The sequence below is a fragment of the Streptomyces sp. NPDC088354 genome (genome assembly GCF_044753585.1).
GTDB lineage: Bacteria > Actinomycetota > Actinomycetes > Streptomycetales > Streptomycetaceae > Actinacidiphila.
Map to the genome: position 1 here is coordinate 1 of NZ_JBIVNJ010000032.1, position 43946 is coordinate 43946.

The window sequence follows — 43946 nt, forward strand, 5'->3', positions numbered from 1 at the left end:
GCGCTCGGCGGCCAGGAGCAGTGTCACCGCCAGCTCGGCAGTGGGCTCGCCGTGCACGCCGTTCGCCGTGGCGACGCGCGTGCGGGAGGGAAGCACGCCGAGGAAGGGTTCGAGGTAGTCGTGCCCGGAGCTGAGGACCTGAAGGATCTTGAGCCGCTCGGCGCGGTGCAGCAGCCGGTCCAGGATCTCGTGCTGCTCGGCAGGAACGGGCGGGACGACGACGAAGCGCACGTCCCGGGGATGGGACGGGAAGGCCGACCCAGAAGTGGTATGACAGACCGTCGGGCAGAGGGCCGGGAAATTCGCCGGACCGATAGGGAAGCCAGACCGCGCGGCTTTCTCGCATGATTCGCAGGGTGGGATCAAGGGGTCGGTGCAACATCCCAGGTAGAACGGTTGCTGGAGGTGTTGCCGGGTGGCGAGGGTCGGGCGTCCGGGGTTGTCGGACGAGCAGAAGCGCGAGGTGTGGCGGCGATGGCGGGACGGACAGTCGCTGAGTGAGATCGGGCGGGCGCTGGGCAAGGTGCCCGGCTCGATCCACGGGGTGATTGCGGCGAACGGCGGGTACGTTCCGGCGGCCCGCACGGCTCCGGGTGCCGATCCGGAGACCTGGGCGGCGCGGGCCTTCTTCACCCAGCCCCGCAGCGACTCCGAACTGATCCCGAGCTCCCGGGCGACCTCGGTCACCGTCCGGCCTGACGACCGCACGAGCTCGATCGCGTCCCGCTTGTACTCATCCGAGTACCGCTTCGTGTACTTGCTTCCCACCTGGCACTACTTCCTCTGGAACCTCAGATCCCAGTCTCCAGGTGTCCACGATCAAGGGGAAGCTTCACCACTCCGCGGCTCCGGGGGTCGCGTGCGGACCTTCTCGGCCCGCCGGGATGGCCATCGCCGTTCTGGCTAACGGCGACTCCATCAGGTCCGCTCCCGTGGAGAGAGGCAAGCTGCCGCCCCTGCCGACCCGATCAGCGTTCTGAGCGGGTCCTTCCCGCAGAGGAGTGCCTCCGCCATCTGCCGCATGAGTACCCTTAGCCACGTCGTCATAGCGGCCCGACGGGCTTCCGCTCCACCCCGGTGGAGTCTCGAAGGACATGCCCCCACCCGCACGAGTCACTTCGTGCTACCTGGGGGAATTCCTTGCTGCTCCGCGCGTCAGCCAGGACGGTCGCCGTCATGGCCCATGACGGGTCGCTCATCCATCACCTGATCGAGCAGTTCGTCCACATGCACGGCTACCGGCCCGGCACGTCCGAGACGCGATCCTGGGAGCGCAGCATCCCGGCATTGGTCGCGGCGCTCAACGACGCCGGTCTCGGGGACGTGGAGGTCATGCTGGAGTACGCGCTGCCGCTGAACAGTAAGCGCGCCGATGCCGTGCTCGCCGGAGTGCACCCGGTCACCGGGGAGCCGTCCTACGTCGTTGTCGAGCTGAAGCAGTGGAGCCAGGCGGCCCCGCACGACGACGATCCGGAACTGTGCCAGATCGACGCCTATGCGCGACCGGTCCTCAACCCCATCGAGCAAGTGCGGCGTTACTGCGAGTACCTGGTCAATTTCAACGGCGCCCTCGCCGATCATCCGGAGCGAGTCAGCGGCGTGGCGTACCTCCACAACGCCAGCGAGTTCGGAGTGAACGGCCTGCGGGAGATCGAACGGGACGACCGGGGTCTGATGTTCACCGCGGAGGGCCGGGGCGCATTCCTCGACCATCTGCGGAGCAGGTTGAGCAACAGGCGCCCGGGTGCTCGCGCTGCCGACGAGCTCCTGTCCGGGAAGACGGTTCCTTCCAGGCAGCTGATGGCTGTCGCGGCACAGGAGGTACGCGAGCGAGAGCAGTTCGTCCTGCTCGACGAGCAGCAGGTCGCCTACCGCATGGTGCTCAACGCCGTACGCAAGGCGAAGCAGTCCGACCACAAAGAGGTCGTGGTCGTCACCGGTGGGCCCGGCACCGGCAAGAGCGTTATCGCGCTGTCCCTGCTCGGGGAGCTGTACCGGCAGGGTGTCCCGGCCCTGCATGCCACCGGTTCCCAGTCGTTCACGAAGACCATGCGGAAGGTGGCCGGCGCACGCAAGCGCGAGGTGCAGGACCTGTTCAAGTACTTCAACAGCTTCATGACGACCGAGAAGAACACGCTTGACGTGGTGATCTGCGACGAGGCCCACCGCATTCGGGAGACGTCCGCGAATCGCTACACCTCGGCCGCCCATCGCACGGGCAAACCGCAGATCGACGAGCTCCTCGACGTCGCTCGCGTCCCGGTCTTCCTCCTCGACGAGCACCAGGTGGTGCGCCCGGGGGAGATGGGCACGGTTGCCGAGATCAAGGCGGCCGCAGCCCGCAAGGGACTCGCATGCCTTGTCGTCCCGCTGGAAAGCCAGTTCCGCTGCGGTGGCAGCGACGCCTACCTGCGGTGGGTGGTACGGCTCCTGGGCCTGGAACCCGGCGGTTCGGTGACGTGGGAGCCCGACGATCGCATGCAACTGCGGGTCGCGGACAGCCCGGGCGAAATGGAAGCGTTCCTTGAAGAGCGTCGCGCCCAGGGCTACGGCGCTCGCATGTCCGCCGGCTACTGCTGGCCGTGGTCACCGGAGCCCAAGCCCGGCGACCCGCTCCCGGCGGACGTAGTGATCGGCGACTGGGCACGCCCATGGAACCTGCGAGGGGAACGTGCCATCTCCGGGGCGCCCCCGTCCGCCCTCTGGGCGACCGACCCGGCAGGATTCGGACAGATCGGCTGTGTCTACACCGCGCAGGGCTTCGAGTACGACTGGTCCGGCGTCATCATCGGTCCCGACCTTGTCTGGCGCACCGACCGCTGGGTCACCGACCGTACGAAGTCCAAGGACCCGGTCTTCAAGAAGTCCACGCCCGACGCCGACGTGGACCGGCTGATCCGGAACACCTACAAGGTCCTGCTCACACGAGGCATGGTCGGCACCGTGGTGTACGCAACTGACCCGGAGACGCGCGACAAGCTGCGCGAGCTGGTGGGTCTGGAGCGGCAGACTGCCGGCGTCTGACGGAGCGAGGTCCTCTGACAGCGGGTTCTGCGGCGGCCCCGGTCGAAGAGGGGAGCGGCTCACGAGACAGTAGGGCGGCGACCAGGAGCCTCGGCAGGGCTCGGCGCAGGCTGGTGGTCTGCCAGCCTGCGACAGTCGGTCGTCGCGCGCGGACATCACGATGCGCAGGACCTGTGCGCGGAGCCGTGCAGACAGACGACGTATTCATTCTGTGCCTAGGAGTTCTGAGCCCCGCTGAGGCCACGAGACGAACCGGGCACCAGGGCCTTTGTAGCGACCCGGGAGTCCGCAGGCCGCTACAAGGGCCCCTCTGTGTCGGCTGGCTCGCTACGTGCGGTGCAGCCCCGGCATGCAGCGGCGGCACTCGCACGGTGGCCACACGGAGGACTGGAGAGGCCTGAGCTTGTCGCTGCTGTGGAAGCGCAGGAGGCGCCCCCACGTCTGCCCGCCGTCGCGCGATACGCGCATGGTCATCAGCGGAGCTTCGCGCCTAGGCATCGGCGCCTCCGGTCGTCAGGCGCATGCCGCGTGACTCGGCGACCCGCAGTGTGTTCGACAGGACGTCGCAAAGACGTGTCACGACGAAGCGCGATTGGTCCGGGGTCAGTGGCTCAGTAACGGCGAGCATCTGACGAGCAAGCTCAAGCAGGTCTGACGCTGCGGTGAGTTGTTCGCGTTCCATGCTGTCGGCGAGTCGCGCGATCATGCCCTCGGGATTGTCGTCGGGGGTGAAGGCGGGTTTCCCGTCCGGCCCGGCCCACGGGAGCAGTCGCAGACCCGCGATTCCGCGCGCTGGCTCCGCGTCCACGACTGGCAGGCAGCCGGACCACGCGTCGTTGAAGCCGTTCATCTGGTGCCCCTCGTGGTCTGCTGGCAGGACGCAGTAGAGGTAGCGGCGTCCGGTGCCGCCGACTCGCGACCGGGGTGGTGCTGTCCGCAAGACTTCGCAGTCGCGCTCATGCCACGGCCTCCGGCGTGTAGTCGATGCCCGTGGTTGCCAGCACTGCCGCCGTTCGTCGTTCCCGCTGCGCCTGCTGTTCACGGCGCAACTCGAAGGCGACGAGATAGTGGGGCACGAGCGGCAGGTCGTCAGCGTCGATCACCTCGGCCGGGCGCGGTGACCTGTAGGCAGGCAGCGAGGTAGGCAAGGGTTGCGCCGACTGGAGGGCTTCCGCCCGATCACGACCGCGAGCAGGCAGGAACTGCGCAACGAGCGCGGCGATAAGGTGCCACATAGCCGAGACTCCATTTCTCGGTGAGCCCCGGTACGGAAGTAGCCGCTTCCTGCCGGGGCGTTTTGTTGTCTGGGCGAACAAGTCTAGCGAATAGTAGGTAGTGGTGGGTAGTGGTGGGTAGTGGTAGGTAGTAGTGCTGGGTAATGCGTGGTCGCGAGTGGCGGCTTACGGTCGACGCGTGGACAAGATCAGTGCCGACTCACCCGAATATGTGTACGAGCAACTTGCTGCGATTCTTGAGCGCAAGATTCGTTCCGGTGAGTACGCACCGGGCGCGCGCCTGCCGGGCGAACTTGTGATGACGCACGACTACGGGGTTGGTCCGGGCACTGTTCGCCGCGCGCTGAGCATCCTTCGGGACGCCGGGCTTGTGATCACTCGGCCGGCGCGCGGAACCTTCGTCGCCGACCCGCTGCCTCCGGCAAACCCGTCCACGTAATGCTCAGGATGGCCGCCGGTCAACCAGCACGGGCGGGCGCCTTCTGGCGTGATCATTGAGCGGATGATGGGCGGCACCTATCCGTCCGGCGGCGAGGTCCCTAGCACGGTCCAGATTGCGGTCGAGTTCGGCGTGGTCGACTCGCTGGCGCAGCGGACCATTGAGCGGGTACGTGCTGACAGGTTGACGCGCTTCGAGACGGCCACGGGCACGTTCGTGCTGAGGCCGGAGGAGCGGGACGGGCCGTGGACAGGCACTGTTGCCGCACTGACCCGGGCCGGACGCCGCAGATGATGATGGCCCCAAGGCGGCCCGTCCTCCATGTGCCCACCGGAACCTTCGAGGACGATGGAGTTCTCAGTGAGAGGACCAATAGGTAAACCGGCCCCTGTGTCTTCACGGTGTCCGACGCTCGGCTGATGCAAAGTGTGGCCGCCTGCTCGTCGCGCAGCGTCGCGAACCGCCGGGGCGCTCAGTGCACTGTCCCCGACGATACTCACCGACCACCGCCTCACAGTCAGCCCTGGAGGGTGAGTGCGGCCGCAGTGTTCGGTGAGTTCCCAGGCGGGCGGCAACTTCCGTCGTACTTTAGGCGGGCACTGAGGTGCCTGTGCTCCTGTCCGGTCGCTGCCTGCAGTTGCCGTCGCCGCGTACAAACGCCCCTACAGCGGTCCCTACACCCCGCCCTACGGTGACTTTCCCCGTCGTGTGAAGGGTTTCTGCAGGTCAGTCCGTGTATTGGTTGGTCGCGGGTGGCTCGACAACCCCTTTGCTCCTGCTGTTTCTGGTCTTGTATGTCAGTGGGGGGTGGTGGAGTGGTCGTGCAGGGGCTGTGAGGTGGGGCCCCGGGTGCCCGCCCAGCCCTGGATGTCCGGCTGGCGCCGTGCGGCGCGGACGTTGGGGTGCGGCACTGGGGGCGGTGGGGAGGGAGAGCTCGATGGCGGGTGCGAAGCGGTGGCGATTCGGGTCGACGGCGCGGACGCGGAGTCTGGTGCTGGTCGCGCTGGGGGTGGTGAAGGTCGCCACGGCTGCGCAGTTACGGCAGTTGGTCCTGCCGGGCACTGCCGACGGGCAGACCGTCCGCAACGCGTGCAAGGACCTCCGAGATGCCGGGCTGTTGGAATCGGTCGGCAAGATGACCGGCTTGAATCCGTCGGGGCGGCCGGTCAGCGAGCAGTTGTGGAATCTCACCACGGCCGGATTAGCCGCGGCTGCCACCGAGCTGGACCGGCCGCTCGCAGAGATGGGCGGTACAGCGCAGGCGGCAGCCAGGGCCGGCGCGGCGCACGCGGTGAAGGTGACCGACACCATCGATGCGTTCCTACAGTCGCCGTCGGAGCTGACCAAGCCGGTTGTGCGCCGGGGTGTACCGCTCGCTGCAGGGCCGACGAGGCTGATGCCCGTCAGGCCTCCCGGGCTGGGCACACTTCACGGCTGGCACACCGAGGTAGCTCTCCCCATCAGCGGCACGTTCACCACGCCGGGCAAGGGCAGTCTGCGCGCCGACGCGGTCCTCACCGCGCCGGAGGACGGGGTGCCAGTGCTGTTCGTGGAGGTCGACAACGGCACCGAGCCACCGGCCAAGGTGGCAGACAAGATCGTTCGCTACCGCCGGTTCTTCCAGCGCACCGCGAAGGACCCCAGCGGGCAGCAAATCCCCCTGTGGTCAACCATCTGGCGGGCCTCCGGTCGCGACGGATACCCGCCGGTGGCGTTCGTGTTCACCAAGCAGGTCGGGCCCAAGGCACAGCAAGCACGCATACAAGAGGTCGTCCGCCTCTCACGCGAGCACTGGCAGGGTCAGTGGTGTTATGGGCGCCACATCGAGAACACCGCGGAGAGCGACGACTACTGGGACTACACGGACGCTGTGCCCGTGCTGGCCACCACACTCGACGAGCTGCGCCAGAACGGCCCTCGCGCGGCGATCTGGTGGCGCTTCGGCCACGGCTCAGGGCAAGTGCTCGCCGATGCGCTGGACAACCCGGACGACCGCCGGGCTTTCGAAGGCCGAGAGGAACAACGTCTTGCCGCACAGCGGGCCGCCTGGGCGGAGGAAGAGCGCCGCGAGGAGGAAGAGTACCGGCGATGGCGTGCCTCACTGCGGTCCTGCTCGACTTGCGGCAGCAAGTTCGACCCGGAGGATGGCCCCGACCCGGCGCGTGGCGACGAGTGCCCGCACTGTCGCATGCAACGCGAGCGCGCTGCGGCCGAGCAAGCCGAAGCGGAGGCCGAACGGGAACGCGCACAGTGCGAGCGGCGTTTGGACGGGTGGTTCGGCTGGTTCTACGCTTTGCGTGACCAGGATCGGTAGGCTCCGGGAGCGTGAGCGAGTACCAGTACTACGAGTTCCTCGCGCTTGATCGGCCCTTGGACGAGGACGAGGTCGGGCAGGTACGGGCGTTGTCCACTCGTGCCGACATCACCGCGACCCGCTTCGTCAACGAGTACCACTGGGGCGACTTCAAAGGCGATCCGACAAAGCTGGTCGAGCGGCTCTATGACGCCCACCTGTACTACGCGAACTGGGGCAGCCGCCGTCTCCTCCTGCGCCTGCCTGCTGGGTCGCTCACGGCCAAGGAAGCAACCGCGTACGCCATGGACGACGCGCTCAGTGTTTGGACCCGGTCCGGACAGACACTGCTGGACTTCTCCGTGTCCTCGGAGGACGGCGGCGAGTGCGAATTCGAGACCTCCTACACGCTCTCGGCCTTCGTGGGGCTGCGCGCCGAACTCGCGGCGGGAGACCTGCGGCCACTGTATGTGGCATGGCTTGCCGGGCTCACCGTTTGGGAGCTGGCGGAGGACGACGAGGAGAACTACGCCCGCGCGGTCGAGCCGCCCGTTCCTGCGGGACTGGCCTCGCTCTCCGGTCCGCAGCGGGCTCTCGCGGACTTCCTCGGCGTCGACGCGGACCTGCTGGCGGTTGCCGCCGAGGCCAGCCGGCCCGCCACCGCGGACGTCGTGGACCGCACGGCTCTGGCCGCCTTCATCGCCGGTCTGCCCGCCGCCGACAAGGACGCCCTGCTGGTCGAGGCCGCCCTGGGCCCGGTATCCCCAGGGCCTGGACTCCTGGCTCGCTATCGGGCGGCCGTCACCGTCCCCGGCCCGCGTGACGAAATCGGGCGGCGTACCGCGGCCGAGCTCCTCGACACTGCCTACCGCCGTCGTACCGACCGCAGGCAGAAAGAGCAGACTGCCCGGGTACGCGCCGACGCCGAAGCGCAGGAAGCGGGCTTGCACAAGGTCGCTCAGGGCACCGAAGAGGCGTGGCGCGAGGTCGATGGCCTGATCGCCCAGAAGAAGGCCAGCGCCTACGACGCCGCCGTCGTGATCCTGGGAGACCTGCGCGCTCTGGAGGCCCACGCCGGCGGCACCGCCGACTTCGACCGGCGGGTTGGTGAACTGCGGGCCGCTCACCGGGGCAAGCCGTCCCTCATGCAGCGCTTCGACGGGATGGGGATTCCGCGTTCCTGACGGGCGGCGTGGCGCCCGCCGTCACCCCCGCCGCGCGCGGGGGAGTGACGGCGGGCCGCCCGGGCCCTACGACAGGCGGAAGTAGTCGATGTTGAAGCCGCCCGTCTCGCAGAAGAGCCTGACCGTCTGGTCGCCCGCCGCGAGGCTGACCGGGACGTGCACGGACTGGTACGAGCCCCAGCCGTTTGTGTTCGGGACGGAGGCTGTGGCCAGTGTCGTGCCGCCCGCGTCGCGGAAGGACAGCGCGTCCGGGACGGCCGCCCGCCGCCTGTGGCGACGCGGAGTTCCAGGTCGTACGTGCCGGGCTTCGGGACGTCGACCCCGTAGTCCAGCCAGTTGCCTGCCGCCGTCCAGCCGACGTTCGCGCCGCCGCTCGCCGCCGGGTTGGACTCGATGAAGTTGGCGCCGCCCGACGTCCAGCCGTGCTGGGCCGCGTACGACTCCGCCTCGACTCGGACCCCGACCGGTGCGCTGTGCGGGCGCACCGTCACGTGCAGCGTCACCTTCGTGCGCGCGGTGCCGTCGGTGACGTACACCGTCACATCGTGCTCGCCGGCCACGGTCGGGTTGACCGTCACCACTCCCGTCGCGGGGTCGACCGTGATGCCGTCCGGGAGGTCGGTCGCGTAGAAGGCGAGCCGGTCGCCGTCGCGGTCGGTGGCCTTGAGGGGGACCTGCAGCGTTCCGTACTGGTCCGCCACCACGTCCGGCACGGGGGCCACCACCGGCGCCCTGTTGTGCGGGTTGCGGGGGAGGTGCTGCTTCCACTGGTACGTGGCGTACGAGTGCGCCGGGACCGTCACCGCGAACGACCGATCGGCGAGCACGACCCGCACCGTGGAGTCCGTGCTGTTGGCGTTGCCCAGGACCGCCGTGAACCGGTCGGGGCCGTGCCGGTAGACGACGTTGCTCACGCCGTCCGCCGTGGTGCTCGACTCCAGCCGGACGTCGCCGGGCGTCAGGTACTTGGCGAACTGCCCCATGGCGTAGAGCTCGTCGCGGACCGTGAAGTCCTTGGTCGCCGTGTTCACCTTGACCAGGCGGTCCGGCCACTTGGTGGTCGCGGCGACCTCGTCCCAGTCGACGTTGTTGTCCCGGGCGGGCGTCCAGTGGAGCGTGCCGCCGTCCTGGTCGGTGGTCTGCGCCCACATGACGTACGAGCTCGCGTCGAGGCGGAAGTAGTTCAGGATCGTCGCCGCGGACAGGTCGCTGGTCTCGGTCATGTGGACCGGCTTGCCCGTCTGCTCGAACGCGTCGCGCATCACCGTCGGGTCGCCCCAGTAGGGGTGGAAGGCCACGGCGTCCGTCGCGTTCAGGACCTGTCGGCCGGTCACGGACCCGTCCGGGGCGTCGTTGAAGATGCGGTAGTAGTTCTTGGTCGCCGTGCTGTTCGGGTCGCGCCAGTCCCAGAAGTTGAAGTCGTGGACGTACAGCCCTGTGTTCAAGCCGGCCCGGTGCAGGGCCTTCTTGATCGCGAGGGCGAGCTTCTGCTGCTGGGCGACGCTGATGTCCATGGCCGGGTAGACGACATCCATGCCGGGCTCGTTCAGCAGGGTCAGGGCGCCGACGCGGATGCCGTGCCGGGCTTACGCCTGGACGAACTTCACGTAGTAGCGGGCGAAGACGTCGATGCAGTCGTCCCGGAGCTTGCCGACCTGGTAGTAGTCCGTCGTGCTGCCGGGCTTGAGCGCGACCTCGCCCGTGAACTGGTTGTTCGTCTTCATCCACGCCGGGGCGCTCCACGCGGACCCGAAGAAGGTGGCCTTCGGGTTGTAGCGCTGGATCAGCTTGATGGTGTCGATGATGTGCAGGTCGATGTCGCGCTGAATGGAGAAGTGCTTCAGCTGGAAGTCGTCGGTCATGCCGGCCGGAAGGTCGTCCTCCGACCAGAACGGCAGGTGCTCGATGAGGTCGGGGCTGCCGATCGTGAGGCGGAACCGGTTCAGGCCCGCCCCTGTCTTCGGGTCGACGAGCAGCCGGACGGCCTCCTCGCGCTCGGCGGGAGTGAGCTTCCACAGATTGGACACGCTCGTCTCGTCCAGGGAGAACCCGATCCCCGAGTACGTCTGGCGCGTGGTGCTCGGGTCGACGACCACGGTCGCGTCGGCGGGAGCGCCCGGGTTCACCGCCGGCGCAGGCTGCCACGCGTGGTCGGCGCCCGTGGAGTAGGTGCCCGTCACGGAGGGGCCGCGACGGGGGACGGCGGCCGGGGCCGCCGACTCCGTGCCGACGAGAACGACCAAGGTGAGCGCTGCGGCTGCCCCGATGAGGGAACGTCTCACGATGTTTTTCCTTTCGCTCTGCTGGGATGCGCCGGTCGTACGTGATCCCGGTCCAGCGGCTGCCCGCGGCGGCCGAGGAGGGCGTGTCCGGGGATCCTGTGCAACCCGCTTCTGGCAGGGGTTCGTTCGGACGGTTCCGCCCTTCCGTCACCCGGGTCCGTCCCACGGTCCGGTGACGGCTGTCCGTGCTTGGAGTGCTGGTAAGCGCTCTCCTTCCTCGGGACGCGAGCAGATCCAAACAGCTTGACCATGTTCTGTCAAGGCATGAATTAAGGCGTGAGGAAAGTGCTCGTGTCCCCCGTGGGTACGGTCCGTGACGGGTGCCCGTGAGGGGTGCCCGTGGCGGGGCGCGTCGCATCCCCTGTCTCCGTGTGACGCTCAAATCCCCTTGCACAAAGCCTTGTTGACGCTCGCTACGATCGCTGCCCTCTGCCCCGCAGCGAAGGAGGACCCCAAGGCCGACCGGTCCGTGCACACCGTCGACGTGCCCCTGGGCGACGGCAGTGACGAGGTGGTGCGGGTCCAGATCCGCGAGGTGGACGAGAGCCTGGTCCGGGTCGGGCGCGGCAGCCGCGCCGTGCCGCGGGCGGAACGGACCCTCGGCCAGATGCTGGACACCGTGCGGCCCGTCGCGGACAGCTTCGTCGGGCGGTTCCGCGGGATGGTGAACGCCCCGGACGAGGTGACCCTCGAATTCGGCGTCTCCATCTCGGCCGAGGCGGACGTCGTGATCGCCAGCACCGCCACCGCGGCCAACTTCGCCGTCACCCTGACCTGGAACAGGGGTGACCAGTCAGGTCCCAACGGCCATACTCCACAGGAGAGTTGATCGGAGGCGGCAGTGACGGCAGTGACGGCAGGGGCGACGGGGACAGGGACGGGAACGGGGCCCGGGCCCGGCTCGCGCAGCCCCGAAGAAGCACTGGCCGCCGCCGTGGTCCGGGTCAAGGGCCCCGACGGCGAGATCGCCGGCGCCGGCTTCCTCGTCGCCCCCGACCTCGTCCTGACCTGCGCCCACGTGGTGAACGACGCCCTCGCACGGCCCCGCGACGAGGAGGTCGCGGCAGGCGCCGGGGTCCTGGTCGACCTGCCCTTCGCCGAGGGCGGCGGCCCGGCCGAGGTCGAGCGCTGGGTGCCGGTGCGGGAGGACCAGACCGGCGACATCGCCGTCCTGCGGCTGCGCGCGCAGACCCCCGCGGCCCACCCGCTGTACATGGCGACACCGAGCGCGTGTGGGGCCACGACGTCCGCGTGCCCGGCTTCCCGTACCGCTCCCCGGGCGGCGTCTGGCACTACGGACGGCTGCGCGGCGTCACCGCCGAGGGCTGGGTGCAGCTGTCCCAGGCGGATCCGCACGGCGTGCCCGTCGAGGAGGGCTTCAGCGGCAGCCCGGTCTGGGACGAGCAACTGCGCTCCGTGGCCGGGATGGTCGTCGTGGTCCAGCCCGGCGGGGTCCCGCAGAGCTATCTGATCCCCACCCGCACGCTCGTCGCGGAACTGCCGGAACTGGCACCCGTGGTCCGCCCCGCGTCGCCGTACCGCGGCCTGTCGGCGTTCCAGGAGGCCGACTCCGAGGTCCACTTCGGCCGCGAGGACGACCTCAACGACGTCACCGCCCTGGTCGCCGGCTCCCATCCCTGCGTCACCCTCGTCGGACCCTCCGGCTGCGGCAAGTCCTCGCTCGCCCGCGCGGGCGTCGCACCGCGGATGCGTGAGCGCGGCCATGCCGTCCTCGTGGCGCGCCCCGGCGAGGACGCCTCCCTGCCGGCGGCGCTCGCCTCGGAACTCGTCACCGCCGTACGTCCCGGACTGTCCGGAGCCGCGAGAGTGCGGGAGGTGCGGCAGCTGGAGGACCTCCTCGCGGAGCGCGGGCTCATGGACGCCCTTCGGATGGCCGGCGGGCCGGCGGAGCGGCAGCTGCTCGTCGTCCTCGACCAGGGCGAGGAGCTGCTCGCCGGACCGGACCGCGAGATCGAGGAGGCCGTCCGGCTGCTGTTCCCCACGCGCCGGCCCGAAGGGCTGCGCGTGCTGGTCACCCTCAGGTCGGACGTCACGGACGCGGCCCTCAGCCATCCGCTCCTCGGCCCCGCACTCGGCTGCGGCCAGGTGCGGCTGCTCGCCCCCATGACCCGCGCGCAGCTGGAGCAGGTGATCCGCAGCCCCCTGCGGCTGACACCCGCCGTGACGTCGAGCGGATGCTGGACGACGCGGGGGACGGCCCCGGCGCGCTGCCGCTGCTCGGTTTCGTCATGGCCCAGCTGTGGGACGGGCAGCTCGGGGGACGGCTGCGATTCGAGACCTACCGCGAAGTGGGCGGCGTCCAGGGGGCGTTGGGCCGGTATGCCGAGACCGCCTGGCGCGGTTGCGTCCGCGAGGACGACGAGGCCGAGGCTATGCGGCTGCTCACCGACCTCGTCCGGTTCCTGCCGGGCGGCGATGTCCCGATGCGCAATGTGGTGAGAAGGGAGGATGCCGGCCCCGAGCGGTGGCCGATCGCGACCGCGCTCGCCGAGCGGCGGCTGCTCGTACTGCGCGGCGGCGGTGAGGCGGTGACCGCCGAGCTCGCCCACGAGGCACTGATCGGCGCCTGGACGCGGCTCGAGGAGCGCGTGCGTCAGGACCGCGCGATCCTGGCCTGGCGGGCGGAGCTGCGGCACGACGTGGAGCGCGGGCAGCTTCTGGAGGGTGAACGGCTCGCGGAGGCGGAGCCGTGGGTGGCCCGCCGGGGCCCCGTACTGACCGACGCGGAACGGCAGTTTGTCGGCGCCTCGGTCGCGCGGCGGACGGCGCGGGAGGAGCGGGCACGGCGGCGGGCGCGGCGCAAGCGCTGGTCCGTCGCCGGACTCGCGGTCCTGACCGCGCTCGCGGTGGTCGCCTCCGGGCTGTTCTTCCGGCGCAACGCGCAGCTCGACGGACAACTGCGGCGGGCGGCCTCCAAGCAGCTCGCGGGGCGGGCCGCGCAGCTCGACGACGTGTCGGTGGTGACCTCGGCGCTGTTCTCGGCGGCGGCCTACCGGACCGCCCAGGAGCCGGAGGCCCGTACCGCGCTGATCAGCCAGTATCTGCGGCTGCGCCACGTGGACCGGGTGGTCTGGGACAACCACGCCCCGGTGCGTGATGTCGCGATGATGCCGTCGGCCTGGGGCTCGGCGCGGACGAGGTGAAGAAGAACGGCCTGCCCGCCGGATCGAGGATCGTCGCGCTCTCACCCGACGGGCGCATGTCCGCGCGGGCCTCGGTCCACGGGCAGGTCTCCGTGGGAATCGGGCCGGACGCCGCCGGCAAGTGGCGCACGGTGATCCTGCGGGGCGTCGACGCGGCACGGAAGAACGCCCGCGCCCCGGTTGACCTGCGCTTCGACGCGACCGGGCGCAGGGTGCTCGCCGTGCTGCCCGGTGAAGGGGTCCTGGTCTGGGAGTCCGAGAGCGGCCGGCGCGTGGGCAGGCCCCTGCTCGCCCCGAAGGGCTGGGAGACGGCCCAGGCGTGGTTCGGCCCGGACGGGACCGTGATCGGCCGGATCGCCCAGGAAGGCGCGGCCGAAGGCACCCAGGGTCGCCTGGTGCGCTGGACCCTCGCCGACGGCCGGCGCGCCACACCGTGGGGCACGGACCTGACCGGTGCCGTCACGGTCAGCGGCGACGGCCGGACGCTGGTGCGGTGCACCCCGGACGGGGCCCTTCAGTCCTGGGACCTGACCGGCGGCCCGAAGCCGCGCTACCAGTACACCACCTAACAACTGGGCCTGGTCTGCCCGTTGAACGTGCCGCGCCTGGACCGGACCGGCCGGTTCCTCATCAACCCGGTGCAGCGCTTCGGCGCCTCGCTCGGCCGGTTCCGGTTCCTGGTGTTCGACCTGGTCCAGGGGCACGCCGGTACCTTCGACCTGCCCGCGCCCGCACAACAGGACGCCTCGTTCACCGGCGAGTCCCAGCTGCCCGCCGTGTCGCTCACCGGACCGCCGGGCGAGCTCCGGGCCACGGTCGGCGTCGCGGGGTCGGTGATGGTCGCGCGCGTCCTGGAGCCGTCCGCGTTCGACACCACCATGCTCACCGCCCGGATCAGGACTGTCGACGCCGACCACGATCGCGTCCTCAGTGTCGACGCCGACGGCAACGGACTGCGCCTGTGGGACCTGCGGACGCACCGGATGCTGGCCGCGGTGCGGCCGTCCCGTCCGCTGGCCGCCCTGTACGCCGCGTTCAGCCCGGACGGCACCCGGGTCCTCACGACGCCGGCGGACGGCAGCACCGTCCTGGTCTGGGAGGTGGGCGCGGACAGCCTGCGCGAGCGGGACCGGATCGACCTGCCACGGCCGCCGGACATCGACCCCACGGACCCCGATCCGCGCTCCGGGCGCTCCCCGGCGTGGGTCGACGTCACCTTCGACGGCCCGGACCACGTGGTGATCTCCGCGCTGTCCTACGTCGAGCGATGGGACCTGGTCCAGGGACGCGAAGTGGGCACGGCCTACCGGCCCAGGGCCCAGGAGCCCACTGAGGTCTCGATCGCCGCCGCCGGCACCTGGGCCGTGGCCCGCCCGGGGCACGGGCAGGCGGCGGTACGCACCCCCGCCGGGACATCCGACGTCGTCATCTGGGACTTCGACGAGGGCCGGGAGGTCGATTCGCTCAACGTCGGCGGGTCCGACGCCGTCAAGCAACTGGGCTTCGACCCGATGGGACGGCTCCTCGCGGTGCTCACCTACGACGGCGCCGTCCGGATCTGGGACATGGACAAGCCGGGCAAGGACAAGTGGCTGAAGCCGCTGACGTACCGGGGCGTCCAATGGCTGAGCGCCTTCTCGTCGCAGTCCACGCTGAGCACCCAGAGCACGCAGAACGAGTACACCGCCTGGGACGTCAGCGGCGGCACCGAGCGCTACCACTTCACACCCGGGTACGGAGCGACCGCCGATCTGACGGCGGACGGCGCGTCGATGGGCCTGGTCGATGGGTCCGACGGCTACGTCCTCGCGCTCGACCCGGAGCGGTGGCTGCACAAGCTGTGCGCGGTGGCGGGGCGGGGCCTCACGGCGGGGGAGAAGGCCCTGACCCCGTCGGGCAGCCGGACGGACCAGGTCTGCGACTGAGCGTCTTCAGCGTCGCCTCTCCAGGGTGAGGACGGCGCTGACTGCTGACGCCAGGCGGTTGGGGGTGCGCGGGCGTGAGGGAAGATGCGCCGGCGCTCGAGAGATCGCCCACGGTCCATGTGCTCACGTCCACGGTGGGGAACCGATCATGTGCGGTCACGTTCCGGCGCGATGAGGGCGCCGTCCCATGCACCCGTCCGGGTGCGGCAGACTGGTGTCCGCCCGTGCTGAGAAACCAGGAAAGCCGCCGCATCCGTGCATGACGAGCCCGACGTCCCCGATGCCGCATCCGAGGGTGCGTTCGGTATCGACGCCTTCACCCTCGACGACCGATTGCGGCTGTTCCACTTCGCCGCCGCCGAGAAGCGCGGCGACTACCTCTGGCTGCTGCGCGCCTTCGACCGCGGGCGGGCCAACTACCAGGTGCTGCTGCATGCTTCGGAGGCCGCCGGGCTGCTGGAACGGATCGCCGCCGACCACCCCGCCGCCGCGGCCGTGGGCGACGTGCAGTCGCTGCTCGACGCGCTCGCCGACTGGCGGATCCTGGACCGCTCGTACGACGGGACACGCGCGGCGAACCTCGCGGAGTACCGCAACCGCCACTACGTCTACCAGTTCACCCAGGCCGGATACCGGGCGTACCGGGCCGTGGAGGACGTGCTCGGCGCGCGGCTTGAGGACGCCCAGCTGTCCCGGCTCGTCTTCCCGGACGTCCTGGCGGATCTGCACGCGCTTGCCGAGGCCAACACCGCCGGTGACGCCGAGGAGGTGTACCGCAAGCTCGGCCGCCTGGACTCCGTGCTGAACGAGATGGCGCAGCGCGCCGCCCGCTTCTACCTCATGCTGGGCGATCTGGCGCGCACCAACGACACCCGGCCCGAGGTGTTCCTCACCCACAAGGACACTCTGCTGGCGCACATGCGCGAGTTCACCGCCGAGCTGGGCCGGTACGCCCCGCTGCTGGCCGAGGCCGTCGAGAAGACCGCCGCCACCGGTGTGGAGCGCATGGTCGAGTATGCCGCCGAGGCCGACGAGCGGCTCTTCCGCAGCCCCGCCGAGCGCCTCGCGGACTGGCGGCACCGGTGGGAGGGCATCGTCCACTGGTTCGCCGAGCGCGAGCACAGCGAGGCCGAGCGACTGCAGGACGCCACCGTCACCGCCATCCGCTCCGTCCTCGCCCTGCTGCGACGGGTCACCGAGGCCCGGCGCGGCGGGGTGAGCCGGGAGAGCCAACTACGCCACCTCGCACAGTGGTTCACCTCGTGCGAAAGCGACGAGGACGCGCACGCCCTGTTCCAGGCGGTCTTCGGGCTCGGCGCGCCCCGCCATGCCGGCGTGCCGTACGCCGACCCCGAGCAGATCCCCGGCCGTGCGTCCTGGTGGGACGCCGAGCCGGTGGAGCTGGCCCGCACCTTGGTGCAGTCCGGCCGCACCCCCGCCCTGCACGGTCCCGGGCGCATCGAACGCAACGACGCGCAGCGGGCCCGGCTGCGCGCCGGGCAGCTGCAGGAACAGGCCGAGCGCAGGGACGCCGCCGCCCACCTGGCGGCGGACGGGGTGTACAGCAGGACACTCGGGGAGGCCGAGACGCGGGCGCTGCTCGCCCTGCTGGACGTGGCGCTGGCCGCCCGGGTTCCCGCCAGCCGCACCGTCGCCGCCGCATCCGGGTCCGCCCACGGCGTACGCCTCACCCTCACACCCGCCGAGGGTTCCACCACCGTCGACACCGTTCGTGGACGGCTCCACCTGGACGGGCTGCGCCTGGAGGTCACCGCATGAGCGAGCGAACGACGCAATTGCGCGCGCCGGGCGCGCGCCCGACCGAGGGGAGCGAGGCCGCATGAGCCGCGTCGCCGAGGACGTCTCCCCGCTCGAACTCGCCGACTACCAGAAGGCCGTACGGCTGGTCCTGCGGTATTCGCTGATCACGGCCGGGTACCCGGACACCGCCGCCCTGCCCCTCGTGCGCCGCTGGGCGGAGCAACTGCGCACCGACCTGATGGAGACGCTCGGCTACCGGCTGATCACCACCGCCGACACCGCCCGGCTGCAGCGCACCCAGGACAGCCTGGACCCCACCCGCCCCGCCCTCACCCGCGCGGGCCGCCCCTTCGACCGCCGCCGCTACGCCTACCTGGCGCTCACCCTCGCCGCTCTGGGCCGCCACGGCGCGCAGGTCGCCCTCGGCGAACTGGCCGAGGCGGTCGCCGCCGACGCCGCGCGCATCGACGGGCTCGGTCTGGACACCACCCGCAAGGCCGACCGGGACGCGTTCGTGGACGCCGTCACCTGGCTCACCGAACGCGGCGCGCTCACCATCGCCGACGGTTCCGCAACCGCCTGGGCCGGCGACCCCGAACGCGCCGAGGCCCTGTACGACATCGACCGCGAGATCCTCACCGCCGTCCACCACCCCACCCGCGTCCTGCAGCACCTGACCTCGGTCACCGCGCTGCTGGGCTCCGGCAGCGCGCTGAGCATGTCGGCGGGCCGCGCCGCCCAGCGCCGCGACCAGGCCCGCCGCGCCCGCCGCCTGGTGCTGGAGAACCCGGTCGCGTACTACGCCGACACCGACCCCGACCTCGTCGGCCAACTGCGCGCCCCCGCCCTCACCGAGGACCTGGAACGCCTGACCGGGCTGGCGGTGGAGCGCAGGGCCGAGGGCGTCGCCCTGATCGACACCTCGGGGCGACTGTCCGACATCCGCTTTCCCGGCGGCGGCACGGTCGCGCAGGCCGCCCTGCTGCTCGGTGCCCGGATCAGCGCGGCCGCACAGCGCACCGGACGGCACGCCCCGGAACTGCTGTCCGCGCCCACCGCCGCCGAACGCCTCGCGGCCCACGCCCGGCGCATCGACGACGCCCTCCCGGCGCCGGGAGCCCCGGGCGTACCGGGAGAACCGGAGCCGGACGAGCCGAGGGCTTCCCCGTACGAGGCGCAGGAGGAGCCGCTGGCGGAGGTCCGCCATCCCTTCGTCACCGACTCCTGGCTGCGCGGCAGGCTCAAGGAGATCATCGGCGAGTACGGCGCGGGCTTCTCCGCCGACCTGCGCGGCGACCCGGACCGGCTGCTCGACCAGGCCCTCGGCCTGCTGGCCGCCATGTCGCTGATCGCGCGCGTCGACGGCGGCGCCCTCGCCCTGCCGCTGCTGGCCCGCTACCGCGGCGTCACCGCCCAGGTGAAGACCCGTGCACCCGCCAGGCCACAGGACCGGCCCGACCCCGCACCCACCTCCGACGACCTCGTGAAGGACCCGACGCAGTGAGCATCCCCGCTCAGGCCCCCGCCCCGCGCTCCCGTTATGTCCCGACCCGCGCCGGGATCGTCAACCTATGGGACTACCGGGACGAGGAGTTCTCCTTCGCGAGCGGCTGGCTGGTGCTGCGCGGTCCCAACGGATCCGGCAAGACCAAGGCCCTCGAAGTCCTCTTCCCCTTCGTCCTCGACGGCCGGATCGACCCCAAGCGGCTCAACCCGTTCGCCGCCGAGGACCGCACCATGAAGTCCAACCTGCTCTTCCGCGGGCAGGACAGCGCGCTCGGCTACGTCTGGATCGAGTTCACCCACTCCACCACCGGCCAGGCCGTCACGTGCGGCATCGGACTGCACGCCCAGCGCCACCGGGACACCCCGGCCCGCTGGCACTTCGTCACCGAAGGCCGGGTCGGCCAGGACTTCTCCCTGCTCACCGACGACGACCGGCCGATGACCAAGAAGCAGCTCGCGGCCGAACTCGGACACGAGCTGATCGTCTCGGCGACCGACTACCGCGCTGCCGTCGACCGCCGCCTGTTCGGCCTCGGCCAGGAACGGTACGAGCAGCTGCTCACCCTGATCCTCACGCTGCGCCGCCCGCAGCTCGCCAAGAACCTCGACCCGGCCAAGCTGTCCGACACCCTCAGCGAGGGCCTGCGCCCGCTCGACGACGACCTGATCGCCGAAGCCGCCCGCTCCTTCGACGACATGGAGTCCGTCCAGCGCACCCTGGAGGGCCTGACCGCCGCCGACGACGCCACCCGGGCCTTCCTGCTCAGCTACTCCACCTATCTCCGAGTCCACGCCCGCACCGCCGCCGACCGGCTCACCACCCGCCGCGCCGAGACCGCCGACCGCACCGCCGCGCTGCACACCGCCGACGAGGAGTTGGCGGCGGCCCGCGAGCGGCAGGCCGCCGCCGGAACACGCGCGGAAGGCGCCGACGCCGCGCTGGCCGCCCAGCGCGCCCGCCTGGAGCAGCTCCGCGCGTCCGCCGCCTACCAGGCCGTCGAGCAGCTCGCCGACCTGGAACGTCTGGTACGCACCTGCGAGCACACGGCCCGCCAGGCGGCGGCCGAACGCGCACGCCGCACCGCCGCCACCGGCCGCGCCCGCGCCGACGCGGAGCGGGCCGAGCGCCTCGCCGCCGAACTCGACGCCGCAGTCTCCCGCGACGCCGCCGCCGTCGCCGACCACGCCCACGCCGCGGGCATCCCCTGGAGCCCCGCCGACGCCGGACCCGACTGGATCGCGGAGCGCTCCGCGGCACTCGCCGCCGCCCGCCAGGAGGGCGTACGGGCCGTGCGCACCGCCCAGCAGGCCTGCCGCGCCGCCGAGCAGACCCGCGACCTGGCCCGGGCCGCACTCGACCGCGCCCAGGAAGCCGTCGCGGCGGCCGAAACCGCCGAAGCCGACACCGAGTCGGCGGTGGAGTCCGCCCGCGAACAGGCCCGCACCGCGCTCGGCCAGTGGCAGGCGGCCCACGGCACGCTCCTCCCGCCGGACGGTGCCGACCGGCTTGCCGAAGCCCTGGAGCGCACCGGGGAGCCCGAGGCGGCCGGCCTCACCGACGTCTTCGCCGAGGCCACCGCCCCGGCCGTGCAGGAACTGCGCGACACCCTCGCCTCGCTGCGCGCCCAGGCCGCCGACGTCGAACACCGCCGCGCCGAGACCGAGGCCGAGCGCGACCGGATCGCCGCCGAGCACGACGACGCCCCACCCCCGGCCCGCGGCCGCACCGCCGACCGGACGCAGCGCCACGGCGCACCGCTGTGGCAACTCGTCGACTTCACCGACGACCTGAGCGACAGCCGGCGCGCCGGGCTGGAAGCCGCTCTGGAGGCCTCCGGCCTCCTCGACGCCCTCATCACCGCCGAGGACACCGACGTGCCCGCCGGATGCGGCGACGGCTACCTGCGCGCGGGCGAACCGGTGAGCGGCCCGAGCCTGGCCGACCTGCTGCGGCCCGAGGACGGCACCGCCCTGCCCGCCGAGCGGATCACCGCCGTACTGCGCTCCGTCGCCATCACCTCCGGCACCCCGCAGATCAGCCCGGACGGCCGGTACGCGGCCGGAGTGCTGATCGGCGCGCACAGCAAGGAGCACGCCGAGTACGTCGGGGCCACCGCCCGCGAGCGCCGCCGCGCCGCCCGGATCGCCGCGTGCGAGGAGCGGATCGCCGAACTCACCGCAGCACTCGACGAACTGGCCCGCACCCGCACCCGCACCGAAAGCGCCCTGGAGGCCTGGGCCGACGCCCGCGCCGCCCTGCCCCGCACCGGCGGCATCACCCGGGCGCTGCGCGAGCTCGACCGGGCGGCGGCCGCCCTGCGCGCCACCCGCGAGGCCGCCGACACCGCGCAGGGCTCGTACGACGAAGCCGTCGCCGCCGGCTCGGCCGCACACCGCGCCCTGCAGCGCGCCGCCGCCGAGCACGGTATCCCCGCCGACCGGACCGACGCCGTCGAAACCGCCGTCCGGGCCTTCGAGCAGGCGGTACGCGACCTGGCCGCCCGGCGCCGCGAACACACCGGGCAGCGCGAGGCCGCCCGGGCCGCCGCCGACCGGCTCACCGCCGCCGCCGAGGACGAGGAGGCCGCGGCGGACGCCGAACGCTCCGCACGCCGCCGCCACACCGAGGAGGCGGCCAAGCTCGACGCCCTTCAGGAGGCCGTCGGGGCCGAGGCGCAGGACGTGATGCGTCAGGTGCAGGAGACCGAGGACGGCATCGACACCCTGGCCCGGGAGGCCGAGGCGGCCCGTGCCGCCCAGCACACCGCGATCGCGGCCACCGCCGCCGCCGAGGCCCGCGCCACAGCAGCAGCCGAGGCCCGGGCGGTCGCCGCAGCCGAGGAGAAGGACACCGCCCGGGGGCTGCGCCCGTACGCCGCCCGGGAACTGCTGGACATCCTGCGCTGCCCGCCGGGCCTGGCCTGGCCGGCGCAGGAGGCCGACTGGACCGGCGACGACCTGCCGCCCGCCGTGGCCGCCGTGCACCAGGCCATCCTGGCCGCCACCCGCGACCTGGCGCCCACCGAGAGCAGCATCAAGCAGTCCGTCACCCGCCTCACCCGGGCCCTGGACGACCTTCAGGCCCAACTCGCCGCCGCAGGACAGGACTACCGGCCCGAATGGGACGGCTCCGACGGCGTCATCCTGGTGCGCGTCGCCGACGAGGAGGGCCCGCTGCCCGTCGCCTCCTTCGCCGAGAAGATCGCCGCCCACCGCCGCGACCAGGCCGAACTCCTCAGCGACTCCGAGCAGCGCATCCTGGAGGACGCCCTGCTCACCCGGCTCGCCCAGCAGATCCACGACCGCACCGTCGACGCCCGCGACCTGATCCGGCGGATGAACACCGACATGCGCAGCCGCACCATGTCCTCGGGCACGACCGTCGGCGTCAGCTGGCTGCTCGCGGACCATCTCGACGACGAGCAGCGCGCCGTCTGCGCCCTCCTCGACGCCGACGCCGCCCGGCTCGGCCCCGACGGGCTGACCCGGACGCGCACCCACTTCGCCACGCAGATCAAGAACGCCCGCGCCCGCCACCGCGACCTGCCCTACCGCGACCTGCTCACCCAGGTGCTGGACTACCGGCGCTGGCGGCAGTTCGCGTTCCAGCTGGTACGCCCCGACAAGTCCGAGGAGAAGCTCACCCGCGCCCGGCACAGTCGCCTGTCGGGCGGCGAGCAGTCCGTCTCGCTGCACCTGCCGCTGTTCGCCGCCGCGCACGCCATGCTCAACTCCGCCCACCCCCATGCCCCGCGGCTGCTCGCCCTCGACGAGGCGTTCGCGGGCGTCGACGACACCGGACGGGGCGAACTGATGTCGCTGGCCGCCCAGTTCGACCTCGACCTGTTCATGACCGGGTACGACCTGTGGGCCGCGCACGCCGCCGTGCCCGCCGCCGCCCACTACGACCTCGCCCACTCGGCGATCGACCACACCGTCTCCGCGCTGCTGCTCGTCTGGGACGGCGCGCGGCTGCTCGCCGACGACACCGGCGATCTGACCGCCGCCCTCGGCTCGCCCGGCACCCGGCGCGTCCCGCCCGCCCAGCGGGAGGCCGCCGTTGCCGGATGAGGGCGGACCGGCGGCATACGAGGAGCTGCGCGGCGACGGCTGGGCCCGGCTGCTGGCCGCGGCCCGGCGCAGGCTGGAGCGGACCGGCGGCGCGCTGGACGGCGACATCGGACTGACCGCGCCCGCCGAGAGCGAACGCCGCACCGTCATCGGCATCACCGGCCGCTACCGGCCCGAGACCGTGCGGCGCCTGACCGTGCCGCTGCACGACCTGGACGCGTACCTGCGCCACCGATACGGCACCGGCCTGACGCAGACCCTCGCCCGCCTCGACGGCCCGCTGCGCGACCGGCCCGCCGAACGCGCCGCCGAGGACACCCGCCGCGCGGCGGCGCTGGACTCCGCCCGCTCCAGCCGGCTCGCCGCTCACACCTGGTTCACCCGATGGCTGGACCGGATCGCCGCCGACGGCACCCTCACCCGCCTGGTGCGCCGCGCCGACGCACCCCTGCTCGGAGCCGCCGTCCGCGTCCTGGAAGCGCTTCCCGAGGACCCCGCACGCATCGCGCCGCTGCCGGTGCTCGCCGAACGGGCCACCGGCGACACCAAGTCTCTCGCCTCCGGCACTCCGCTGGAACAGCTCGTGCTGCGCGCGCTGGCCGAACGCGGGGACGGCGAGGTCCCGCGCGACCGGGCGGGACGGCGCGTCCTGTGGGAGAGCGCCGGAGTCATCGCCGACGACCTCGCCAGCCAGGTCCTGGTCCTCAACGCCGGCGCCAGGGGCGACAGTCCGGTGTGCCGCTGGCTGCGCGAGGCCGCCGACGCCGCCATCCCCTTCCGGCTCACCCTCCACCAGCTCGCCTCCGCCCCCGACCCGGTCATCCCGGCCGCCCGCACCGTCTTCGTCTGCGAGAACCCGGCCGTACTGCGAGCCGCGGCCGCCGAACTGCGGGAGACCGGTGCCGCCCTGGTCTGCACCGAGGGCGTACCGTCCGCCGCTTGTCACCGGCTCCTCGGCGACGCCGCCAGCGCCGGCGTGCGGCTGTACTGGCGTGCCGACTTCGACTGGCCGGGCCTGCGCATCACCGCCGCCGCCCTGGCCCGCCACGGCGCCCGGACCTGGCGGATGACCGCGGCCGACTACACCGCCGCCCTCGGCCATGGCGAGTCGACCCCCCTGGCCGGACCACCCGCGCACAGTCCCTGGGACCCCGGACTCGCTCAGGCCATGACCGGCTCCGGCCGCGCGGTCATGGAGGAACGCCTCCTGCCCCTGCTCCTGTCCGACCTCGCCCGCACCTGATGCGCCGAACGATCCGCGGTCATCGGGCCGGAGGCGGACCTGCCCGATGCCACCGACGGCGCGCGGAGCGGCCGGGGTCGGCGAGCTGACCCGCATCCTGTCCGCCCACGAGCGCGAGATCCCGCAGAGCCCCTCGTCGCCGAGGTCGCCGGCGCCCTCCAGGAACTGATCGGCGCACCCGAACGCCAGGTAGCCGCCATGAACGACGAACTGCAGCAGCGGCCCACCTCCACCGGAACGAAGCCGCGCATGGTGCGGCGGCCCTCCCGCAAGGCCCCCCGCCGGACTCTCACTGGCAGCCTGGCGAGCTGGGCGGGGACGACTTCCGCCGGATCATGGAAAGTGGGGAGGTATGGCTCGCGGAGGCTGCCGATCGTGCGGTCGGGGCTTGGTAGCTCTGGTGGGAGGACGACGACGCCTGGGGGCCGCAGCCGCCGACGGCCGGCTGTGTGCACCGGCTGATGGTGGACCGCACAAGCGTCCCTCCTGGGACAGGGCGGCAGCTCCTGCCCGTCGCGGAGCGACGCGTGGCCGAGGACCTGGTCGGCGACGCCCGGGCCGCGGAGTGCCCCAGGACACCCAGCGCGCCACCGGCCCGGCGGAGCGTGGACAATGGCCGGACCGCTCCGGGCCGCCATCTCCGAGGTCGAAGCGGGGACAGCGTTCGCGGTTGACGAGAGGCCCGGCGACATGGGTGCACCACCATTGCTCGAACTCAGCGGCGTCAGCCGGGTCTACGGCAAGCGCACAGCGCTGGCCACCGTGAACCTGCGGCTCCGGTCAGGGAAGTGCGTGGCGCTGCTCGGCCACAACGGCTCGGGCAAATCGACACTGCTGCGCATAGCGGCCGGCCGGGACAGGCCGAGCACCGGCACGGTGAAGTTCGACGGCAAGCCGATGAACGAGAACGACCCGGCGGTCCGGGCCCGGGTGGCGGTGGTCGGTGACACCGCGGCCTGTTACCCCGACCTGACCGTGCGCGAGCATCTGCAGCTGGTGGCGGTGGCCCACGGGGTGGAGGACGCCGGCGACTGGATCGGCCACGTACTGGCCGAGCGGATGCTGACCGACCACGCCGACGCGCTGCCCGGGGCACTGTCCTCCGGGCAGCTCCAGTCGCTGCTGCTGGCCTCCGCGATGGTCCGGCCGCGCGACCTGCTGCTGCTGGACGAGCCGGAACAGCGACTGGACCCTGGCGCGCGGCGTCAGCTGGCCGACCTGATCAAGAAGGAGACCGCGGAGGGCGTCGCCGTGCTGCTGGTGACCCACCACGGAGAGCTGGCCCGTGCGGTCGCCGACCAGGTGCTGGTCCTCAGCGACGGCAAGGTGGTGGCCAACGGCCATCCGGACAAGGTGCTCGCCACCGGCGCCGACGGACTGACCTGGCTGGCCGAGACCTCGGACGGTGCCCGGTGACCACCCTCGCAGAGGAGACCGAGGACACCGGGGAGCACTCCGCGGCCTGGTCCGACGCGGACGACTGGACGCGGGAGACGCTGCGGCTGGTCCGCGACCTGCGCACCCCGCACCGCCGCAAGAGGACCGGCCAGATCGCCTACACCGTGTACTGCGTCGCGCTGATCCTCGCGGTGTGGGGAGCGCTGCCGAGCATGGGGCTGTTCCTCGAGAAGTCCATGGGCGCCGACTACTCCGGTCACGGACCGGCGATCCTGGCCGCGCTGCCGGCCGGGTCCTGCGCGCTGGGGCTGGGATGGCTGCTGGTCGCCGCCTGGGACGCCCAGTGGCGCGGGCCGGTGGTGCCGCCGCGCGAGACCGTGGACTGGCTGCTGGCCCAGCCGGTGGACGTCGCCCGGGTGCTGCGGCCGTGGTTCTGGGGCTCGGCCGCGATCTCCGGCGGGGCCGGGCTGCTGGTCGCGGCGATCGGCATGATCGCGCTGGGCCTGACCGTCGGTGTGGGGCTGCCCGCCGCGTTCGGCTGGTGCCTGCTGGGCGGCAGCGCTCTGCCCCTGCTGGCGACCGCGCTGGCCACCGCGGTGGAAGGCAGCGAGCGGGTGGCCCGCTGGGCCCGGCTGGCCACTCCGTACGTCGCCGTGGCGGTGCTGGCACTGGTGGCGCAGACCGTGCTGGCGGTCGGAGGCGACCGGCTGCCGGGGCTGGAACGGGTGGAGCTGTGGTCCGGGCCCTGGGGCTGGGCCGGGCTGGCCGCGCTCGCCCCCACACCGGCCGCGCTGCCGGGCGGCTGGGCCGCGGGCGTCCTGCTGGCGGCGGTGGTGGCCGGCGCGCTGGTCGCCGCACACCGCTTCACCGGGTCGCTGCCGTTGTCCGCGGTACGGCGGCGTTCGCGGACCGCGACTGGGGTGATGGCCGCGCTGCGCACGGTGGAGTTCCGTACCGCGCGGCAGGCGGTGGCCGGGGTCACCGGCGGCGGCCGGTCGACGCGATGGAGGCTGCCGGCGCCCCGTCGGGCGGAACTGGCCGTGCCGTGGCGGGACACGCTCGCGCTGCTGCGGACTCCGGGCCGGCTGGGCCGGGCACTGGTGCTGGGGGTGCTCGCAGTGCTGGGCGCGGTGCTGGCGGCCTCGGCGCACGGCGGGACGGGCGTGGCGGCGGCGCTGGCCTCACTGGTGTTCGGCTACTGGTCGCTGACCCAGCTGCTGGAGCCGGCCCGGGTGGAGACCGACGACACGCGGCGCGGGTCGTGGGCGCCCTACCCCTACCGGGACCTGATGCTGCGGCACACGGCGGTCCCCGTCGTGCTGGGGCTGGTGGGCGCGCTCGCGGCGGCGGGCGTGCTGGCCGGGGAAGGCGCGGGGGCCCGCGCGTTGCTGGCACCGGCCCTGGTGCCGGCGCTGGTGGGCGCTTCGCTGGTCAACGCCTGCCGGGGTGCGACCAAGCACCATCTGCTGATGTCGTCGGCCCAGTCCCCTGCCGGCGGCCTGGGCCCGGTGCTGTTCCTGGCCTGGTACGGCGCCGGGGCGCTGGCGGCGGTGGCCACGCTGGTCGTCCCGTTCCTGACCGCGCTGCACTCCGGCTCGGCCGCCTCGATCGTCACCGCCGCCGTGGCGAGCGGCATGGTGACGGTGATCATGGTGCGCTGGGCGGTCCTGCGGATCGGGAACCTGACGGCCCCCCTGGCGGACTGACAGGGGGCCCGGCGTCCGCGTCCTCGCATCCGGCTACGGCACGCTCCGGCGCCGCCCGGAGGGAACCACCGGCCCGCGGGCGATCAGGACGTCGGCCGCGTGGCGCCAGCCGAGGGACGAGTAGAGGCGCCGGCCTTCCTCGCTGGCGACGAGCAGACCGGTACGGGCGCCGCGGGAGACCGCGGACTCCGCCAGAGCGCTCATCACGGCGCGGCCCAGGCCGCGCCGACGGTGCGCGGGGTCGGTCTCGATGCGGTCGGCGATCGCGTCACGACCGACCACGGCAATGGATCCGCGCGCCGCCACCTCTCCTGAGGCGTCACGGAGGGAGACGACCGTGACGGATCCCTCCGTGCGCACCTCGCGCTCGTACGGCGCGAGGGGTACGTGCCGCGGGTGCCCGGTCAGGTCGGTCGTCATGAACGACTCGGACCGGTGGAGCAACCCCAGTCCGGCGGCGTCCACGACGGCTTCGACCGCGGCCGGGCGCAGCGTGGGCACCGTGAGCCAGGTGATCTGCCGCGCGGTGGCGACGGCCGCCGCCAGCCGTGCCACGGACTCGGGTTCCTCGTCCGCACGCAGCGCGAACACCTCGACCTCGCGGCCGGGTTGGTCGCATGCGGACCACAGGCCGTCCCCGGCCTGCCCGACCTGCTCGGCCTCGGGCAGGGAGCGGGCAGTGGCCCAGCCGTCCACCCAGCGCCGTATCAGCCCCGATGCGATCTCCGTCATCCGGAGATGATGGCATGGCCGCGACCGGCCGGGCGCCCCGGAAGCCCGGCCCCCCTGTCGTCACGCCCGGCGCGGCAGGCTCCAGCGGTGCGGCGCGATCAGCCGGCGCACGGCGGGCTCCGGTCCCCAGGAACCGGGCGCGTACAGCTCCACCGGCGGCGGGTTCTCCAGCAGCGGGGCGGACGCCTCCCACAGGCGCTCGATGCCGTCGGACCGGGTGAACAGCGACTGGTCGCCCAGCATCGCGTCCAGGAGCAGGCGCTCGTAGCCCTCCAGCGCGTGCATCGAGTTGAAGGACTCGGCGTAGCTGAAGACCATCTCCGCCTCGCGCAGGCGCATGGCGGGCCCGGGGTCCTTCACCAGGAAGCAGGCCATGATGCGGCCGGGGTCGTCGAAGTCGATCAGCAACTCGTTGCTCCGGACGCCGGCGCCCTCGCGCGCGGCCAGCGGGAACATGCGCAGGGCCGGTTCCCGGAAGCCGAGCGTCACCACGTGCCGCGCCTCGCCCAGCGACTTGCCCGAGCGCAGGTAGAAGGGCACCCCGGCCCAGCGCCAGTTGTCGATCCCGACGCGCAGCGCGACGAAGGTCTCGGTGTCCGACTTCGGGTCCACGCCGGGCTCGGCGCGGTATCCCTCGTACTGCCCGCGGACGACATGGGCCGGGTCGATGGGCTTGAGCGACTGGAAGACCTTCTCCTTCTCGTCCCGCATGGAGTGCGCCTCGAGTGCCGTGGGCGGCTCCATGGCCACGAATCCCAGCAGCTGGAAGAGGTGGGTGACGATCATGTCCCGGAAGGTGCCGGTGCCTTCGAAGAACTGCGCCCGGCCCTCGATGCTGATGCTCTCCGGCACGTCGATCTGCACATGACTGATGTGGTCGCGGTTCCAGACCGGCTCGAAGAGGCCGTTGGCGAAGCGGAGGGCGAGGATGTTGTCGACCGACTCCTTGCCGAGGAAGTGGTCGATGCGGAAGACCCGCGACTCGTCGAACACCGCGTGGATGGACGCGTTGAGCGCGCGGGCCGAGGCGAGGTCCGTACCGAAGGGCTTCTCCACGATCACCCGGGCGTTCTTCGCGAGGCCGCTCGCCCCGAGCGTCTCCACCACGGACGTGAAGGCGCTCGGCGGCACCGCGAGGTGGAACAGGCGCCGCGGGCTGCCGCCGATGGCCCGCTCGGCCTCCTGGACGGCCGCGAGCAGCGGCTCGGCGGCGCCGGGATCGCACGCCCCGAAGGACAGCGCCGCTTCGAACTCCTGCCACGCGCGGCCCTCGGGCTTCGACCGGCCGAACTCGGCGACCGCCTCCCGCGCGTGCTTGCGGAAGTCCTCGTCGCTCAGCGAGCTCTTGGCCGGAGCCGAGCCGACGATCCGGTAGCGGGCCGGCAGCAGCCCCGCCTTGGCCAGGTGGAACAGTCCGGGCAGCAGCTTGCGCCGGGCGAGGTCGCCGGTCGCGCCGAACAGCACCACCACATGGTCCTCGGGGACCGGTCCGTGGCTCGATGAGGGGGAACGGTGGGTCACGGCGCCTTCACCCGGCCTTCTCGGCGTGGCCGCCGAACTCGCCGCGCATCGCGGACAGCACCTTGTCGCCGAACTCGCCCAGTCCGCGCGACGCGTACCGCTCGGCGAGCGCGGCGCTGATGACGGGGGCGGGCACGCTCTCGTCGATCGCCGCCTGAACCGTCCAGCGGCCCTCACCGGAGTCCGAGACCCGGCCGGTGAACGAGTCCAGCTGGGGCGAGCGGGCCAGCGCGTCGGCGACGAGGTCGACCAGCCAGGAGCCGATCACCGAACCGCGCCGCCACACCTCGGCGACCTCGGCCACGTCGATCTCGTACGGGTAGGCCTCGGGCTCGCGCAGCGGGGCGGTCTCGGCGTCGACGGTCCTGCGGCCGAGGCCCGCGTCCGCGTGCCGGATGATGCTCAGGCCCTCGGCGATGGCCGCCATCATCCCGTACTCCACCCCGTTGTGGACCATCTTCACGAAGTGCCCGGCGCCGCTCGGCCCGCAGTGCAGATAGCCCTCCGGCGCGGTCCCGTCGGACCTGGTCCTGCCCGGTGTGGGCTCGGCGTTCCCGCGGCCGGGGGCGATGGTGCGGAAGACCGGGCCCAGCCGCTCGACCGGCTCGTCCTCGCCGCCGATCATCAGGCAGTAGCCGCGTTCGAGCCCCCACACGCCGCCGGACGTGCCGCAGTCCACGTAGTGGATCCGCTGCGGGGCGAGCTGCTTGGCGCGGGTCATGTCGTCGCGGTAGTACGAGTTGCCGCCGTCGATCACGGTGTCGCCCGGCTGGAGCAGAGTGGTGAGCTCGTCGAGCGTCGGCTGCACCACCCCGGCGGGCAGCATCAGCCAGACGTTGCGGGGCGGCTCCAGCTTCTCCACGAACTCCTTGAGGGAGGCGGTGCCCGTCGCCCCCTCCTTCTCCAGCTCCAGCACGGCGTCGCGGCTGAGGTCGTGCACGACGCACCGGTGGCCGTCGCGCATCAGCCGGCGCACGAGATTGGCGCCCATCCGGCCGAGCCCGATCATGCCGAGCTGCATGGGTGTGTCAGTGGCCATGGTGGGTTTCCCCGTTCCTCGGCGGCCTGCGCGGGCCGGAGTTCTCGTTGTCCGGGTGTGTGGCGTCCGCGGTGGCACCGGCCTTGCCGTCACCGGGAACGGCCGCGGCCCGGGGTCCCGCCGCCGGACCCCCGTGGCAGCCGATGCCCGCGACGACCGGTCGGGACATGGGTTTCCTCCTCGCCTCGGGGTCGCGGTTCCGGGGTCCTGCGGCGGAAGCCGTTACGGGCGTCCGCGCCCCAGGCATCCGGGGCGAATCTACCTATTCGGGGCATTCGGCGCTCAGGGGGAATCCTTTCCCCGCGCCGGCCGGGGCGCCAGGACGCGGTCGGGTTCGGCCCGCGATCCCGCCCCCGCGCCGGGGGCCGGGTTCCCGCCAGGGACGCCCGTGCCGCGCTGCGCCGTCCCGGTGACGTGGGGCCGCGCGGCGCGCGGATGTGATGCCGAGAGCGAGGAAACCGCGCCGGGCGCCGAGCACCCTTGGTGTGGGGGTCTACTCCGTGCGCGGGGCCACCCCCGCGAGTCGTGCCCAGCCGTCGCGTCCGGCGGGGGAACCACGGCGGAGCGTGGTTCAGGCTCTGGTGAGGGGCGATTTCGCGCCGGGAGAAGGCGGCCGGCTTGCTCGGCGAGTCGGATTCCGGGAGCGGTCCTGCCTACGCCCGGGCAAGGCCTGTTGGGCAGTGCTCCGCCAGGCAGAACTCCTCCGTTTCGCGCTCGACGCAGCACCGAGCCTCCGGCCCGGACCCGCGTGTCGAGCGCGACCCCATGCTCGCCCCGTTGAGCATCCGCGATGAAACCCGCAGGTGAACCGCGGCCCCGCCGGGGCCCCACCCGGAGTAGCCTGGAGTCACCAGGAGCATTGCGCACACGGGCCCTCATGCCGGTGTCGTTCCCGGCGAACGACCATCTCGGGCAAGTGGGAACACGCCCGGAGTCAGGTCCGTGTCATGAGTGTCATCCTCGATCGACCGCTCATCGCTGCTGATGGGCAGGATTCTTCACCTCCGATACCCCCGCCTCGGTTGGCACTGAAGCCGGCCGCTGCCGCGCGTGGTCTGCTGGACGGAGCCTGGTGGCCGCGTTCCCGCGATCTCGCACGTGAACTCCCGGCCCTGATCGACACACTGGATCGCCGCTGGGCGCGAGTGACCCGCGTCGCGGTGAACCCCGCGCTCTGGCCGGTGATCCCGCGAAGGGTCTCCGCCTCGGGACATGTCGTCCACGTCGGGTGGTTCAGGGAACAGGACCCGAACAAACTGCTGCTGCTCTCCTACACCACCGGTCGCCTGGATCTGCTGGTTATCCCGCCGGAATGCGATCTGGCCGCGGCGACCCGGCTGATGGCAGCCGCGGCCGACCCCCGGCGCGGACTCACCGCGAGCGGCCTCATGGCGGACGATGAACTCCTCCGAACCGCGGGAACCGACCGCAGAGGCGAAGCGGTCTGGGAGTCGGAAGGCGGCACCCCGTCCGCGGCCGACATGGCGGCGGTGCCCGGCCACGCCGGGGGGACGTGGACGTGATGGCGATCCTCGTCAGCCTGGCCGTGCTCCTCGCGATGATCGTCGTGGGCGCCTTGATCATCCGTGCTCTCAACGAGCGTCACGACCAGCGGATCAGCGCTTTCCGTTATGGCGATCTCCTCCCGTACCGTCGTCGCCGGACTGTCGCCGTCCCAGAGGGAAGCGCAGTCGATTCCTCTGACTCACTGGCCAGGACGGTGCACGAAGAGCCGCAAGGCGACAGCCGTCGTCGGCCGCGCACCACCCGTTCCACGGAAGCAGGCGCGCAGCGCCCCGCACGACTGCTGGCCTCCCCCCGTCGTGTCACCGTCACGGGCCGCCCGCCACCCGAGGGGCGTACCGCACGGACGGCACCGGCCTGGCCCGCGCTCGCCGAGGTCCGCGTCATCGCCGCGTCCCCGGAGGCCGCGCGCGAGGTTGTTGACGCCCTTCGGCAACACTTCGCGGGTACGGAACAGCGCAGCTGCCCGGCAAGCCCGCAGGGCGGCACCACCCGCCTGCACCTCACGGTCGACACCGCGCGGGCCCCTCGGGCCGGGCAGTCGCTCCAGTCCGGTGAGGACACGGGCCGTGCGACCCCTGCCGGCCATGTGCACGCTGCAGAGATTCCGCCTCGGGTGGCGACGAGCAGCCGTGATAAGGGCGACGCGGCGACGGAGGCCCTCAAGCGAGCGGACACCGCCCGGGCCCGCCGGGCCGACTGGCCGCCGGCAATCGCCTGGGGGTGACGCACCGGCCCGTGGCCGATCGGGCCGGCAGGCGGAGGGGGCGGGCGAATCCAGCCTGCCCGGCGTAGCCCGGCCACGGCACCGTGCCGGGGCGGAGCGGGCGTCTGGGCGCACTGCAGGTGCGGGATACGGCTCACCCGCTCTTCGCGTCTCCGCGTCTCCGCGTCGAGAGTGCGGCAGCATTACGATAGGTACTGAACTGGTGCACTCTCACGTGCAGCAGTTCGGAAGGGCGGCCCTGGCGTGTGAATGCGCCGGGGTCGTTGCGTTCCGGTTGACGCGGACGCTCCCGCACAGGATGCGGGACCAAGGGGTACCGCCTTCGCCGCCGCGGGGAGTGGTGCGTGTCAAGGGGACGCCGACCGGTTCGCCGGGACCGGCGTCACGACCCGCTGGGAGGCATGGCCCCCACCCACTGCTGGGCGACCGTGGCCGGCGGCCCTACCCATCGCCATCCTCGCTCTGCGAGGCCTGGCGCCCCGGTCGAGCCGGTACCGGTCGTCGATCAGTACTGGGAGCCCGTTCGGAGATACGTGCCCGTGACCTGCAGCCAAGCGCCGGGTCCGAAGAATCCCTCAATGACGTGCGGCGCGTTCTCGGAGACGCGCAAAACCCGCAAGGCCCCGCTCGGGTGCACGTCGTACTCGTACGTCGCCAGCCCTGGCTTGTCTTCGTATTGCATGTCCAGGGGCCCCTGGGAAGACTCCGCGGGCGACCGCGCTTCAAGCACAAGCTTGACATAAACCGACATATGCCCACGGTATCGCTGCTAACCCGGCCGGCGCACAAGCCGACCGGTGACCACCCTCGGCCGCACCATCACGTCAGATCATCGGGTTGCCGGCCCCCGCCGGCGTCGTCCACGCGCCTCGGACGATCCGGGTTGGTGCCTGTGTCGATGAGGATTTGTTCGGCCCCGGCGACGTTGCCGGCCTGTACCGCCTTGGCCATCGCGGCGCGCGCCGCATCAGGGGTGGCCCGCGGTGGCACCACCAGCAGGGAGAAGTGGTCCCGGTCACCGCGGGTGATCAGGACCGTGTCGTCACCGACGGGGAAGGAATCGATGTGCACGACCCGGTCGTCAACGGTCAGGCGCGTGGGGAGTCCGTCCCAGGCGGTCGCGTCCAGACCGACGCGCGTGATGGGGCCCAGATAGCGGACCAACTCGGTGACCAGGCGGGGAAGCTCCGCGGCGATGTCGCGGGAACGCGGCCACCACGCACCGTCGAGGATTCCCTGTCGGTCCCGAGTCGTCTCCAGCCTCAGCAGCGCCGTCCCGGGTTTCACCGCTCGCTGGATCTCGTCCGGGAAGTGTTCGGGAAGATGGGGGTTGTCCACGTCGGCCATGGCTGTTCTCGCTTGTCAGCACGGAGCCCGGTCGGCCCTCCGGACTCCCGAAGCCGCATCGCCTCGGCACCGCTGCCGGCAGGCCAAGTTCCCTGGCCCCTTCACCGTACTCCCCACGGTGGCACGCACACCGGATGTGTCAGGCTCCTACGGATTCGGATTCGGATTCGGATTCGGATTCGGATTCGGAGCCGGGCCCGGCCGCACGCCTCCTCGGCGGACGCGAGCTCACCGTACAGCGTCCGGCACGCTCGCCACCGATCCCGGGGCGCTGTACCGGCAGGTGCGCCGATACCGGACGGTGCGGCGGTCGCCCTCCAGGAACGCCGCCTTCGCCTGCACTGACCGACGATCGTCCTGTTTCCGGGATCTTGTGCCAGACACGGCCCTGGTGGCACTGGCCGCCGACACGGACATCAGCGCATGGCGGCGTCTGACCGGCTCTGCCATCTTCGCCCTCACCAGCGACCACATCGACAGCGAGGATGACGCCTACCAGCCAGCACAGCGAGCACCGACCGGCGAGCCACCAACACCCCGGCAACGTTCGCGGCCAACGCATCAGGAGGCGGGTCACCAGCCGGGGTAGCGGCCCCACCCTTGCGCGTCCCTGTCCGTGCGGGCGAGCCGCGTGACGAGGTCGCGGGCCAAGGTGTCCAGGACCCAGGCCAGTTCGTGGCGGCTGACCAGGGCGACCGGCAGGGCCTCCGCGCCGTGGGACGCGCCGAGCAGCGCGCCCGCCACGCAGGCGACGGAGTCGCCGTCCGGTGCCCCGGCGGCGAAGCGCAGCGCGTCACCCACCTGCTCCCGTGCCGGGAAGGACGCGGCGACGTACACGCCGCCCAGCAGGGCCGCCGGCGCCGTGGCGTCCGGAGCGAGCCGCGCGAGCCGCCCGGCGTCCGCGGGATGGTCGACGGCCTCGTGAAATGCCGCGTCGATCCGGTCCAGGTCGTTGGCAGCAGGGCCGCGCTCCGCGGCACGCAGCGCCTTGAGGCCGTCCCGCAGGGCCAGTTGCAGCGGCGAGCCGGTCAGGCAGTGCCCGGCCAGCACCGCCGCATGGGCTGCCGCGGAGTGCGCGGCCGGGTCGCCGTGCGTGAGGGCGGCGACGTCGCGCGCCCACGCGGCAGCGAGCTCGGGGCCTTGCACGGCGCAGAGCACCGCGAGGGGGAGGGTACGGGTCAGCGCGTGGCAGCCGCGGCTGGTCGTCGTCGGCCGCTCCGCCGTGCCCTGCTCGATCCTGGCCAGCGCGGCCACGGTCGCCGGTGCCGAGCCGCGCCGTTCGGCCAGCACCGGCACCTGCGCGAGCCAGCCGTCGGGCCAGGCCCCTTCGCCCGCATCCCAGCGCTTCGCCTCCAGGCCCTGCAGCGCGGCCCACCGGCAGTACGCGTGCCACACCACCGACGGCGGGTGGCAGATGCCCTTCTCGGCGCCGCGTACGAGGGCGCGGACCGTGCCCTCGGCGATGAAGCACGCCAACTGGGTGCTGACCCCCGCCCGCAGCGGGCCCTCGGCCGGCGGCGTGCCCCCGGCGCGGCCCAGCGTCTCGCCCACCGCCAGGCCGAGCATCAGCCCGCGGGCCCGGGACGGCGCGACCTTCGCCTTCAGGGACTCCTGGACCTCGTCCGGGACCGTCCGCGCGGTCAGTTCGTGCACCGCGTCCTGGAGTTCGGGGTGTGCGTACAGGTGCCACCCGCCGGTGAGCGTGCGGCGCAGGTCCCGCAGCGCGCTCTCCGCGTCGATGCCCTTCGCCAGGTGGCTGTAGACGGCCGCGACGGCCGGGGTGCGGCTCTGCCCGGCGAAGCAGTGGAGCAGGACCCGCTTGCCCTCCCGGCGCAGGCGCAGCACCTGGCGGGCGGCCTGGTCCACGACGTAGTGGAGGTTGGCGTTCCGCCCCGGGCGGTCGACCAGCCAGACGCGGACGTGCTCGATGTCGGTGCCGGGCAGCAGCGGCGCCGTGCCGACGCGGCACAGCGAGACCACGGCGTCGACACCGACCGGCTCGGTGCCCTGGGCCAGGGCCAGGTTGCCCAGGATCACACCGGGGTCGTGGGGGTGGGGTAGCGCGAAGCCGAGGTGGCCGCCGGACGGCAGGTGCGGCGACGAGGGCCAGCCGAGCTTGTCGTCGCTCCCGCCCCTGGCGGTGAGCACCGCCAGCCGGACCAGGTCGGGCGCGGCGAGGTCCGGCCAGCCGTTGACGGCCAGTTGCCATTCCAGCGGGATGCCGGAGCAGCCCCAGCGGGCGCCGAGGAGGGCGCCCGCGATCGCCGCGACGGTGTCGGTGTCCGTCCCGGCGCGGACCGCCGCCTCCAGGGCCAGTTGCAGGTGCTGGGCGGGGAAGCGGCCTTCGGCCAGGTTCAGTTCGGGCACGGCGGTGCGGGTGACGGCCGACCAGGCGGCCTGGAGGGCGTGGACGACCCAGCCGTTGTTCTGGAAGTGGCGCGGCGGATGGGCCTCCGCCTCGTCCAGCCGCATCGCCCAGGTCTCCCGGCGCTCGGCGGGCAGCAGGTCCAGGCCCTCGCGCACGCCGTCGAGGGTCCCGCGCAGCACCGCGGTGCGGATGCCCGAGCACCACAGGACGCAGGCGTCGGCGCAGTCGGGGTCCGGGTGGGTGAGCGCGCTGACGGCGATCGCGGCCTCGGCCATCGCGGCGGCGTCGTCGAGGTGGGCCAGGGCGACGATCCCGGTCCGCATCAACGAGCCGTTCCCGGCGCTGCGGACGGTGCCGGCGGTGTACTCCCGGGCGGCCTCCCGCATCGCCGTGCCCGCCGAACCGGGCGCACGTGCGGCGGTGCTGAGGATCACGCTGGTCTGGTTGCCGACGTCGCTGGCGCCTTCGCTCAGCCAGTGCTGGAAGTTGGCGGCGATCGCATCGAGGGCCCCGGGGCTGCGCAGATCCGCGCCGGTCGCCGCCACCTGGGCGATGCACACCTGCATCTGCGTGTCGTCGGAGTACTCGCCGGGCTCGTACGGGCCCAGGCCACCGCCGATCATCCGGGGCCGCTGGTCCTCGCTCAGCGTCGCCTTGAACTCGTACGGCACACCCAGCGCGTCGCCCACCGCCGCGCCGAGCAGCACCCCGGCAGCCCGGTCGGAGGCCCGCGCGTCCAGGTGCGGGTTGCGTACGGGGGCGTGCGCCATGGGGTCCTCCAGGTCATCGGGCGATCCGCGCACGGCGGGCCGCGGCCCTGATGTGGCGTCAGCCTCGCATGCGGAGCACTTATCGTCAAGAGGACGTTATGTGGCGCCCGCCGGGCCCAACGCACTGGTGGACACGCCGCCTTGGGCCGCCGTCCCCGCCCGTCCCGAACGGACCATTCCGCTGGTCGTTTACCTCTGCTTTAACTGCGTTCATTTACGCCACCCAGGATCCACCATGGGCATGTCGTGGTCCTTTCCCGACGTGCCCTTGACCTTGTACCGATCGGGAGGGGCAGTACGTGAAGCGGCCAACACAGTGGCGCAGACGGCCAGACGAGGGATCGGGCGGGCGGCGGCTGCTCGGTGCGGCGCTGGCCTCCCTGCTGCTCGTGAGCGGGAACCTGACCGCGGCGTACGCCGCCGAGGCCGGGCCGTCGCAGCGGAGCACGCCGGCCGGCGCCACGAGCCTGCCGACCCTCACGCCCGGCGACGGCGCGTACCTGGAGGGCACCGAGGAGGTCGTCGCCACGCCGACCGCCGCAGGCGACTCCATCCGGCGGATCACCGTCGACGGCAAGGCGATCGACGCCGAGCCGACGATCGGAGTGTCCCGGCTCAGCTTCGACGTCGGGACGAACTCGACGGAGGCCCGCTACCACAACTACGTGCTGGTCAACGGCGACTACCGGATCGACATCGGCGACCTCGTCAACGAGCGCGGCACCCTCGAGATCCCGAACCAGCACCTGCGCAAGGGCGAGAACACGATCGAGTTCTTCGCCGGCACGGTCGACAGCTCCTGCGGCACCAACTACGACGACTTCGTGCTCTCCGACATCGGCCTCGACCTGCTCGGCGAGGTCGCGGACGGCGAGGAGAACGAGTACACCTACTCCTTCGGCGACGGCAGTTGCGGCAGCAACACCACGCTGCTGACGAAGGCCGCGCTGAGCTTCTTCGTCCTGGGCGACCCGCAGGGCACCACCGGCATGCGCGCCGACCTGGACACCACCAAGCTGTCCAACGGCGAGCACGTCCTCGGCGCGCGCACGGTCTCCGGCGAGTCCGTCAAGACCACGGTGACGGTCAACAACGCCCCCGCGGGCGCCCCCAAGCTGCTGCCCGAGGACGGCACGCTGGTCAAGGGCCGCCAGCCGGTGTTCGCGAACTTCCCCGCGGGCACCGAGGGCGACACCACCACGCTGACCGTGGACGGCAAGGAGCCCGCCACCGACGCGAACCTCGGCAACGGCGCGGCCACCTTCTCCTTCGACGTCGGGTCGAACTCGATCGACGACAAGTACGACAACTACCTGCTCGTCAACGGCAAGCGCATCGACCTCGGCGGCACCTGGGTGAGCCAGCGGGTCGACATCGCGGTCCCGGCGCGCTTCCTGGTGCCCGGTGACAACACGATCACGGTCGTCACCAGCCCGTACAAGGAGACCTGCGGCAACAACCGCGACGACTTCGACATCTCGCGGCTCGCGCTCGCCCTCGACGGCGGCACCGTCACCGGCCACGGCATCGCCGACTCCTACGCCATGGGCGACGGCAGCTGCGGCAACACCACCACCCGCCTGCGCGAGGCCGAGCTGCACTGGACGATCGACGCCCCGGCCGTGCACGCCACGCCGACTCTCGGCTCCGGCAACGCCGTCCTCGGCTTCACCGTGGGCACCAACTCCATCGAGGCCCGCTACCAGAACCACGTCCTGGTGAACGGTCAGAAGCACGTCCTCGACGGCGACTTCGTCAGCCAGCGCGTCGACCTGGCGCTGCCCAACGAGTGGCTGGTCCCGGGCTGGAACACGGTCGACTTCGTCACCGGCACCTTCCCGACCTCCTGCGGCGACAACCACGACGACTTCGCGATCTCCGACATCACCCTCACCCCGGCGATCGGCACCGCCGCCGGCCGCATGCTCAAGGGCTCGTACAGCCTCGGTGACGGCAACTGCGGCGACAACGTCAACCCGCTGACCGAGATCGACCTCGAGTTCTTCGTCGACGGCCCCGCCCAGGGCCTGCGCGCCGACCTCGACACCGCGCGGATCGCCGACGGCAGGCACACCCTGGCCGCGACGTCGAAGACCGGCAAGGCCGCGACCCGCGTCCTGGCCACCGACAACTCCGCGCCCAAGGTCGCCTCCAGCGTCCCCGCCGCCGGGCAGAAGCTGACCGCCTCGGTCGTGCTCGACGTCCGCATGGAGGACCTGTCCGCCGTCGTGACCGGCCCGGTCGTCACGCTGGACGGCAAGCCGGTCCAGGTGGGCGCCCTCGTGGGCCCCGGCCTGTCCGCGGGTGAGCACACGCTGGCGGTGTCCGCCACCGACGGCCTCGGCAACAGCGCGAGCCGCGAGGTGAGGTTCACCTCCGCCGGCATCCCCGACGTCCCGACCGAACTCTCCCCGGTGTCCGGCACGACCGACGCGGGCAGCAGCGTCCAGCTCTCGGCCAAGGTCGGCGAGCCCGACGGCGGCGAGGTGAACGCGACGTTCTCCGAGACCGAGATCGTCACGCCCGACCACGTCTACCAGGGCACCGCAGCGACCGTGCCCACCACCCTCAAGGTCGAGGGCGAGCAGAAGCTGAAGGCCACCGGCATCGAGCCCGCCGACGGCCGCACGATCGACGCGCCGGCCGCGGACGCCGTCAGCTACCAGCGGTTCGACGTCAAGGTGAAGAACCTCGTCGACGCGCCGGTGCTGCGCTGGGAGGGGACCATCGACCCCGAGCGGCTCGCCGCGCTGCGCGTGTGGAACTCCGCGACGGACAAGTGGGACGTCCTGACCAGCGCCCGCGGCGCCGTCAAGGGCGACACCGTCCTGACCGCCACGGTCGACCGCCGCTACGTCGACGGCACCAAGGTCCACGCCATGGTGACCGGCGAGGACCCGTTCGCCGACGACATCGACGCCGGAGACCCGAACACGTTCGCCGACCCCGACGCGTACGACTTCTCGATCGTCCACTACACCGACACGCAGTACCTCTCCGAGGGCGCGGTGGAGCAGGAGACGCCCGAGGAGCGGGCGGTGTGGGAGAAGGCGTACGGCGACGTCTCCCGCTGGATCGTCGACAACAAGGACAAACGCAAGATCGCCTACGTCGCCCACACCGGCGACCTCATCGAGAACAACATCCGCAAGCCCGCCGACGAGGCCACCCGGCGCCAGGTCACCGGCGAGCTGGAGGTGTCCTCGAAGCAGCAGAGGATCCTGGACGACGCCGGCGTGCCCAACGGCGTCATCGCGGGCAACCACGACAACCAGTCGGGCACCGAGAACGGCCCGGACGCGATCTACAACAAGTACTACGGCCCCGACCGCTACCAGGCCCTGTCCAAGGGCTGGGAGCACGCCGAGTACGGCGGCCCGTGGCGCGCGGGCGACAACCAGAACCACTACGACCTGTTCTCCGCCGGCGGCCTCGACTTCGTCGTGGTCGGCCTGTCCTACGGAGTGACGCGCGAGGAGGCCGAATGGGCCGACTCGGTCTTCAAGCGCTTCCCCGACCGCAACGGCATCCTGCTCTCGCACGACTACCTCGCGCCGAGCGGCAACCCGAACGGACGCGGCGCCCCGTTCTCCGCGCCCGACGGATCGATGCTGTACAAGACCGTGGTCCAGGACAACCCGAACGTGTTCCTGATCCTCGCCGGTCACGAGCACGGCGTCGGCACCAACCTCAAGCCCCGGGTCGGCAAGGTCGCGCACGACGTCGTCGAGCTGCTGGCGGACTACCAGTTCTACACGGTGTCCGCGGACCGGCTCGGGCTCACCGAGATCGGCGGCTACAAGCCCGACGACCAGCTGCAGTTCGGTGCGAGCTTCTTCCGGATGCTCCAGTTCGACGTCAAGCGCTCCCAGCTGACCGTCGACACCTACTCGCCGCTGCTCGACGAGTTCGGAGCCACCGAGTACGACACCGACCACCGGTACGACGGCACCGAGGACAACATGGTGCTGCCGATCGACCTCAGCAGCCGCAAGACGACCTTCAGGACCGACTCGCTGGCGCTCTACACGCCCGTGAGCGTCATCGGCGAGACCACGGTCGCCTCCGGCCGGGTCGCCTCGGTGACCTGGCGGGACCTGGAGCCGGACACGACCCACGCGTGGCTCGTGACGGCGCGTTCCACCGGCGGCGGGGTCACCTCCTCCGAGCCGAGTGTCCTCGTGACCAAGGACGCGCGGGGCCGGGCGGGTTCCTGGGGACCCGAGGAGTCCGCGTACCCCTGGTTCGCCTCGTCCGCCGTCCGCAGGTGACCGTCTGACCTCCTGACCTCCTGACCGCGTGACGGGTCGCCTGTCGCCCCTACCCGCGCCCGCCGTCCCGGACACCACCGGTCCGGGGCGGCGGGCGCACCGCCGTCCATCCCGCTCGACCACGAGAACCGAGATCCGCATGCGTTCCGCCGCCCCGCGCCCGCCCGCCGCACTGCTCACCTTCCTCGCGGCGCTCCTGACCGTGCTCGCCGCCGGCCTGGCCAGCGCTTCCCCGGCCGCCGCGCACGACGCGACCACGACGGCGTACGTCGACGTGACCGGCACCGGAACCCGCGTCCAGGCGGAACTCGACCTCGAGTACGACCTGCTCATGAAGTCGGCCTGGCTCTATGCCGAGGCCTATGGCGCCAAGGACCGCGCCGAGCAGCTGCGCCAGCTGAAGATCAACGCCAAGGCCGTGAACGAGTACGTCACCGGGCGCTTCGCGCTCGCCCACGACGGCACCGCCTGCACCCCCCGCCCGGCCGGGGACGCCGCCGTCCACACCCGCGGCACCCGCCCGTTCGCCGTCCTCACCCTCGCCTACGACTGCCCTGCCGGCGCGGACGGCGCCCGGACGATCTCCAGCGCCCTGTTCCCGGACGCCGAGAGCTTCGTGCACAGCACGGAGACGATCGTCCACTACGACATCGACGGGCAGCGCGGCTCCCAGGTGCTGACGGCCGCCTCGCCCACCCTGAAGACCGGCGGACCCCACCGGTCCCGCCACCAGATCACCGAGTTCTTCCTGCTCGGCACGGAACACCTGCTGTTCGGCCTGGACCACGTCCTCTTCCTGCTCTCGCTGCTCATCGGCGCCCGCGGCCTGCGCGACGTGCTCCTCGCGGCGACCGCCTTCACCGCCGCCCACAGCGTCACCTTCCTGCTGGCGGCCATGGGCGTGGTCAGCGTGCCCGCGGCCGTGGTCGAACCGGTCATCGCGGCCTCCATCGCCGTCATGGCCTGCGCCGGCATCCTCCTGCGCGACCGGGAGGGCACCGGGCGCTGGCGGCTGCCGGTCGTCTTCCTCTTCGGCCTGGTCCACGGCCTGGGCTTCGCGGGGGCGCTCGGCATCGACGAGAGCTGGTCGTGGGAACTGCTGCTGTCGCTGCTGAGCTTCAACGTCGGTATCGAAGCCGTGCAGTTGGGCATCATCGTGGTCGTGTTCCCGCTGCTGGTGCTGCTCCGCAGGACCCCCGCGCACCGCTGGGTGCTGCCCGCCATGACCGCGCCCATCGTGATCGTCAGCCTCTACTGGTTCTGGGACCGGGTGACCGCCGTCCCGTCGTGAGCGCCCGACCGGCCGCCGGGCCCGCCGCGACCGTATCGACGCCTGCGCTTCATGTGGATCACGGACGGCGCATACGTGTTGATCATCCGCCGGCCGGAAGTTATTGGCATGTCCATCACTTCACTGGGCCGTCGCACGCCCATCGCGTCCGTGATCGCCCTCGCCGCGTCCCTCACCGCGTCCTTCGCCGTCCTCGCCCCCGCGACACCGGCGTTCGCCGCGTCCAACGCCGTACCGACGTACGAAGTGAAGATCAACCTCACCACTGCCGCGCTCGACGCCTCGCACAGCCCGACGGCGGCCGTGAAGGCGGCCTTCGGCATCTCCGGCTCCGCCAAGGCGCGTTCGTACGAGTACTTCGACACCGACGCGCGGGCCCTCGACGCCCAGGGCTGGAGCGTCCGGCTCCGCCACAAGTCCGGGTCCTCGTTCGAGGAGAGCTACAAGAAGCGCTACGCGGTGGCCAACGGCGACATCACCGCCGCCCTGAACCAGGCGAACGCGCAGGGCTTCGACAGCAGCGACACCAACTACGACGCCGAGGTGGACTGGGGCTACGCCAAGCAGACCCTCAGCTTCACCAACGAGAAGTCCCACAGTGCGAGCGGCTACTCCGGCACCGCCATGCCGTCGAGCGCCACCGGACGCGGGTGGCTGGTCGACGAGATCCCCGGCAAGCTCGACGACTGGTCCCGCGACAACTGGGGCGGCGACACCCTCTCCGCCTCCCGCGCCCACGGCCCGGTGACCGCCCAGGTGTGGTCGGGCGCCTGGGAGGCGTCCGACGACGCGAGCATCGAGGTGCTGCCCGTCAAGAACGCCGCCGGGACCGGCACCGAGTACGTGATCGAGCTGTCGTTCAAGGCCGACACCTACGCCGACGCCTCCCGGCTGCACACCGACGCCATCGCGGCCGCCGACCGGAACGGCTGGCTCTACCACGGCGACATCCTCAAGACGGACCTGATCCTCGACCGCTACTGAGAGATCCGTCCGCGGACGGGCGCCGGCGGGGGGCCGGCGGGCGGGCGGGGGGGGGGGGGGGCGCCGGGGGGGGCGCCCCCCCCGCCGCCACCCCAGCCGCGCCCCCCCCCGCGACCGGGAGGCCGGCGGGCCCGAGCCGGC

Annotated in this window: 32 protein-coding genes and 3 pseudogenes; 23 read left to right on the forward strand and 12 right to left on the reverse strand. The window is 72.2% G+C overall.

Going from position 1 to position 43946, the window contains the following annotated elements; translation table 11 throughout:
- Positions 1-768 (reverse strand): transposase (locus tag ACIP98_RS32150; RefSeq protein ID WP_401979255.1); only part of this gene is annotated, 768 nt, incomplete at its 3' end.
- 372 nt (positions 769-1140) lie between these two features.
- Between ACIP98_RS32150 and ACIP98_RS32155 the strand changes: the two genes are divergently transcribed.
- Positions 1141-3024 carry a DNA/RNA helicase domain-containing protein gene (locus ACIP98_RS32155; protein ID WP_401979257.1) on the forward strand — a complete coding sequence of 628 codons (1884 nt, stop codon included), beginning with the start codon at positions 1141-1143 and terminating at the stop codon, positions 3022-3024.
- A 490-nt stretch (positions 3025-3514) separates the two neighbouring features.
- Here ACIP98_RS32155 and ACIP98_RS32160 read toward each other — a convergent pair whose 3' ends face one another.
- Positions 3515-3874 carry a hypothetical protein gene (locus ACIP98_RS32160; RefSeq protein WP_401979258.1) on the reverse strand — a complete coding sequence of 120 codons (360 nt, stop codon included), beginning with the start codon at positions 3872-3874 and terminating at the stop codon, positions 3515-3517.
- Between the two features lie 106 nt (positions 3875-3980).
- Positions 3981-4259, reverse strand: a complete 279-nt coding sequence (locus ACIP98_RS32165; RefSeq protein ID WP_401979259.1) for a hypothetical protein — start codon at positions 4257-4259, stop codon at positions 3981-3983.
- 178 nt (positions 4260-4437) lie between these two features.
- Between ACIP98_RS32165 and ACIP98_RS32170 the strand changes: the two genes are divergently transcribed.
- From ACIP98_RS32170 to ACIP98_RS32185, 4 genes are all read left to right on the forward strand, one after another.
- Positions 4438-4698 (forward strand): GntR family transcriptional regulator, encoded by a 261-nt coding sequence (locus tag ACIP98_RS32170; protein ID WP_401979261.1) that lies wholly within the window; start codon positions 4438-4440, stop codon positions 4696-4698.
- Positions 4699-4746: 48 nt separating this feature from the next.
- Complete coding sequence (locus tag ACIP98_RS32175) at positions 4747-4992, forward strand: GntR family transcriptional regulator (protein ID WP_401979263.1); 246 nt, start codon at positions 4747-4749, stop codon at positions 4990-4992.
- Between the two features lie 697 nt (positions 4993-5689).
- Entirely contained in the window at positions 5690-7012 is a 1323-nt protein-coding gene (locus ACIP98_RS32180) for a replication-relaxation family protein (RefSeq protein WP_401979265.1), read from the forward strand.
- Between the two features lie 11 nt (positions 7013-7023).
- Complete coding sequence (locus ACIP98_RS32185) at positions 7024-8175, forward strand: hypothetical protein (protein ID WP_401979266.1); 1152 nt, start codon at positions 7024-7026, stop codon at positions 8173-8175.
- 66 nt (positions 8176-8241) lie between these two features.
- On the opposite strand, the gene ACIP98_RS32190 is transcribed toward ACIP98_RS32185, so the two are convergent.
- From ACIP98_RS32190 to ACIP98_RS32200, 3 genes and pseudogenes are all read right to left on the reverse strand, one after another.
- Positions 8242-8595 (reverse strand): carbohydrate-binding protein, encoded by a 354-nt coding sequence (locus ACIP98_RS32190; protein WP_401979336.1) that lies wholly within the window; start codon positions 8593-8595, stop codon positions 8242-8244.
- Positions 8496-9710: pseudogene (locus tag ACIP98_RS32195) on the reverse strand (putative Ig domain-containing protein); the annotation flags it as partial. The pseudogene ACIP98_RS32195 and the gene ACIP98_RS32190, both read right to left, overlap by 100 nt.
- A 51-nt stretch (positions 9711-9761) precedes the next feature.
- Entirely contained in the window at positions 9762-10457 is a 696-nt protein-coding gene (locus tag ACIP98_RS32200) for a hypothetical protein (protein ID WP_401979267.1), read from the reverse strand.
- Positions 10458-10860: 403 nt separating this feature from the next.
- Here ACIP98_RS32200 and ACIP98_RS32205 point away from each other — a divergent pair, with 403 nt between their 5' ends.
- The 13 genes and pseudogenes from ACIP98_RS32205 to ACIP98_RS32265 all read left to right on the forward strand — a co-directional run bounded on the left by ACIP98_RS32205 (position 10861) and on the right by ACIP98_RS32265 (position 27231).
- The gene (locus ACIP98_RS32205; protein ID WP_401979269.1) at positions 10861-11286 is read left to right on the forward strand and encodes a CU044_2847 family protein; all 426 of its coding nucleotides are present in this window, start codon (positions 10861-10863) and stop codon (positions 11284-11286) included.
- Positions 11287-11391: 105 nt separating this feature from the next.
- Positions 11392-11928: a trypsin-like peptidase domain-containing protein gene (locus ACIP98_RS32210; protein WP_401979338.1), complete on the forward strand. Its 537-nt coding sequence runs from the start codon at positions 11392-11394 to the stop codon at positions 11926-11928.
- Positions 11883-12569 (forward strand): annotated as a pseudogene (locus ACIP98_RS32215) (ATP-binding protein); the annotation flags it as partial. The gene ACIP98_RS32210 and the pseudogene ACIP98_RS32215, both read left to right, overlap by 46 nt.
- Positions 12570-12652: 83 nt before the next feature.
- The gene (locus ACIP98_RS32220) at positions 12653-13621 is read left to right on the forward strand and encodes a hypothetical protein (RefSeq protein ID WP_401979270.1); all 969 of its coding nucleotides are present in this window, start codon (positions 12653-12655) and stop codon (positions 13619-13621) included.
- Complete coding sequence (locus ACIP98_RS32225) at positions 13618-14190, forward strand: hypothetical protein (protein ID WP_401979271.1); 573 nt, start codon at positions 13618-13620, stop codon at positions 14188-14190. Before ACIP98_RS32220 ends, ACIP98_RS32225 begins: the two co-directional genes overlap by 4 nt.
- Positions 14191-14217: 27 nt before the next feature.
- Entirely contained in the window at positions 14218-15546 is a 1329-nt protein-coding gene (locus ACIP98_RS32230; RefSeq protein WP_401979340.1) for a WD40 repeat domain-containing protein, read from the forward strand.
- Positions 15547-15801: 255 nt separating this feature from the next.
- Positions 15802-17325: a TIGR02677 family protein gene (locus tag ACIP98_RS32235; RefSeq protein ID WP_401979273.1), complete on the forward strand. Its 1524-nt coding sequence runs from the start codon at positions 15802-15804 to the stop codon at positions 17323-17325.
- A gap of 61 nt (positions 17326-17386) precedes the next feature.
- The gene (locus ACIP98_RS32240) at positions 17387-18811 is read left to right on the forward strand and encodes a TIGR02678 family protein (RefSeq protein ID WP_401979275.1); all 1425 of its coding nucleotides are present in this window, start codon (positions 17387-17389) and stop codon (positions 18809-18811) included.
- Positions 18808-22884 carry a TIGR02680 family protein gene (locus tag ACIP98_RS32245; protein ID WP_401979277.1) on the forward strand — a complete coding sequence of 1359 codons (4077 nt, stop codon included), beginning with the start codon at positions 18808-18810 and terminating at the stop codon, positions 22882-22884. The genes ACIP98_RS32240 and ACIP98_RS32245 overlap by 4 nt, the downstream gene beginning before the upstream one ends.
- Positions 22874-24127: a TIGR02679 family protein gene (locus ACIP98_RS32250; RefSeq protein WP_401979279.1), complete on the forward strand. Its 1254-nt coding sequence runs from the start codon at positions 22874-22876 to the stop codon at positions 24125-24127. Before ACIP98_RS32245 ends, ACIP98_RS32250 begins: the two co-directional genes overlap by 11 nt.
- 293 nt (positions 24128-24420) lie before the next feature.
- Positions 24421-24801 (forward strand): annotated as a pseudogene (locus tag ACIP98_RS32255) (N-acetyltransferase); the annotation flags it as partial.
- A gap of 16 nt (positions 24802-24817) precedes the next feature.
- Entirely contained in the window at positions 24818-25543 is a 726-nt protein-coding gene (locus tag ACIP98_RS32260) for an ABC transporter ATP-binding protein (protein WP_401979341.1), read from the forward strand.
- Positions 25540-27231, forward strand: coding sequence for a hypothetical protein (locus ACIP98_RS32265; protein WP_401979281.1), 1692 nt, complete (start codon positions 25540-25542; stop codon positions 27229-27231). The genes ACIP98_RS32260 and ACIP98_RS32265 overlap by 4 nt, the downstream gene beginning before the upstream one ends.
- Positions 27232-27264: 33 nt before the next feature.
- Here ACIP98_RS32265 and ACIP98_RS32270 read toward each other — a convergent pair whose 3' ends face one another.
- From ACIP98_RS32270 to ACIP98_RS32285, 4 genes are read right to left on the reverse strand one after another with little or no spacing between them, the layout of a single operon-like run.
- Positions 27265-27963, reverse strand: coding sequence for a GNAT family N-acetyltransferase (locus ACIP98_RS32270; protein WP_401979282.1), 699 nt, complete (start codon positions 27961-27963; stop codon positions 27265-27267).
- A 60-nt stretch (positions 27964-28023) separates the two neighbouring features.
- Entirely contained in the window at positions 28024-29484 is a 1461-nt protein-coding gene (gene zwf, locus ACIP98_RS32275; protein ID WP_401979284.1) for a glucose-6-phosphate dehydrogenase, read from the reverse strand.
- Between the two features lie 7 nt (positions 29485-29491).
- Positions 29492-30523, reverse strand: a complete 1032-nt coding sequence (gene gnd / locus ACIP98_RS32280) for a phosphogluconate dehydrogenase (NAD(+)-dependent, decarboxylating) (RefSeq protein ID WP_401979285.1) — start codon at positions 30521-30523, stop codon at positions 29492-29494.
- The gene (locus tag ACIP98_RS32285; RefSeq protein WP_319664720.1) at positions 30513-30692 is read right to left on the reverse strand and encodes a hypothetical protein; all 180 of its coding nucleotides are present in this window, start codon (positions 30690-30692) and stop codon (positions 30513-30515) included. Before ACIP98_RS32285 ends, gnd begins: the two co-directional genes overlap by 11 nt.
- Positions 30693-31470: 778 nt before the next feature.
- Between ACIP98_RS32285 and ACIP98_RS32290 the strand changes: the two genes are divergently transcribed.
- Together ACIP98_RS32290 and ACIP98_RS32295 are read left to right on the forward strand one after the other, a co-directional pair.
- Positions 31471-32046, forward strand: coding sequence for a DUF5994 family protein (locus ACIP98_RS32290; protein WP_401979287.1), 576 nt, complete (start codon positions 31471-31473; stop codon positions 32044-32046).
- Positions 32046-32774, forward strand: a complete 729-nt coding sequence (locus tag ACIP98_RS32295) for a hypothetical protein (RefSeq protein WP_401979288.1) — start codon at positions 32046-32048, stop codon at positions 32772-32774. The genes ACIP98_RS32290 and ACIP98_RS32295 overlap by 1 nt, the downstream gene beginning before the upstream one ends.
- Positions 32775-33593: 819 nt before the next feature.
- On the opposite strand, the gene ACIP98_RS32300 is transcribed toward ACIP98_RS32295, so the two are convergent.
- A complete protein-coding gene (locus ACIP98_RS32300) occupies positions 33594-34121 on the reverse strand; it encodes a DUF5994 family protein (protein ID WP_319664718.1) in 528 nt (175 codons plus the stop codon).
- Between the two features lie 573 nt (positions 34122-34694).
- Positions 34695-37259 (reverse strand): ADP-ribosylglycohydrolase family protein, encoded by a 2565-nt coding sequence (locus tag ACIP98_RS32305; RefSeq protein WP_401979289.1) that lies wholly within the window; start codon positions 37257-37259, stop codon positions 34695-34697.
- A 299-nt stretch (positions 37260-37558) separates the two neighbouring features.
- On the opposite strand from ACIP98_RS32305, the gene ACIP98_RS32310 reads away from it, so the two are divergent.
- The 3 genes from ACIP98_RS32310 (at position 37559) to ACIP98_RS32320 (ending at position 43805) form a co-directional block, all read left to right on the forward strand.
- A complete protein-coding gene (locus tag ACIP98_RS32310) occupies positions 37559-41530 on the forward strand; it encodes a metallophosphoesterase (RefSeq protein WP_401979291.1) in 3972 nt (1323 codons plus the stop codon).
- Positions 41531-41669: 139 nt separating this feature from the next.
- On the forward strand, positions 41670-42821 hold the full coding sequence (locus ACIP98_RS32315) for a HupE/UreJ family protein (protein WP_401979293.1): 1152 nt from the start codon (positions 41670-41672) through the stop codon (positions 42819-42821).
- 108 nt (positions 42822-42929) lie between these two features.
- The gene (locus ACIP98_RS32320; RefSeq protein WP_401979295.1) at positions 42930-43805 is read left to right on the forward strand and encodes a hypothetical protein; all 876 of its coding nucleotides are present in this window, start codon (positions 42930-42932) and stop codon (positions 43803-43805) included.
- Positions 43806-43946 lie beyond the last annotated feature (141 nt).

Bases quoted from the DNA above. Each gene is read 5' to 3' on its own strand.
- ACIP98_RS32160 (WP_401979258.1), bottom strand. From the start codon at position 3,874: ATGAACGGCTTCAACGACGCGTGGTCCGGCTGCCTGCCAGTCGTGGAC.
- ACIP98_RS32165 (WP_401979259.1), bottom strand. From the start codon at position 4,259: ATGTGGCACCTTATCGCCGCGCTCGTTGCGCAGTTCCTGCCTGCTCGC.
- ACIP98_RS32220 (WP_401979270.1), top strand. From the start codon at position 12,653: ATGCTGGACGACGCGGGGGACGGCCCCGGCGCGCTGCCGCTGCTCGGT.
- ACIP98_RS32240 (WP_401979275.1), top strand. From the start codon at position 17,387: ATGAGCCGCGTCGCCGAGGACGTCTCCCCGCTCGAACTCGCCGACTAC.
- ACIP98_RS32260 (WP_401979341.1), top strand. From the start codon at position 24,818: ATGGGTGCACCACCATTGCTCGAACTCAGCGGCGTCAGCCGGGTCTAC.
- ACIP98_RS32270 (WP_401979282.1), bottom strand. From the start codon at position 27,963: ATGACGGAGATCGCATCGGGGCTGATACGGCGCTGGGTGGACGGCTGG.
- gnd (WP_401979285.1), bottom strand. From the start codon at position 30,523: ATGGCCACTGACACACCCATGCAGCTCGGCATGATCGGGCTCGGCCGG.
- ACIP98_RS32285 (WP_319664720.1), bottom strand. From the start codon at position 30,692: ATGTCCCGACCGGTCGTCGCGGGCATCGGCTGCCACGGGGGTCCGGCG.
- ACIP98_RS32290 (WP_401979287.1), top strand. From the start codon at position 31,471: ATGAGTGTCATCCTCGATCGACCGCTCATCGCTGCTGATGGGCAGGAT.
- ACIP98_RS32295 (WP_401979288.1), top strand. From the start codon at position 32,046: ATGGCGATCCTCGTCAGCCTGGCCGTGCTCCTCGCGATGATCGTCGTG.
- ACIP98_RS32300 (WP_319664718.1), bottom strand. From the start codon at position 34,121: ATGGCCGACGTGGACAACCCCCATCTTCCCGAACACTTCCCGGACGAG.
- ACIP98_RS32305 (WP_401979289.1), bottom strand. From the start codon at position 37,259: ATGGCGCACGCCCCCGTACGCAACCCGCACCTGGACGCGCGGGCCTCC.
- ACIP98_RS32315 (WP_401979293.1), top strand. From the start codon at position 41,670: ATGCGTTCCGCCGCCCCGCGCCCGCCCGCCGCACTGCTCACCTTCCTC.
- ACIP98_RS32320 (WP_401979295.1), top strand. From the start codon at position 42,930: ATGTCCATCACTTCACTGGGCCGTCGCACGCCCATCGCGTCCGTGATC.